At 64.8% G+C, this 56,193-nt stretch carries 53 protein-coding genes (2 of these 53 cut by a window edge); 24 read left to right on the top strand and 29 right to left on the bottom strand.

Translation table 11 applies throughout. From position 1 onward, the window contains the following. Nucleotides 1-1,173: the 3' portion of a vanillate/3-O-methylgallate O-demethylase gene (gene ligM / locus ABFX56_RS13040; RefSeq protein ID WP_346233771.1), read on the top strand. Its footprint begins 234 nt before the window's first position; the window shows 1,173 of its 1,407 coding nt (coding positions 235-1,407); its start codon lies off the left edge, out of view; it ends in the stop codon at nt 1,171-1,173. Nucleotides 1,174-1,247: 74 nt separating this feature from the next. Here ligM and ABFX56_RS13035 read toward each other — a convergent pair whose 3' ends face one another. Then, nucleotides 1,248-2,111 carry an alpha/beta hydrolase fold domain-containing protein gene (locus tag ABFX56_RS13035; protein WP_346233770.1) on the bottom strand — a complete coding sequence of 288 codons (864 nt, stop codon included), beginning with the start codon at nt 2,109-2,111 and terminating at the stop codon, nt 1,248-1,250. Further along, a complete protein-coding gene (locus tag ABFX56_RS13030; RefSeq protein ID WP_346233769.1) occupies nt 2,108-3,133 on the bottom strand; it encodes an LLM class flavin-dependent oxidoreductase in 1,026 nt (341 codons plus the stop codon). The genes ABFX56_RS13035 and ABFX56_RS13030 overlap by 4 nt, the downstream gene beginning before the upstream one ends. A gap of 175 nt (nt 3,134-3,308) precedes the next feature. Here ABFX56_RS13030 and ABFX56_RS13025 point away from each other — a divergent pair, with 175 nt between their 5' ends. From ABFX56_RS13025 to ABFX56_RS13000, 6 genes are all read left to right on the top strand, one after another. Then, nucleotides 3,309-4,199 (top strand): ABC transporter substrate-binding protein, encoded by an 891-nt coding sequence (locus ABFX56_RS13025; RefSeq protein ID WP_346233768.1) that lies wholly within the window; start codon nt 3,309-3,311, stop codon nt 4,197-4,199. Between the two features lie 76 nt (nt 4,200-4,275). Then, complete coding sequence (locus tag ABFX56_RS13020; RefSeq protein WP_346233767.1) at nt 4,276-5,178, top strand: LysR family transcriptional regulator; 903 nt, start codon at nt 4,276-4,278, stop codon at nt 5,176-5,178. A gap of 105 nt (nt 5,179-5,283) precedes the next feature. After that, nucleotides 5,284-6,015 (top strand): PIG-L deacetylase family protein, encoded by a 732-nt coding sequence (locus ABFX56_RS13015; RefSeq protein ID WP_346233766.1) that lies wholly within the window; start codon nt 5,284-5,286, stop codon nt 6,013-6,015. Beyond that, nucleotides 6,012-7,127: a 4-oxalomesaconate tautomerase gene (locus tag ABFX56_RS13010; RefSeq protein WP_346233765.1), complete on the top strand. Its 1,116-nt coding sequence runs from the start codon at nt 6,012-6,014 to the stop codon at nt 7,125-7,127. Before ABFX56_RS13015 ends, ABFX56_RS13010 begins: the two co-directional genes overlap by 4 nt. After that, nucleotides 7,127-8,110: a VOC family protein gene (locus ABFX56_RS13005; RefSeq protein WP_346233764.1), complete on the top strand. Its 984-nt coding sequence runs from the start codon at nt 7,127-7,129 to the stop codon at nt 8,108-8,110. Before ABFX56_RS13010 ends, ABFX56_RS13005 begins: the two co-directional genes overlap by 1 nt. 53 nt (nt 8,111-8,163) lie before the next feature. After that, nucleotides 8,164-8,562, top strand: coding sequence for an NAD(P)-dependent oxidoreductase (locus tag ABFX56_RS13000; RefSeq protein ID WP_346233763.1), 399 nt, complete (start codon nt 8,164-8,166; stop codon nt 8,560-8,562). Here the strand turns inward: ABFX56_RS13000 and ABFX56_RS12995 are convergent. From ABFX56_RS12995 to ABFX56_RS12980, 4 genes are all read right to left on the bottom strand, one after another. Further along, the gene (locus ABFX56_RS12995; protein ID WP_346233762.1) at nt 8,559-9,785 is read right to left on the bottom strand and encodes an NAD(P)/FAD-dependent oxidoreductase; all 1,227 of its coding nucleotides are present in this window, start codon (nt 9,783-9,785) and stop codon (nt 8,559-8,561) included. The genes ABFX56_RS13000 and ABFX56_RS12995 overlap by 4 nt on opposite strands. 20 nt (nt 9,786-9,805) lie before the next feature. Continuing rightward, on the bottom strand, nt 9,806-12,775 hold the full coding sequence (locus ABFX56_RS12990; RefSeq protein ID WP_346233761.1) for a helix-turn-helix transcriptional regulator: 2,970 nt from the start codon (nt 12,773-12,775) through the stop codon (nt 9,806-9,808). A gap of 73 nt (nt 12,776-12,848) precedes the next feature. Then, on the bottom strand, nt 12,849-13,067 hold the full coding sequence (locus tag ABFX56_RS12985) for a hypothetical protein (RefSeq protein WP_346233760.1): 219 nt from the start codon (nt 13,065-13,067) through the stop codon (nt 12,849-12,851). A 96-nt stretch (nt 13,068-13,163) separates the two neighbouring features. Then, entirely contained in the window at nt 13,164-13,574 is a 411-nt protein-coding gene (locus ABFX56_RS12980; protein ID WP_346233758.1) for a VOC family protein, read from the bottom strand. 78 nt (nt 13,575-13,652) lie between these two features. Between ABFX56_RS12980 and ABFX56_RS12975 the strand changes: the two genes are divergently transcribed. Beyond that, nucleotides 13,653-14,462, top strand: coding sequence for a carbon-nitrogen hydrolase family protein (locus ABFX56_RS12975; protein ID WP_346233757.1), 810 nt, complete (start codon nt 13,653-13,655; stop codon nt 14,460-14,462). A 9-nt stretch (nt 14,463-14,471) separates the two neighbouring features. Here the strand turns inward: ABFX56_RS12975 and ABFX56_RS12970 are convergent, their stop codons facing one another. From ABFX56_RS12970 to ABFX56_RS12945, 6 genes are all read right to left on the bottom strand, one after another. Further along, the gene (locus tag ABFX56_RS12970; protein WP_346233756.1) at nt 14,472-15,122 is read right to left on the bottom strand and encodes a 3-oxoacid CoA-transferase subunit B; all 651 of its coding nucleotides are present in this window, start codon (nt 15,120-15,122) and stop codon (nt 14,472-14,474) included. 40 nt (nt 15,123-15,162) lie between these two features. Beyond that, complete coding sequence (locus ABFX56_RS12965; RefSeq protein WP_346233755.1) at nt 15,163-15,855, bottom strand: 3-oxoacid CoA-transferase subunit A; 693 nt, start codon at nt 15,853-15,855, stop codon at nt 15,163-15,165. A 61-nt stretch (nt 15,856-15,916) separates the two neighbouring features. Next, on the bottom strand, nt 15,917-17,377 hold the full coding sequence (locus ABFX56_RS12960; RefSeq protein ID WP_346233754.1) for a benzaldehyde dehydrogenase: 1,461 nt from the start codon (nt 17,375-17,377) through the stop codon (nt 15,917-15,919). 115 nt (nt 17,378-17,492) lie between these two features. After that, on the bottom strand, nt 17,493-18,413 hold the full coding sequence (locus ABFX56_RS12955; protein WP_346233753.1) for a dioxygenase family protein: 921 nt from the start codon (nt 18,411-18,413) through the stop codon (nt 17,493-17,495). 29 nt (nt 18,414-18,442) lie between these two features. Further along, on the bottom strand, nt 18,443-19,504 hold the full coding sequence (locus tag ABFX56_RS12950; RefSeq protein ID WP_346233752.1) for a maleylacetate reductase: 1,062 nt from the start codon (nt 19,502-19,504) through the stop codon (nt 18,443-18,445). A 24-nt stretch (nt 19,505-19,528) separates the two neighbouring features. Next, on the bottom strand, nt 19,529-20,776 hold the full coding sequence (locus ABFX56_RS12945) for an FAD-dependent monooxygenase (protein WP_346233751.1): 1,248 nt from the start codon (nt 20,774-20,776) through the stop codon (nt 19,529-19,531). A gap of 95 nt (nt 20,777-20,871) precedes the next feature. On the opposite strand from ABFX56_RS12945, the gene ABFX56_RS12940 reads away from it, so the two are divergent. Next, on the top strand, nt 20,872-21,621 hold the full coding sequence (locus ABFX56_RS12940; protein ID WP_346233750.1) for an IclR family transcriptional regulator: 750 nt from the start codon (nt 20,872-20,874) through the stop codon (nt 21,619-21,621). Here the strand turns inward: ABFX56_RS12940 and ABFX56_RS12935 are convergent. The 6 genes from ABFX56_RS12935 to ABFX56_RS12910 all read right to left on the bottom strand — a co-directional run bounded on the left by ABFX56_RS12935 (nt 21,618) and on the right by ABFX56_RS12910 (nt 28,009). Next, on the bottom strand, nt 21,618-23,258 hold the full coding sequence (locus tag ABFX56_RS12935; protein ID WP_346233749.1) for a thiamine pyrophosphate-binding protein: 1,641 nt from the start codon (nt 23,256-23,258) through the stop codon (nt 21,618-21,620). The two genes, ABFX56_RS12940 and ABFX56_RS12935, sit on opposite strands and share 4 nt — an antisense overlap. Beyond that, nucleotides 23,255-24,058, bottom strand: coding sequence for an ABC transporter ATP-binding protein (locus ABFX56_RS12930; RefSeq protein WP_346233798.1), 804 nt, complete (start codon nt 24,056-24,058; stop codon nt 23,255-23,257). Before ABFX56_RS12930 ends, ABFX56_RS12935 begins: the two co-directional genes overlap by 4 nt. Before the next feature lie 43 nt (nt 24,059-24,101). Beyond that, a complete protein-coding gene (locus ABFX56_RS12925; protein ID WP_346233748.1) occupies nt 24,102-24,875 on the bottom strand; it encodes an ABC transporter permease in 774 nt (257 codons plus the stop codon). Next, entirely contained in the window at nt 24,872-25,654 is a 783-nt protein-coding gene (locus tag ABFX56_RS12920) for an ABC transporter permease (protein ID WP_346233747.1), read from the bottom strand. Before ABFX56_RS12920 ends, ABFX56_RS12925 begins: the two co-directional genes overlap by 4 nt. Before the next feature lie 57 nt (nt 25,655-25,711). Next, the gene (locus ABFX56_RS12915) at nt 25,712-26,680 is read right to left on the bottom strand and encodes an ABC transporter substrate-binding protein (protein WP_346233746.1); all 969 of its coding nucleotides are present in this window, start codon (nt 26,678-26,680) and stop codon (nt 25,712-25,714) included. A 72-nt stretch (nt 26,681-26,752) separates the two neighbouring features. After that, a complete protein-coding gene (locus ABFX56_RS12910) occupies nt 26,753-28,009 on the bottom strand; it encodes an FAD-dependent oxidoreductase (RefSeq protein ID WP_346233745.1) in 1,257 nt (418 codons plus the stop codon). Nucleotides 28,010-28,201: 192 nt separating this feature from the next. On the opposite strand from ABFX56_RS12910, the gene ABFX56_RS12905 reads away from it, so the two are divergent. After that, nucleotides 28,202-28,999, top strand: coding sequence for an IclR family transcriptional regulator (locus ABFX56_RS12905; protein ID WP_346233744.1), 798 nt, complete (start codon nt 28,202-28,204; stop codon nt 28,997-28,999). 39 nt (nt 29,000-29,038) lie between these two features. Here ABFX56_RS12905 and ABFX56_RS12900 read toward each other — a convergent pair whose 3' ends face one another. Then, on the bottom strand, nt 29,039-29,836 hold the full coding sequence (locus ABFX56_RS12900; protein WP_346233743.1) for an IclR family transcriptional regulator domain-containing protein: 798 nt from the start codon (nt 29,834-29,836) through the stop codon (nt 29,039-29,041). A gap of 267 nt (nt 29,837-30,103) precedes the next feature. On the opposite strand from ABFX56_RS12900, the gene ABFX56_RS12895 reads away from it, so the two are divergent. The 5 genes from ABFX56_RS12895 to aroQ all read left to right on the top strand — a co-directional run bounded on the left by ABFX56_RS12895 (nt 30,104) and on the right by aroQ (nt 35,826). Next, nucleotides 30,104-31,264 (top strand): ABC transporter substrate-binding protein, encoded by a 1,161-nt coding sequence (locus tag ABFX56_RS12895; protein WP_346233742.1) that lies wholly within the window; start codon nt 30,104-30,106, stop codon nt 31,262-31,264. 137 nt (nt 31,265-31,401) lie between these two features. Next, entirely contained in the window at nt 31,402-32,271 is an 870-nt protein-coding gene (locus tag ABFX56_RS12890) for a branched-chain amino acid ABC transporter permease (protein ID WP_346233741.1), read from the top strand. Beyond that, nucleotides 32,268-34,133: a branched-chain amino acid ABC transporter ATP-binding protein/permease gene (locus tag ABFX56_RS12885; protein WP_346233740.1), complete on the top strand. Its 1,866-nt coding sequence runs from the start codon at nt 32,268-32,270 to the stop codon at nt 34,131-34,133. Before ABFX56_RS12890 ends, ABFX56_RS12885 begins: the two co-directional genes overlap by 4 nt. Further along, nucleotides 34,130-34,897, top strand: coding sequence for an ABC transporter ATP-binding protein (locus tag ABFX56_RS12880; RefSeq protein ID WP_346233739.1), 768 nt, complete (start codon nt 34,130-34,132; stop codon nt 34,895-34,897). The genes ABFX56_RS12885 and ABFX56_RS12880 overlap by 4 nt, the downstream gene beginning before the upstream one ends. A gap of 5 nt (nt 34,898-34,902) precedes the next feature. Next, a complete protein-coding gene (gene aroQ / locus ABFX56_RS12875) occupies nt 34,903-35,826 on the top strand; it encodes a type II 3-dehydroquinate dehydratase (RefSeq protein WP_346233738.1) in 924 nt (307 codons plus the stop codon). Between the two features lie 10 nt (nt 35,827-35,836). Here aroQ and ABFX56_RS12870 read toward each other — a convergent pair whose 3' ends face one another. Further along, nucleotides 35,837-36,622 carry an aldo/keto reductase gene (locus tag ABFX56_RS12870; RefSeq protein ID WP_346233797.1) on the bottom strand — a complete coding sequence of 262 codons (786 nt, stop codon included), beginning with the start codon at nt 36,620-36,622 and terminating at the stop codon, nt 35,837-35,839. Nucleotides 36,623-36,675: 53 nt separating this feature from the next. Next, nucleotides 36,676-37,656: a zinc-dependent alcohol dehydrogenase gene (locus ABFX56_RS12865; protein WP_346233737.1), complete on the bottom strand. Its 981-nt coding sequence runs from the start codon at nt 37,654-37,656 to the stop codon at nt 36,676-36,678. A 160-nt stretch (nt 37,657-37,816) separates the two neighbouring features. Between ABFX56_RS12865 and ABFX56_RS12860 the strand changes: the two genes are divergently transcribed. After that, nucleotides 37,817-39,742 carry a bifunctional sugar phosphate isomerase/epimerase/4-hydroxyphenylpyruvate dioxygenase family protein gene (locus ABFX56_RS12860; protein WP_346233736.1) on the top strand — a complete coding sequence of 642 codons (1,926 nt, stop codon included), beginning with the start codon at nt 37,817-37,819 and terminating at the stop codon, nt 39,740-39,742. A 34-nt stretch (nt 39,743-39,776) separates the two neighbouring features. Here ABFX56_RS12860 and ABFX56_RS12855 read toward each other — a convergent pair whose 3' ends face one another. The 3 genes from ABFX56_RS12855 to ABFX56_RS12845 are packed head-to-tail and all read right to left on the bottom strand — an operon-like array spanning nt 39,777 to nt 42,429. After that, on the bottom strand, nt 39,777-40,430 hold the full coding sequence (locus ABFX56_RS12855) for a nucleoside/nucleotide kinase family protein (protein WP_346233735.1): 654 nt from the start codon (nt 40,428-40,430) through the stop codon (nt 39,777-39,779). Next, a complete protein-coding gene (locus ABFX56_RS12850) occupies nt 40,431-41,387 on the bottom strand; it encodes a PfkB family carbohydrate kinase (protein ID WP_346233734.1) in 957 nt (318 codons plus the stop codon). Beyond that, nucleotides 41,380-42,429 carry a LacI family DNA-binding transcriptional regulator gene (locus ABFX56_RS12845; RefSeq protein ID WP_428834446.1) on the bottom strand — a complete coding sequence of 350 codons (1,050 nt, stop codon included), beginning with the start codon at nt 42,427-42,429 and terminating at the stop codon, nt 41,380-41,382. The genes ABFX56_RS12850 and ABFX56_RS12845 overlap by 8 nt, the downstream gene beginning before the upstream one ends. Before the next feature lie 109 nt (nt 42,430-42,538). On the opposite strand from ABFX56_RS12845, the gene ABFX56_RS12840 reads away from it, so the two are divergent. From ABFX56_RS12840 to ABFX56_RS12830, 3 genes are all read left to right on the top strand, one after another. Then, complete coding sequence (locus ABFX56_RS12840) at nt 42,539-43,654, top strand: substrate-binding domain-containing protein (protein WP_428834445.1); 1,116 nt, start codon at nt 42,539-42,541, stop codon at nt 43,652-43,654. A gap of 80 nt (nt 43,655-43,734) precedes the next feature. Then, nucleotides 43,735-44,781 carry an ABC transporter permease gene (locus ABFX56_RS12835; RefSeq protein WP_346233732.1) on the top strand — a complete coding sequence of 349 codons (1,047 nt, stop codon included), beginning with the start codon at nt 43,735-43,737 and terminating at the stop codon, nt 44,779-44,781. Next, nucleotides 44,778-45,581, top strand: coding sequence for an ATP-binding cassette domain-containing protein (locus tag ABFX56_RS12830; RefSeq protein WP_346233731.1), 804 nt, complete (start codon nt 44,778-44,780; stop codon nt 45,579-45,581). The genes ABFX56_RS12835 and ABFX56_RS12830 overlap by 4 nt, the downstream gene beginning before the upstream one ends. A gap of 12 nt (nt 45,582-45,593) precedes the next feature. Here ABFX56_RS12830 and ABFX56_RS12825 read toward each other — a convergent pair whose 3' ends face one another. The 3 genes from ABFX56_RS12825 to ABFX56_RS12815 form a co-directional block, all read right to left on the bottom strand. Further along, on the bottom strand, nt 45,594-46,487 hold the full coding sequence (locus tag ABFX56_RS12825; RefSeq protein ID WP_346233730.1) for an ABC transporter substrate-binding protein: 894 nt from the start codon (nt 46,485-46,487) through the stop codon (nt 45,594-45,596). Between the two features lie 67 nt (nt 46,488-46,554). Then, complete coding sequence (locus ABFX56_RS12820; protein ID WP_346233729.1) at nt 46,555-47,433, bottom strand: IclR family transcriptional regulator; 879 nt, start codon at nt 47,431-47,433, stop codon at nt 46,555-46,557. Between the two features lie 51 nt (nt 47,434-47,484). Then, nucleotides 47,485-48,657, bottom strand: a complete 1,173-nt coding sequence (locus tag ABFX56_RS12815; protein ID WP_346233728.1) for a thiolase family protein — start codon at nt 48,655-48,657, stop codon at nt 47,485-47,487. A 105-nt stretch (nt 48,658-48,762) separates the two neighbouring features. Here ABFX56_RS12815 and ABFX56_RS12810 point away from each other — a divergent pair, with 105 nt between their 5' ends. After that, nucleotides 48,763-49,980 carry a 4-hydroxybenzoate 3-monooxygenase gene (locus ABFX56_RS12810; protein ID WP_346233727.1) on the top strand — a complete coding sequence of 406 codons (1,218 nt, stop codon included), beginning with the start codon at nt 48,763-48,765 and terminating at the stop codon, nt 49,978-49,980. Nucleotides 49,981-50,115: 135 nt separating this feature from the next. Here the strand turns inward: ABFX56_RS12810 and ABFX56_RS12805 are convergent, their stop codons facing one another. Next, nucleotides 50,116-51,312 carry an aminotransferase class I/II-fold pyridoxal phosphate-dependent enzyme gene (locus tag ABFX56_RS12805; protein ID WP_346233726.1) on the bottom strand — a complete coding sequence of 399 codons (1,197 nt, stop codon included), beginning with the start codon at nt 51,310-51,312 and terminating at the stop codon, nt 50,116-50,118. A gap of 169 nt (nt 51,313-51,481) precedes the next feature. Here ABFX56_RS12805 and ABFX56_RS12800 point away from each other — a divergent pair, with 169 nt between their 5' ends. The 4 genes from ABFX56_RS12800 to ABFX56_RS12785 all read left to right on the top strand — a co-directional run bounded on the left by ABFX56_RS12800 (nt 51,482) and on the right by ABFX56_RS12785 (nt 55,485). Next, the gene (locus ABFX56_RS12800; protein WP_346233725.1) at nt 51,482-52,033 is read left to right on the top strand and encodes a hypothetical protein; all 552 of its coding nucleotides are present in this window, start codon (nt 51,482-51,484) and stop codon (nt 52,031-52,033) included. A 206-nt stretch (nt 52,034-52,239) separates the two neighbouring features. After that, nucleotides 52,240-52,785 carry a PKD domain-containing protein gene (locus ABFX56_RS12795; protein WP_346233724.1) on the top strand — a complete coding sequence of 182 codons (546 nt, stop codon included), beginning with the start codon at nt 52,240-52,242 and terminating at the stop codon, nt 52,783-52,785. Between the two features lie 106 nt (nt 52,786-52,891). Beyond that, the gene (locus ABFX56_RS12790; protein ID WP_346233723.1) at nt 52,892-54,325 is read left to right on the top strand and encodes a S1C family serine protease; all 1,434 of its coding nucleotides are present in this window, start codon (nt 52,892-52,894) and stop codon (nt 54,323-54,325) included. A gap of 110 nt (nt 54,326-54,435) precedes the next feature. After that, nucleotides 54,436-55,485 carry a glycosyltransferase family 2 protein gene (locus tag ABFX56_RS12785; protein ID WP_346233722.1) on the top strand — a complete coding sequence of 350 codons (1,050 nt, stop codon included), beginning with the start codon at nt 54,436-54,438 and terminating at the stop codon, nt 55,483-55,485. Nucleotides 55,486-55,487: 2 nt separating this feature from the next. Here the strand turns inward: ABFX56_RS12785 and ABFX56_RS12780 are convergent, their stop codons facing one another. Next, nucleotides 55,488-56,193 carry the 3' end of a CDP-glycerol glycerophosphotransferase family protein gene (locus ABFX56_RS12780; protein WP_346233721.1) on the bottom strand. The gene runs 833 nt beyond the window's last position, so the window shows 706 of its 1,539 coding nt (coding positions 834-1,539); its start codon lies beyond the right edge, outside the window; the stop codon is at nt 55,488-55,490.

The raw sequence follows: 56,193 nt of genomic DNA, 5'->3' as shown, positions 1-56,193 counted from the left end.
ATCAACAGTGTGGCGAATTTCCCTGTCGACAAGGCGAAGCAGTACGTTCCGACCACGCCGGCGGGATACGTGATCGGCGACGGCATCCTCTTCCATGAGGCCGAGGACGAGTACACCTACGTGGGTCGGGCACCCGTTTCCGACTGGCTGTTGTTCCAAGGCGAAACCGGCGGTTACGACGTCGAGGTGGTCAGAGACCCCCGATCCCCGATGCGCCCCATGGGCAAGGCGGTCACGCGGCAGTACTACCGGTTCCAGATCCAGGGCCCGACTGCGTGGCAGGTCATCGAGAAGCTGAACGGTGGCCCGGTCGAGCAGCTCAAGTTCTTCAGCATGAGCCACATGAACATCGACGGAACGAAGGTGCGTACCCTGCGACATGGCATGGCCGGTGCACCCGGAGTGGAGATCTGGGGTCCGTACGCCGACTACGACCGGATCCGCACCGCGATCCTGGAGGCCGGCGCCGAGTTCGGCCTGTTGGCCGTCGGCTCCCGGGCCTACTCGTCGAACACACTTGAGTCCGGCTGGATCCCGTCGCCGTTGCCGGCGATCTACACCGGCGAAGAGCTGCGTCCGTACCGTGAATGGCTCGGTGCGGACAGCTACGAAGCGACCAACGCAATCGCCGGCAGCTTCGTCTCGGACAACATCGAGGACTACTACTCCACGCCGTGGAACCTCGGCTACGGCAGCTTCATCAAATACGACCACGACTTCATCGGCCGCGACGCTCTGGAGAAGGTCGACCCGACCACCCAGCGCAAGAAGATCACCCTGGCCTGGAACGGCGAGGACATGGCGAAGATCACCGGATCCCTGTTCGATCGAGAGGGGGAGAGCTACAAGTTCTTCAACCTCCCGAATGCGAACTACGGATCCTCGAACTTCGACTCCATCATCGACCCCAGCGGCAAGATCGTCGGCCTGTCGATGTTCACCGGATACAGCGCCAACGAGAGGACCGCGCTGTCTCTCGGTGTCATCGACCCGGAGATCAAGTTGGGCACCGAGGTGAAAGTGGTCTGGGGTGAGCCGGACGGCGGCACCAGGAAGACCACCGTGGAACCACACAAGCAGATCGAGGTGCGCGCCGTGGTCAGCCCGACGCCGTACTCCCACCAGGCGCGCGAGGAGTACCACGGCGGATGGCGGACCACGATCGACGCCTGATCGCGTAGGCCGTCAGGGGTAAGGCAGGGGGCAGGCGCCAGGCGCCGGCCCCCTTCTTCTGTCGGGACGGGGCCTCAGCGGCTACGGGGATCACTACCGCGCAGCAATTCGGCGGTTGCAGCGATGATCGACGGATGCTGGAAGGCTTCATCTTCGTGGTTGGCACCGGCCACGAGAAGCAGCGTGCTGCGCGATCCCGACTCGAGCAGAGCATCGTGGAGAATCCGGCTCTGGTAGTGCGGTATGAGCCCATCGCGATCACCGTGCACGAGGCGGAACGGCGGTCCTGCTCGGTGCGCGTAGCTGATCGGGCTTGCGGCGCGGGCAGCATCGGGCGCCTCGTGCACATCGTGCACGCCGAGCAAGCGCGCTTGAGCAGGTGTAGCGTCGACCGGGCGGCCGGCTAGGAACGACGGCAGTGGGACGGCCGGATCGGCGGGTTGCTCGGTCAGGGCGATGAGGTCGGTCGGCGGAAACCACGCCACGACGCAGGACACCGAACTGTCCCGATCCAGGTTTCCTCCGACGTCGCCCTCGAGTTCGCTGAGGCCGGCGGTCAGCCCGAGCAGGGCGGCGAGATGGCCGCCCGCCGAGGCGCCCCAGGCACCGATGCGCGAGCCGTCAATGCCGAACCGTGCGGCGTTGGCGCGCAGCCAGCGAACCGCGCCCTTGGCGTCGTACAGCTGTGCCGGCCAGAGTGCGACGTCGATGAGGCGGTATGACACGCTGGCCACTGCCACGCCCCGGCGGGCGAGGGGCACCAGCCGTTCCTGGGCGAGGTCGCCCCTAGTGCCGCGCGCCCAACCGCCGCCGTGGAAGTAGACCGCGATGGGCGGCGGGACGTCAGCGCCGCGGGGCAGGTAGAGATCCATCGCCAGCGCCGACGCCCCCTGGCCGGCGTAGGTGACATCCCGCACCACCTCGACGGTGTCGATCATTCGAGGTCCAGTGCCGGCATCACATCGGAGGCGAACGAGGCCATCGAGCGCGCCGCGTTGTCAGAGGACAGCGAACCGAACGCGAACGTGCACATCAGGTAGTTGATGCCCGAATCCGCGATGAGTTCCCGCACCCGGTCCCGCACCGTGGCCGGCGACCCGGCCAGCACCAGCCCCGAGGTCAGGCTCTGCTCCAGGTCGACCATGCCGTCACGGGTGAAATTGCCGTTCTCATGCCACAGCTTCAAGAAGTTCTCGCTGTGGGTGGCGTGCGCTTCGCGCAGCAAGGCCACCGCTTCCGCGTCGGTCGGCGCAATGACGATTTGCCTGCCCAGGCCCACCAGCGGGCGCGCCACGTGCGCGTTGAGCCGGGACGGGTCGGTGTTGTGCTCCTGCCACGACTGCCAGAATTGGTCGACTGACGGACGGAAACCCGCGGCGGTGCCGAAGCCGATCAAGTTCATCCCCTGCTCGCCCGCCCAGGCCGCGGACTGCGCATTCGACGACGCGAACCACAGTGGCGGATAGGGCCGTTGAACCACGGGGATCACCAGCGGAGCATCGATGCTGCCCAGTTTCGGGCCGGTGTGGGTCATCGCCCCGGTGGCCAGTGCCGCGGTGATCGCGGCCAGTGATTCGACGTAGATGTCGAAGGTCGACCCGACGTCCACGCCATAGAACCCCAGTTCGTAGGGGGAGGCGCCGCGGCCCACCCCGACATCCAGCCGCCCACCGCTCAGCTGGTCCAGTTGGGCGATCTCCTCGGCGAGCCGAAGCGGCGTGTAGAGCGGCAACACGTACACCAGCGGGCCGACCCGCATGGTCGTCGTGTGCTGGATCACCGACGCCAGCCAGACACTGGGAGACGGTGCCAGTCCCAGCGGGGTTCCATGATGTTCGGCGACGTGATAGCGGGTGAAACCGAGGGACTCGGCCTGCTCGATCAGCGCCAGGCGTTCCCGGTACAACTGCTGGACGGGAACGCCTGAGGCGTCGAGATGGTCAAATATGCCGAACTCCATGCAGATCATGCACCTTTCCGTGGGCACTGCGATAACGGTCGATCCAGCGCCCAGTAGTCCGGCAGCTCACCTGCGACCCATCAATAACTGCGATACCACCATCGATGGGGGACTGTTGTCAACACATTTTTCGCCGCGTACGGTGAGGGAAACATCTGAGCAAAGGAGCAGGAAATTGGGTAAATTCGTCATACAGCCACACGGGAGGCTGCAGGAATGGGTCGCCGAAGAGCGCGGCTATTTCACCGCCGAGGGCCTCGATTATGAGTTCGCCACCGAGTGGTTCGCCGGTGACACCAGGACAACATCCGCCGTCCAGTCGACGGATGACGCACCGCACGAACTGAAGAGCGGCGCGCTCGAGGACATGGAAGCCGGCCGCGCGTGCGACGTCTCCGGTGCCTGCCACTGGGCCGTGAACGAAGCCGCCACCAAGGCGAGCGGAAAGATGTGGGGGAGCGCGTACTCGGTTTCGCCGGCAGGGATTTACGTTGCCGCCGACTCGGCGTACCAGCGCCCGCAAGACCTGGCCGGAGTACCGGTAGCGGTCGGCTACCATTCCGGGAGCCACTATTCGGCAATCCAAGCCCTGTCGTCGGTTCTGGACCAGTCCGACATCGCCACCACCTTCGCCGGTTTCCCCTACGACCGGGTGCGGCTGATGATGCGTGGCGAGGTCCAGGCGGCGAACGTCTTCGGCCCGCAGGCCTACCTGCTGGAGCAGCTCGGCTTCCGAAAGCTGCTGGACACCACCTTCATGATGGGGTTCTACATCTCTGAAAAGGCCGACCACGAAGACACCGAGCGCTACTTCCGTGCCCTCGAGAAGGCGCAACGCGACATCGATCTGGAACAGGAGCGGTACAAGAAGTACTGGCTGCGCGAGATGCCGGAAGACCTTGCCGCCATTGCGGACATTCATCGATTCGGACCGGGCGAGCGGATAGTCTTCCAGCAGTACACGCAGGAGATGTACGACACGACCCAGGCGTGGATGAAGAAGTGGGACCTGCTCGACTTGGAGATCGGTTTGGGTTCCGGCTTCGAGAAGGCAGTGCTCGCCTAGAAGACAACGACAGGCGGCGGCGAGCGGCGGCCGATAGGGTCGTTCGGGAGACGATGCCGGCGAGGGAGACCATGGCGTGAATTTGGAATTGTTCCGCCTTCTGGTCTTCGTCACCGTCGTCGATCGCAACGGCTACTCGGCCGCGGCTCGCCACCTGCACCTGGGGCAGTCCACGGTCTCGCATCACATCGGGGAGTTGCAGAAGGCACTGCAGGCCGACCTCCTCGTCTACGAGCAGGGTGCAATTCACCTCACCGCAGCAGGACACGAGGTCTACCGGTCGGCGCTGCTCATGTTGGCCGAGCAGGAGTCACTGGTCCATGCCTTGAATGACCTCAAACAAGGCAGGGGCGGACGCGTGCGGCTGGGCGCCAGCCTCGCGTTCGAACAGGAGTATTTCCTCCTCCAGGCGATTGCTCCGTTCCTGCGATCGCATCCCGACACGATGCTGTCCCTTCGCTTCGGTCACAGCGGCAGCACCGCCCAAGCGGTGCTCGACCGCCAACTGGACATCGCCTACGTGATCAATTGGCATCTTCCGGTGGATGCGAGGTTCGAGCTTCTGCACACGGCGGAACTGATGTTCTTCGTGCCGCGCGATCACCCACTGGGCACCAAGGACAGCGTCGCTCCAGAGGAGATCGCAAAAGTCGGCTTGATCACCGCCCCCGCCACGGGCATCGAATCGGTCTATTACCTGGAGAAACTCCGCGAGAGCGGTCTCACCGGAGACCACTCGGTGCTCGAAATCGACGGACTGCAGGCTCGAGTGCTCGCGGCAGGGGCCGGATTGGGAGTGGTTGCCACGTTCGTCCCGAAATACGCGCGGCCAGGCGCCCTGGCCAGCCCGCTCGTCCCGGTTCGGCTGGATCGTCCGGCGGCACGCGCGGAGATCGGACTGGTCCAACGCTCCGGCGATAACGACTCCGAGGCCATCGGCACCCTCGCCGCGTGGCTGCGCGACCTCACTTCCGACTGACAAAAAGACAAGGCCATTCGTTCGTATGCTGACAATTATCCTGCGAGTCCCTAATGTTGGAGCGGGGCAAACATTCGTGCTTGCTTCGGACCAAGGAGGCTCCCTGTGACACCATCGACGACGGTGCTCGCCGTCACCGCGCATCCCGGCGACTTCGTGTGGCGCGCGGGGGGCGCTTTGGCGTTGACCGCTCAGAACGGTGGACGAGCCGTCATCGCGTGCTTGAGCTTCGGCGAACGCGGGGAGTCCGCGAGCTTGTGGCGGGCCGGAAAGTCGTTGGACGAAGTAAAGGCCGTCCGCCGGTCAGAAGGGGAGGCGGCGGCGAAGGTGTTGGGCGCCGAGGTGCGGTTCTTTGACGCCGGCGACTATCCCCTGAACGAAACTCCCGAGCTGGTGCAACAACTGGTCGACCTGTACCGCGAGTTGCAGCCGGATGTCGTGCTGTCCCATTCGGCACTGGACCCGTACAACGTGGACCACGTCGCCGCCAGCGAGATCGCCCGGAAGGCACGCATTCTGGCTCAGGCGGTCGGTGTGGAAGGCCCCGGTGACGTGTTGGGGGCACCGCCGATCTTTTGTTTCGAACCGCATCAGAGCGAGGTGTGCGGTTTCGTGCCGAATGTCCTTCTCGACATCACCTCGGTGTGGGAGGCGAAGCTGGCGGCGATGCACAGCCTGCCTGCGCAAAGCCACCTCGTCGAGTACTACAGCGACCTGGGTCGTCGGCGGGGGGTGCAGGCCAAGCGGAACAGCGGGCCGAATCTCGGGTTGCCGGTGCACGCGTACGCGGAAGCGTACGAGCGGGTGTACCCCCAGGTCACCACGGAACTGTCATGACGACACCGGTTCTGGCGCCCGACGGCGTCCGATGCATGGTGATGCGGGGCGGCACCTCGAAGGGAGCCTATTTTCTCGCCGGTGATCTCCCCTCGGATCCCGCCGTGCGGGACGACCTGCTGCTTCGGATCATGGGATCGCCTGACCCGCGGCAAATCGACGGGATCGGCGGCGCACACCCGCTGACCAGCAAGGTGGCGGTGATCAGCCGATCAGCCGACCCCGAGACCGACATCGATTACCTGTTCCTCCAGGTTCACGTCGACGAACCACTGGTCGGCGATCAGCAAACCTGCGGCAACCTTCTTGCCGGTGTTGCCCCGTTCGCGATCGAACGAGGCCTGGTCGGCGTCGCCGGTGAGACGACGGAGGTTCGCATCCGCATCCTCAACGGTTCGGGCTCCACCGCCACCGCCCGGGTGCAGACTCCCCATGGCCGGGTGAGCTACTCGGGCGACGTCATGATCTCGGGAGCACCATTTAGTGCCGCCTCCGTGCCCCTGGAATTCCCGGCGGCCAGCGCACCATTGCTGCCCACCGGTGCGGTGCGCAACCGCTTCGCCGGCATCGAGGTCACCTGCGTGGATGCCGGGATGCCGGTCGTGCTGCTGCGTGCACAGGACCTGGGCATCACCGGCTACGAGTCCCCCAAAGACCTGGAGGCGAACGCCGCCCTGACCGGGAAAGTGGAGGAGATCCGACTCCTCGCCGGCCCGGCGATGGGCCTCGGCGACGTGCGCGACGCCACCGTGCCGAAGATGTCGCTGGTGGCACCGCCGCGGGCGGGCGGGGCGATCTGCACCCGGACCTTCATCCCCCATCGGGTGCACACCTCGATCGGGGTCGTCGGTGCCATTTCGGTTGCTGCCGGTGCGTTGTTGCCAGGTTCGGTGGCGGCGCAGGACCTCGACTCCGACTCAGCCGACCCAGAATCGTCGGCCCTGCGTATCGAGCACCCGACCGGCTTTTTCGACGTGGAAGCACAGTTGACCGGCACCGGCGTCGCCAGTTCGCTCCGCCGCAGCGCGGTGATCCGCACCGCGCGGAAACTATTCGACGGCCTCGTCTGGCCGCGAGACCCAGAACCGCGAGACCCAAAAGGAGTGTTTTGATGACCGAACCGAGCCCGGAGCGTCTGCGCGATATCGCGCACATCGGACCCGTGGAGATGTTCACACCGACGTTGGAGGCCAGCAGGGACTTCTTCGTCAATTCCATGGCGCTGCGGGAGGTGCATCGCGCCGGCGACTCGATCTACCTGCACACCTGGGACGACTATCAGAGCTACACCATCAAACTCACTCAGCGCGAGCAGGCGGGCGTTGGCCGCACCTATCTGCGCGCAGCCAGCCCGCAGGCACTGGAGCGGCTGGTCAACCTGATCGAGCCGACCGGATTCGGACAGGGATACAGCGATAGCGAGCACGGCCTCGGCCCGACGTACCTCTTCGACGATCCCGATGGGCATCCGATGGGAGTGTATTGGGAGGTGGACCGGTATCAGGCTGACGCCTCGGACTCCCCGGCGTTGAAGAACCAGGCGGCAGCGTTCCCCGGGCGCGGCGCCAACGTTCGCCGACTCGATCACGTGAACTACCTCACTCGGGAGGTGGCAGCCGTCAGCACGTTCCTCACCGACGTGCTCGGCGCCCGGTGCACCGAACGCATCGCCCGGGCCGACGGCGGCTACGACGGCGTCTGGTTCAACGTCTGCAACAAGTCCTATGACTTGGTCTACACGAAGGACTGGCTGGGGGCGCAGGGCCGCCTGCACCACATCGCATTCGCCACCGACACTCGTGAAGACATCCTGCGGGCGGCCGACGTGTTCCTGGAAGCCGGCGTCTACATCGAGACCGGCCCGCATAAGCACACCATCCAGCAGGGATTCTTCCTTTACGTCTGGGAGCCGGGCGGCAACCGGATCGAGCTGCACAACCCCGGTGCCAGGCTGATCCTCGCCCCCGACTGGGAGCCGGTCACCTGGTCGCCCGAGGAACGGGCGAAGGGGCAGGCCTGGGGATTGAAGACCATCGAGTCGTTCCACACCCACGGCACACCTGTCGTCGCGGGCGATTCGGCAGCCCAACGGTAGCGCCGACGGCGGCAGCCGCGGACAGTCACGACACCGCGCTGGCGGAGTCCGTGATGACCCGCCTGCTGGCCCTCACGCCGGCCGGGCTTTCCGGCCGCACCATGCTCGTCGTCGGGCTGGGTGCGGTGGGAAGTCGGGTCGCGCAATCGGCCAAGGCTGAGGGGATGCGGGTGCTCGCGGTGAACCGGCTCGGCCAGACGGACCTGCCCTACGTTGATGAGATCCGCACGTCGCGCTTCTTGGGCGATTTGCTGCCGGTTGCGCACGCGGTCGTCCTCGCCCTGCCGCTGACGGAAAAGACCAGGGGGATGATCGATGCGGAGAGGATCGCCCGGATGCGCTTCGACGCCGTCGTGCTGGACGCCGGCAGCGCCGGCGTGATCGACGAGTCTGCGTTGGAGGACGCACTGGCCGAAGGATCGGTGGCCGGCGTCGCACTCCATCTGGGTTAGGCGGACACCTCGCCCAATGGCACCGCCGGATCGGCCAGCTTGGAACGATCCACCCGGGCGCCGGAGCTCACCAGGGCACGAATGGCGGCGGTGAGGTGCCAGATGTTCACGTTCATTCCCGCGAGCACCCGTTCGCCGGCCAGCCAGAACACGATGAATCTGCCCGTCGCCAGGTCACCACGGACGACGACCTCGGCGGCGGTATCGGGCGGCACGTAGCCCAGATACTCCATGCCCAACTCGTATTGGTCGGAGAAGAAATAGGGAACGTTGTCGTAGACGGGCGCCCGGCCCATCATGCCGGCCGCTGCCACCGGCGGCTGCTTCCTGGCCGCCGACCAGTGCCCCAAGCGCAGGTGGATGCCCAGGCTCGGGTGGAAGCAACTGGCCACGTCCCCTGCTGCGAAGATGTCAGGGTCGGCCGTGGCAAGGTGCTCGTCGACGACCACGCCATCGTCGGTCACGAGGCCGCAGCCTTCTGCCAGCGCGGTGTTCGCCACGGCACCGATCCCCACGATGACCACGTCGGCGCCGATGAACGCTCCGTCGGCCAGGCGCACGCCGGTGACTCGACCACCGTCCCCGGTGAGCTCTGCCACGGCGACGCCCAGTTGGAATCGCACACCGTGGCGACGATGCAGGGCGGCATAGATTCCGGCGACCTGATGGCCGAGCGGCTTCGCCAGTGGCAGGTCGCCCGCGCCGAGCACCGTGACGTCGCATCCGGCCAGACGGGCCGCGACGGCGGTCTCCAGACCGACCCACCCGGCGCCGATGATCACCACGCGTCCGGCCGTGGCAAAGGCCGCCTTGATCGCCTCGCAATCCGCGATATTCCGCAGGTACAGCACACCGTGCAGCTGGTCGCCGGGAACATTCAGCCGGCGCACAGAAGCTCCCGTCGCCAGCAACAGCTTGTCGTACCCGACCCGCTCGCCGGTGCGGAGAACCACGTCATGGGTGGCGCGGTCGATGGCCGTGACGCAGCAGCCCCGGCGTAACTCGATGTTCTGATCGGAGTACCACCGCTGCGGGTGGAGGTAGAGTTTCGCCTTTTCGGACCTGTCCTTCAGGTAGTCCTTCGACAGCGGCAGTCGGTCGTAGGGGAATTCGCTCTCGGCTCCGATGAGCACGATCCGCCCGGTGTGGCCTTGGGTGCGCAACGCTCCGGCTGCCGTGGCACCTGCCAAACCTGCGCCGACGATGACGAAGGTGCGCCCCATGTTCCCGAGTGTAGCCGCCGTTAGTGGGCGAACTCGTGCGACGCCAGGAATGCCGCCTCGGTGCGGCTGGCCGCACCGAGTTTCCTCAGGATCGCCGACACGTGCACGGACGCTGTTTTGGCACTGATGAACAGCTTTTCGCCGATCTGCCGGTTGCTCAGGCCCTGCGCGATCAGCTCAAGCACCTGTACCTCACGGGCGGTGAGCTCCGCACCGTCCGTCGATCGTGACACCGCGGGGTCGGTGAGCGCCAAACCGGCGCGTTCGACGAACGCGGCCACACGGGAAGTGATCAAGCCGGCACCCAGTAACTCAGCTGCTGCGGAGGCTTCCCGCAGGGTCTCGGCCGCCTGCGCCCGATCGCCGGTGGCGACCAGCGCCTGGCCCAGCCGATACAGGGCGTACGGTCGCAGGTGCGCCGGGCCGCGCTGGGCACCGAGCAGGGCACGGCGCCATTCGGGCACGGAGTTGCCGGTACCGTCTCCGCCCAGCTCCGCATCGACGAGCGCCGACCAGACCTCCCAGGTCGGCCAGAACCGTTCCCTCTCCAGCAGCGCCCGCACCGACGCTTCGTCGGCCGACGGATCCCACCCTTCGGCCGCGGCAGCGTTCGACACGGTGCGCTTACGCGCCACCACTGCGGCTGCCACGCTGAGCAGGGGCAAATCATAGGGTGGCAACACCGGGTGGTCATCGGCAAACAGCAGCGACGCCTGCGTCCAGGCTTCATCGAGATCACCCTGCGCGAGCGCGAGCTCGGCCAGCACGCGCGCCGTGCCCAGCAGGGTCTGCGTCTCGGTGCCCGTTGCCGCGGTACCACTCTGCACCGACGTCGTCTGCATCGACATCGTCTGCATCGACGTCGTCTGCATCGACATAGAGGAACGCCAGCCGCGGTAGGTACGCGCGGCGGTCTCCGCCTCACCGCGCCATAGCAGCAGCCACAGTTTCGCGCGCTGTAAGTAGACCCGGAACGCCGGAGGCGGCGCCAGGGCCCGTGCGCGATCAATGAGGGCACCGGCCCGGTCCCACTGCCCCAGCGCCAGCAGCGGGTCCACGGCGTTGGAGGTCAGGATCACCCCCGAGGACCGCTCCACGCCCAGCGCCCTGGCACGGGCGATGCCCTCCTCAGCCAACTGCAGCGCCTCGTCGAATCGGCCCAAGTGGAACCGGAGATCCGAGGCGTTCACGCGGTAGCGCAGCAGCGCAGCCGGGTCGCCTTGAGCGAGCTCTTTCGCCGAGTCGAGCTGCGCGGTCCCGGCCGCGATCTCGCCGCGGAGGGCGCGCGACAGGCCGGCGAGGTTCGCGGCGATCGAAGCCTGCCCCGGTGAGTCGATGGACCGCGCCAGCTGAAGTGCTTGATCGGCGAGGTCAATGGCCCGGTCCAGTTCGGACCTCACCATCAGACGGGCGGCGAGCGTATTCAACAGGGTGCCTCGGAGGACCTCGTCCACGCCTTCTGGCACAAGTTCGAGTGCTTGCTCCAGAAGCGGGATCGACCCCGGAAGGGCCATGTTGGCCAGATAGTACGCCTTGTCCCGAAGCAATCGGGCGAAGCGAACCGTATTGAGGGGCGCTGACGTGTCGCCCTCGGCCTCGTCGAGCGCCACATCCACCATGGCCAAGGAACGTTCATCGTCACCGGCGTTACGCAGCGCGGAAGCCGTCTTGGCCAGCAGGTCGACGTGGGACATCCCGGCAATGCGTTCGGCGTCGGGCAACTGCTGCCACAGGTCCAGTGCGCGTTCGCCCATCGCGGCGGCGTCTCCGTAGGCGTAGGAGACCCGCGCGTCCTCCATCGCGGCCAGCGCCGCCGGGAAGGCCTTGGCCTGGTTGTGCGCCGCGAACCAGTGCTCGGCAATCTCAGAAGAGCAGCACTCCGGTTGGATCTCCGACTCAAGCGCCTGAGCGTAGGCGGTGTGGAACCTGCCGCGCTCGCCGGGAAGCAGGTCGGTATGGATCGCCTCACGCACCAAAGCATGACGGAAGCTGTAGCGGGTCTCTTCGGCGACCAGGACGTTGGCGAGCACTGCCTCCCGGGCCGCAGCATCCAACTCGGCCGGATCGCCGTCGTGCACCGCCGTCAACAATTCATGCGAGACGCTCACACCGCCGGCGGAAAGAAGACGCAGCAGGCGCTGGGCGGGGTCCGAGAGCCGCTCGTACCGGGCCAGGAGGAGGTTCCTCAGGGAGTCCGGTAATGCATCGGTGTCGCAGCCGCACTCCACGTTCAGGCCCACTAGTTCCTCGACGAAGAACGGCACGCCGTCGCTGCGGTCGTACACCCGCTCCAGGGTGTCCGGGTCGAGCGTCTGATCGAAAATGTCACCGGCCAACTGGAACACCTGCGGGCGGTTGAGACGTGCGAGGTCCACACGTCTGGCCAGCCGGGCCCTGTCGATCTCCGACAGGAAGGTTCGCAGCGGGTGAGCTCGGTCCACGTCGTCGCTTCGGTAGCTGAGCACGATCATGATCCGGCCATCGGACAGGGCGCGAAGCAAGAAACGCAGCACCGCTAGTGTGGCGCTGTCGACCCAGTGCAGGTCCTCGAAGATGGCCACAATCGGGTGCTCGCGGGCAAAATTCTCCAGCAGCACCGCGATCACTTCGTGCACCGGAGCAACGCCGGGCCGCTCCGAACCGGAGTCGGCGGCATCCGGGTGCAGCGTGTCGCGCAACTCCGGCAGCAATACGGCAAGCGCGCCCCGGCCGGGACCCGCGGCGGCGGCCACCGCGTCAGCCCCAGCCTGCCGCACAAGGGTACGGATCATCGCCGTGATCGGGGCGTATGGCACCGCGCCGGCGCCGAGGTCCACGCAGTTGCCCACCAGGATGCGCGCCCGCGCGCCGGACTCGGCCTCGAATTCGGAGAGCAGGCGCGTCTTACCGATTCCTGCCTCGCCGGCCACCACGACGGCGCGAGGACTGCCCTCGATCGCTTCGTCGAGCGTGGCGCGAAGCATCCGAAGTTCTCGGTCTCGACCGATCATGGTCGGGCTGGCTACCGATGATTTCACCATTCCATGGTCCCACGGACCACCGACATAGGCCACGGGATCGTCGCTACCGGCCCATCCGCTCGGCTACCCGTCGTGGCTGTGCGGCGAGGGAACGGAGCACCCGGTCGATGACGTTCTCCCGTGGACGACGTGCCGTTTCGCGCTGGGCACTGAGCAGCTCCGCTGCCCGCTCCCGCTGGACCCGGATTCGCTCGACGTCCCGCTGTATCTGTTCTTCCCGCGCCCTCAGCAGCACCGTGGACGTGTACTCCGATGACATCATGTCACTCCTCTAAGAAACTTCGATGTCTTCCCATCGTGGTTTCTAAGGAGGGATGAATAGATCGGGCGAATGCCCTATCTTTCGCCAGTGCGGGTCTTAGGTGGCTTCCGGCGACAGTCGGGCCTCGGGAATCGTCGGCTCGAACAACTCGACTGGATTGCCCGACGGGTCATCGATGAGGATCTGATGGCCGCCGACGCCGATGACGATGTCGTTGCGGAAGCGAACGCCCACCGCGTGCAGCGCGTCCACGGTGGCGGCGAGGTCGTCGACCTCGAGTGAGATCCGGTTCCAGCCTCCCGGCATTGGCACGGACCCATCGGGCATGGACTGGCCGCCGCCGCCGCGCTCGCTCGGTGCGCTCAGCAGCAGCCGGAGGTCGCCGCGATCCAGCATCGCAAACGTCGGCGCCGGATGCATGGCCTCCTGGAATCCTAGATAGCCGCAATAGAACTCGATAGCGGCGTCGACATCGTTGACGATGTACCGCACGCTCACAGTCGCCATGGTGCCTCCTCCAGTCACCTGCCAAGGCTACGCTGCGGCGATCTGTCGCGGCAGTGGGTTCACTCTTAGGCTGGGCTCATGCCATCCGATGAAATTCCGGTCGCCGCGGCCCAATTCGCGCCGGGCACCGACAAGGCCGCCAACCTCGACGCCATCCGGTCGCTCGCGCAGCGCGCCGTGGATCGGGGTGCACAGCTGGTGGTGTTCCCGGAATACTCCTCGTTCTTCACCCCCGAGCTCGGCGCCCGCGCCGTGGCGGCGGCCGAAAGCCTCGACGGACCCTTCGTCGCGGCCTTGGCGCGGATCGCCGGTAATGTCGGCGCAACCATCGTGGCCGGGATGCTGGAGGCCACCCGAACGCCTGACCGGTTCGCCAACACCCTGATCGCGGTGTCGCGAAGCGGGGAGGTGCTCGCGAAGTACCGCAAGATCCATCTTTATGATGCGTTCGGCCAGCGTGAGTCGGACTCGGTGCTGGCCGGCGACATCGAAAGACCGGAAACGTTCTCGGTCGGCGGCTTCACGGCCGGGCTGCAGACCTGTTACGACCTGCGCTTCCCCGAGTCCACCAGGCGGCTCGTGGACGCGGGGGTCGATCTTGTGCTCGTGCCGTCCGAGTGGGTGCGCGGCCCGCTCAAGGAAGCGCACTGGCGTCTCCTGGTCACCGCGCGGGCGGTGGAGAACACCGTGTATGTTGTGGCGGCAGACCAGGCCCCACCGATCGGTGCCGGGAACAGCATGATCGTCGATCCGATGGGCGTCGAGTTGGCGACGGTGGGCGAGAACACCGATGTGGCGCTCGGGTGGGCGTCTCCCGCGCGCCTCGCCGAGGTGCGCGCGATCAATCCGGCGTTGGCTCTGCGCCGGTTCGCGGTAGTCGCTCGGTAGCGGTACCGCTCAGGCGACCGGTACCAAGCTCAAAGGCAATCCGGTGAGCCGCTCGAGTTCCTCCAGCGTGGTGTCACCGAAAAGCTCCTGCACGGACACCCCGCTTTCGGTGATGCGGAAGACCGCGTAGTCAGTGTAGACGGCGCTGACGCAGCCGATGCCGGTGAGCGGGTAACTGCACTCGGGGACGAGTTTGCAGGCTCCGTCACGGGTGAAGAGTTCCATGATGACGAACACCTGTTTCGCGCCGATGGCGAGGTCCATCGCTCCGCCGACGGCCGGGATCGCATCCGGCGTGCCCGTGTGCCAGTTGGCCAGGTCGCCGCTGGTCGACACCTGGAAGGCACCGAGCACGCAAATGTCCAGGTGTCCGCCGCGCATCATCCCGAACGAGTCGGCGTGGTGGAAGTAGGCGGCACCGGGCAGTTCGGTGACCGGAATCTTGCCCGCGTTGATCAGATCGGGGTCGATCTGATCTCCCACTGCGACCGGTCCCATGCCGAGCATGCCGTTCTCCGTGTGCAGGATGATCTCCCGGTCTTGAGGGAGGAAATCCGAGATCATCGTGGGCAGGCCGATGCCGAGGTTGACGTATGCCCCCTCCGGGATGTCCTGCGCGGCGCGTCGCGCCATGTCGGTGCGGCTCAGTGGCCCTCTCATTGCAGCCCTTTCCCTGTCGTGGTTGTCACTGTCGCGGTCCTCATTGGCCCTGCGTGACCGGTGCCGTGCTGCCGGCCAGCTTCACGACGCGCTGGACGTAGATTCCCGGGGTCACGACCGACTCAGGATCCAACTCGCCGACCTCGACGATGTCGGATACCTGGGCAATCGCCACGGAGGCTGCCCCGACCATCAGCGGGCCGAAGTTCCTTGCCGTCTTGCGGTACACCAGGTTACCCAGGCGGTCACCGCGGTGTGCCTTAATGAGCGCGTAGTCGGCGGTCAGGGCGTTCTCCAACACGTAATCGCGACCATTGATGTGCCGGGTCTCCTTACCCTCGGCCAGCATCGTGCCGAAACCGGTCGGCGTGAAGAATCCGGCGATTCCCGCGCCGCCGGCCCGGATGCGTTCGGCCAGGGTGCCCTGTGGGACCAGTTCCAATTCCAGTTTGCCCGACCGGTACAGTCCGTCGAAGACCTGCGAGTCCACCTGGCGGGGAAAGGAACAGATGATCTTGCGCACCCGCCCGGCCTGCAGCAGCGCCGCCAGTCCGGTGGTGCCGTTGCCGGCGTTGTTGTTGACCACGGTCAGGTCTTTGGCGCCCTGCTCCAGCAGGGCGTCGATGAGTTCGACCGGTTGGCCGGCCGAGCCGAACCCGCCGATCATCACGGTGGAACCGTCGCGCACGTCCGCGACGGCCGCAGCCGCGCTGGCCACAATCTTCGAAATCATACAGTCCTCTGGGTGTGTTTCTGGTATCTGGTCTGTGTTCTGGTGCCTGGGGCATCGGTTGTCAGAACGGATAGCGCTCGATGTCGCTCTGCATCGTGACCCACTGGGTCTCGGTGAACGCCTCGATGTTCGCATCGGCGCCGCCGAAGCGCGACCCGGTTCCGGAGGCCCCGACCCCGCCGAACGGGATGATCGGCTCGTCGTCGACCGTCTGGTCGTTGATGTGCACGATGCCGCTGTGCATCCGGTCGGAGAGGGCGAGACCGCGCAGCGGATCCTTGGTGAGGATCGCCAGCGACAGGCCGTACTCGCTCTGGTTGACGATGTCGACGGCCTCGTCGAGGGAGGAGAACTTCATCACCGGGGCGACCGGACCGAACACCTCCTGCTCGAACGCCGGATGGTTCGGCTGACTGTCGGCCAGCACGGTCGGCCGGTAGAAGAGTCCCTCGTAGGTGCCGCCGGCAGTGAGCCTTGCTCCGGCTTCGACACTGCCGGTGACCAGTGAGTGGATACGGTCGCGCTGGTGCGCATCGATGACCGGGCCGAGCGCCGCATCCGTCGTCGCCCCGTTGCCTACCGGCAGGCCGTCGGCCGTAGCGGAGAGCCGTTCGACGTACTCGTCATAGATCCGCTCGTGGACGAGGTGGCGGCCCGTGGTCATGCAGACTTGGCCCTGGTGCAGGAACGAACCCCAGGCGCCGGCGGAGACTGCCTGCGGCACGTCGACGTCGTCGAGCACCAGCATGGCGTTGTTGCCGCCGAGTTCCAGGTGCACCCGTTTGAGGTGTTTGGCACCCAGTTGGCCGATGGCGCGCCCGGCGTTCGTCGAGCCGGTGAAGGAGATGACGCGGACGGCCGGATGCTCGATGAGCGCCGTTCCGGGCTCCACCGCGCCGGGCAGCACGTGGAACAGCCCGGCCGGTAGGCCGGCCTCCTCCAGGATGGCGGCGAAGGCCAGTCCGCCGGAGACTGCGGTGCGCGGATCCGGCTTCAGGATGACGGCGTTGCCCAGCGCGAGCGCCGGCGCGACCGAGCGCATCGAGAGGATCTGCGGGAAGTTGAACGGCGCGATGACGCCGACCACGCCGACCGGGATGCGGCGGGCCAAGCTGAGGCGCGGCTTACCGCTGCGGAGCAATTGCCCATACGGGGCGAGTGCGATGGCGGCGGCAGCGTAGAACAGACCCGAGACCATGTGGCTTTCGAAGGCGGCCTTGCCCTTGGCGGAGCCGGCTTCACGGATCAGCCAGTCGCCGAGCACATCGGCGTGCGTGTCGATCAGTTCGCCGGCGCGGCGGAGCACTGCGGCGCGCTGGTCGTAGCTCGTCGACGCCCACCCCTTCTGGGCCTCCACCGCCACCTCGGCTGCGCGAGCGACGTCCTGCGCATTGGCGACGCCGAATCTGCCGATGGCCGATTCGGTGGCCGGCTCCATGATGTCTTGGCTACCGCCGCTGCTGGTGACCCAGCCGGAACTGTAGACCTTCCCGTCCCATTCGGCGGGGTCGAAGAACGCCATTATTCCTCCCGGAACTATCCTGTACGCGAAGCGAACGCGAGTTCGTGATATGAACGTAACACGGAGCGCCACCGATCGCAACGGCCGCCGCCGGCGCGCTCACCGTGCGCGGATATCACGGCGTTGCTGACGCCGGATCTGGTGCCAGGATGATGTCGAATCTGACGCGACTCCAGGTGCGGTCTGCGATCTGGCGTCCGTCCGGCGTTGCAGTTCCGGATGGCTGTTCGACGAAGTCCCTGACCAGGGATTCTTTGACGCCGAACACGGTGTCGCTGCGCAACAGTTCGTCGCCGCGGACGAAGATGTGGGTGACCAGTGTGCGTTGGCCTGCGGCGGTGACCATGAAGTGCAGGTGCGCCGCGCGCATCGGCGAGCGGCCGACGGCCGCCAGCATTTTGCCCACCGGGCCGTCGTTCGGGATCGGATAGGGGGTAGGGGTGAGACCCCAGAACCGATATCCGCCGTGGTCATCGGCGAACAGGTGGGCGCGCCCAGCGACTCGGCTGTCGTCGTATTGCGCGTCGTAGAACCCCTTCTCGTCCGCCTGCCACACCTCGATGCGGGCGTGCGGCACCGGGCTGCCGTCGGTGTCGGTGATGGTGCCCTCGACCCAGCATGGTTGGCCGGGAGCACCGGCGGCGATATCGCCGCCCAGTTCGACTCGGGGCGACCCTTCAGCGAAGAATGGGCCGAAGACCGTTGCCTCTGTCGCATCCTGGTACGCCGGATTGTTAACGGCGATGGTCTGCATCGAGGCGCCGAGCACATCGGAGAGGAGCACGAACTCTTCCCGCTTGTCGTCGGTAATGTGACCGGCGGCGGTGAGAAACGCGATGCCACGGTTCCATTCGGCCTCCGTCAGGCGCACCTCTCGGATGAAGCCGTGCAGATGCCGGGTCAGCGACTGCATGATGAATCGCAGTCTGGGGTCGGGTGCGGCGTCGAAGGACGAGAGCACGTTGCTGAGTAGGCGCTCTTCGATGGCGACCTGCGCTGCGGAGACGTCGGTGTCATCCGGGTTGATTGGGGTCATGATTCCTCTTCTTCTGATCAGCTGAATCTTCAGCTGCCCGGTTCCTGGCCCGACCACGCCGCCGTGAGCAGAGTGGTCAGGTTGTCGGCCGTGACCGGTCGCGGGTTCGACGGGGGGATGGCGGCCAGGCTCAGTCGCACGGCCTCGGGGATGCTCGCTTCGGCAAGTCCGTAGTCGCGCAGCGCCCGCGGTGCGTGCAACCGGGAGCGCAGCTGCTGCAGACCGTCGACGGCGTCCGTCGCCCCGAGCCCTGCCGCGATCCGAGCGGCGGCCTCCGGCGCCGCCGCAGCATTGAACGCGAGCACGTACGGCAGCACGGTCGCGTGGGTTTCGGCGTGCGGAAGATTGAAGGCACCGCCGAGCACGTGGCAGATCTTGTGGTGCATTCCTGACCCGGCCGAGGCGAACGACACCGCCGCGAGGTAGGCGCCGTAGAGTGCCGGTTCCCGGCCGGCTCGACCTGTCGGATCGTCCTTCACGAGGGGGAGCCCCTCTGCCAGGGCTCGGATGCCTTCGGCGGCCAGCGCCCGGTTGATCGGATCGGTGCGCGGCGCCCACATCGAATCGACGCAGTGGGCCACCGCGTTGAGGCCGGACGCCACCGACAGGTCGACCGGCAGCGAGTAGGTGAGTTCCGGGTCGTAGATCGCCGTGGCCGGCAGCACCCGATTGTCGACCCCGGTTATCTTGCGCGCGCCCTCGGTGATGCCCCACACATTGGTGGCCTCGGACCCGGCATAGGTCGTGGGGACGGCGACGATCGGCAGAGACGAGGTCAACGCCACGGCCTTGGCCAGCCCGATCGCAGAGCCGCCACCGATCGCCACGAGCAGGTCGATCCCGGCCGACTCCGCCGCGGCCCGCGCCGCATCCGCCCTGGCCTGCGGCACGTGCTGTACGACGTCGTCGAAGTGCAGGGCCACGTCGACGCCGGTGATCACCGACTCGGCGGCGGCGATCTCTCGCGTTGAGGCGATCACCATGACCCTTCGGACGCCCAGGCGCGCAACCTCCGCCGCCAGGTGGCCGGCCGCGCCCCCGGCGCCGAACAGCACCCGCTGGCCCAGGGTCTCGTGCTCGAATGTTGTCATCGCTTCAGTGTCATCGTTTGAGTGTCATCGTTTGAGTGTCATCGTCTTCAGAGCCTCGATGGCCTCGGCTTCGGCGTCATAGCCGTACAGCCACCGGTTGTGTTCCAGCGGGTCCTCGTGGACAAGTCTGGCATCTCGGGCCTCTTGCGCTGGGCCGTCGGGCAGGTGGTTGATGTCTTTGCGTGCGTGACTCATTGTCTGGATGGTGGTGACACGGTCCATCCGCATCCGTTCGTAGGTCTTCAGGGCCTGCTGCGGAGAGTCGGTGCCGGCGGTCAGACACACGGCCAGCGCCGCAGCATCCTCGATGGCCTGCGCGGAGCCCTGGGCGAAGAACGGGAACATCGGGTGTGCGGCATCGCCGAGCAGACCGATCCGCCCAGCGCACCAGGACTCCAGCGGCGCCCGGTCGAGCAGCGCCCAGCGGCCTGGGACCGGGGCTGCGGTGATCAGTTCGGTCAGCCGGTGGTCCCAGCCTTCGAATTCCGCGAGGAACTCCTCGGTGGTGCCCACCGATGACCATGACTCGGTGGTGAAGTCGCCGGCCGGCGCGAAAGCAACCAAATTGATCGCTTTTCCGCCGGAGATCGGATAGTGCACCAGGTGATGGCCTGGCCCGATCCACAGTGTCTGGCTGGCCGCCCGGGCGAAGGCGGGTGCCTTCGTGGCGGGGACGATGGCCCGGTAGGCGCACATGCCGGAGTACTCAACCGACTGGGGGACCGACACGGCGTTGCGCACCACCGAGTGGATGCCGTCGGCACCGATCACGAGGTCGGCGGTTTCGGCCGGGCCGTCGGCGAATCGGATGCGCACGCTGTGCTCGGTCTGCTCCAGCGCCACACACCGTCGACCCAGGCGGATGCGTTCGGGCGGGACTGCGGCACGTAGCACCTCCACGAGGTCGGCGCGGTGAGCGGTGAAGGTCTGCTCGCCGTACAGGCGGAGGCAGGATTCGCCCAGCTCCTGAGAGAACAGCACCGATCCGTCGTCCCATCGGCGAAACTCCCAGCCGACCTGCAGCGGTACGGCCTTGGCCAGAAACGCGTCGAAGGTCCCCAGCCTGCGGACCAGGCGAGCCGCGTTGGGCGAGACCACCAATCCGGCGCCCACCTCACCGAGTGAGGCCGCCTGCTCGTACAGCGTGACGTCCAGATGCGCCCGGTGCAGGAAGGCTGCCGCGGCGAGCCCGCCGATGCCGCCGCCGATGACCGCGATCCTGAGGGGAGAGGTGCTGGCGGTGGAAGCATGTCGGTCGGATGTCGGGGGCATGGATCCCATTGTTTTGCCGCTGCTCCGTCGAAGTCCATAAGATGTCCATCCAGCGGACAGTTTTTTGTCCCTGGGATGAAATCAGGTGGTCGTCGGTGAGAAGTGGTGAGGTCTCGCGCACCACGCTGGATCGGGCGCTCGCCGTGCTGGCGGTGTTCTCCGCCGAGCGACCCCGTCTCACCCTGGCCGAGATCACCAGACGGGTGGGGCTGCCGCACTCGACGTGCCACCGCATCGTCGGCGAACTGGCCGGATGGGGAGCGCTCGAGCGCGATGACAGCCGCGGCTTCACGATTGGGCTGCGCCTGTGGGAGCTGGGGACTCTGGCCCCGCGTGCGCTCTCGCTGCAGGCCGCCGCCGCGCCGTTCATGGAGGACCTCTACGAGGCCACGCGCCAGCACGTGCAATTGGCGATCCTCGATGGCACCGAAGCGGTCGTGGTGGAGCGGCGCTCTGCCGCGGATGCGGTCGGGATCGTTTCGGGAGTCGGTGGGCGCTTGCCGTTGCACTGCACTGGGGTGGGCCAGGTGCTGCTCGCTCATGCGGGGCAGGAGTTGTTCGCCCGGGTGGTCGAGCAAGGGCTGGAGCGGTTCACGGAACGCACGATCGTGTCCGGCCGCGCACTTCGTGCAGCGTTGGCTCAGTGCCGTCTCGTCGGCTACGCCACGGTGCGGGGCGAACGCAGCCCCGGTGTCGATTCGGTGGCGGCGAAGGTGTCCGGCCGAAACGGCACGGTCGTCGGGGCGCTCTCCGTCGTGTGTCAGACTCCGACGGACGTGCGCTCCCTGGGGCTGGCCGTTGTCGCGGCCGGCCGGGGTATCTCCCGAAGCTTGGGCGGACTCTAGCGCGGCTCGCCGACGAAGGCGTGCGCATCCACCCAGGACGGGAACGAGATAGTTTTCGCGTCGATCACGAGCGGACGCGTTCGCGGTGTGCTGAGGATTTCCGCCACGGCGTTCAGGTCGTCGAGCGAGCGCACAGTGATTCCGTCGCAGCCGAAGCCCCGGGCAATGGCCGCGATGTCGGTATCGGGGAATTGCACGATGTCGAGGGGAAGGTCCCCGTGCCCGAAGTGGTGCACCTCTGCTCCGTAGGCGCTGTCGTTGTGCACGACCACGACCAGCGGCAACCCGAGCCGCACCGCGGTGTCGAGTTCAACCAGGCTCATCATGAAACCGCCGTCACCGACGCCGACCACGGGTAGTCGGCGCGGCTGCGCGAGCGCGGCGCCGATCCCGGCGGCCAGGGACAGCCCGATGCATTGGAATCCGAGGGGCAGACAGTAGCCGCGATCATCCGGCACCTGCAGGTACATCGCCGAATACTCGGTGAAGCTGCCCGCGTCGGAGGAGACGACGCGCTCCGTGGGCAGAATGTCGTCGAGCGCGATGGCGAGCACACGTGGATCGATGCGCGCATCGTCGGTGGCCGGGGTGAACGGCTGATCGCGCCACCGGCGTCCGGTGGTCAGGATCTCGGCGGTGTGAGCCGTACGGTAACCGACGCGTGTGTTCTGGTTCTTCAGCACCTCGGCGACGGCGTTCGCGGTCAGCGCCGAGTCGCCGGTCACCGTGGCCTGCACCCGACGGTGCAGTGAAAAAGCGGCGCGGTCGATGTCCACCTGCACCACGTTCGTGTCACCGATCAACTCGCCGTTGCGGGTGGTCCAGCGGTTGAGGGAGGCGCCGAAGGCGACGATCAGGTCGGCATTCTGGATCAGCTCCGCCATCGGTGCGGTGGCGAAGCCGCCCATGACATCCACGGTCCACGGATCGCCGTTGAACAGGCCGCGCGCCATGGCGGTGGTGGCCAGCAGGGCACCGGACGCTTCGGCCAGCCGGATCAACTCCGCCCGGGCCCCGAAGGCGCCGCGGCCGGCCAGGACCACCGGGCGTAGCGCCGCTGCCAGTCGCGCGGCCAGATCGGCGATCGCCGCGGCCGAGGGCGCCGGCGGCGTCGGTGCATCCGGCAGATCGTCCGCGGATCCACTCCAGTCGATCTGGGCCACCTGCACATCCAGCGGCAGTCCCAGCACGACGGTCCGGCCGGTCCGAGCGATCAGGAAGGCACGCGCGGCATCCGCCAACGCGGTGTGCGGCGACTCGAGCCGGATGGCCACCGCCCCGAGTGCTTCGACGGCGGCGGCCTGGTCGATCCAGAAGTTGGACGTCTTCATCGTTCCTGGCACCGCGCCGGCGATCACCAGTAGCGGGGTGTGAGCCTTGACCGCCTCGGCAATGCCCGTCATCGCGTTGGTCAGACCGGGACCCTGGTGCACGCTGGCGATGCTCACGCGGCGAGCGAGCCGGGCATAGCCGTCGGCCATCGTGGTCGCGCCGTTTTCGTGACGGGCGGCGACGTACTGCGCGCCGCCGGCCACCAGCGCGGTCGTTACCTCGAAGTTGCCGCTACCGGCGACTCCGAACACCCGGTCGGCACCCCACTGGGCCAGGGACCTGCCGACGGCTTCGCTGACCTTCATCCGTGCGTGCCCGGTGCGGTGGTCCCGGCCGGTTTGGATGCCTTGGCGAGTTGGATCTGCTCCCAGACGTGGGTGCGCAGCTCGGTAAATCGGGCAGAGGAGCGCGTGCTGATCTGGTCGCGGTCGTCGGGTAGGTCGATGGTGAGGTCTTCCTGCACAACGGTGGGGGAGTTGGACAGCACCAGTACGCGCTGGGCGAGGTAGACGGATTCGTCGATGTCGTGGGTGATGAACAGGATGGTGACGCCGAGTTTCTTCCAGATGTCGCGGATCAGGTCTTCCAGGTCGGCGCGGGTCTGCGCGTCGACGGCGGCGAAGGGTTCGTCCATGAGCAGCACCTGGGGGCGGTAGGCCACGGCCCGGGCGATCGCGACGCGCTGTTGCATGCCGCCGGAGAGTTGCCAGGGATAACTGTCGGGCACGTGGGACAGTTCCACGGCTTTCAGCGCGTCGTCGACGAGTTTGGTCCGTTCCGCCTTGGGCACCCGCGCGTTTTTCAGCGGCAGCTCGACGTTGTCGCGCACGCTCATCCACGGGAACAGGGACCGGCCGTATTCCTGGAAGACGATGGCCATCGCCTTGGGCGGCTCGGTGACCGTCTCACCCTTGAGTTGGATGGTGCCGGCGGTGGGGGTGAGCAATCCGGCGATGCATTTCAGCAGTGTGGTCTTGCCGGCGCCGGACGGGCCCACGACGCAGACCAACTCGCCAGCGGCGACATCAAAGGTGAGGTTGCGTACGGCTTCGATCTCGCCGCCTTCAACCTGATACACCTTCTTCAGGCCCTGAACCGACAGCATGGTCTGCGTCGAGTCGGTCGCAACGCGGGCGGTGGCTGGCTCGTTAACTGTCACGTTGTACCTCTTTCAATCCGCGGTACCAACGCAGTACCTTGCCCTCCACGGCCTTGGAGACCAGGGAGAGTGCGATGCCGATGAAGCCCAGCACGGCAATGCCGGACCACATTTCGGGAATGGCGAAACCGCGCTGGAACAGCACGATGGTGAAGCCTAGTCCGGAGAACCCGCCGAACATTTCGGAGATCACCATGAGGATCAGGCCGATCGACAGAGACTGCCGGATGCCGGTCATGATCTGCGGAGTGGCCGAGGGCAGCACGAGATAGCGCAGCCGGGCGAATCCGTTGATGCGGTAGGTACGGCTGGTGTTGATCAGTACGTCGTCCACGGCGCGTACTCCCTCGACCGTGTTCAGTAGCACCGGCCAAATCGCGCCGGAGATGATCACGACGATGCGCATCTGGTCGTTGGCGCCGATCAGCAGCAGCAACAGCGGCACCAGCACCGGCGGCGGGATCGCGCGGAAGAACTCGAGCACCGGCTCGGTGAGCGAGCGCAGCCAACGGTAGGAGCCGATCAGCACGCCGAACACGATGCCGAACACGATGGTGGCCACCAAGCCGATGAACAGCCGGATCACGCTGGGCAGGAAGTCGGTGAGGAACCGTTCGCCACCCCACACCTTCACGAAGGTCTCGCCGAGTTTCTGCGGCGTCGGCACGTAGAAGTTGGTCGGGCCGAGGGTCAGCGCCCACCACATGATGATCAGCAGCAACGGCAGGCCGACGAAGTAGGCGACTCGCTTCAGGGCGCTCATGCGATCACCTCGCTGCGGATCGACGAATGCCAGGCGAGCGTCTTCTTCTCGATCAGTCGCATTCCGAAGTTGATGATGACCCCGATCATCCCGGTTGCCACGATCAGCGCGTACATTTCCGGCACGGCGCCACCGGACTGGGTCAACGCGATCTGGTAGCCGAGGCCCGGGGAACCGATGATCAACTCCGCGGTGATCGCGAGGATGAGGGCGACCGCCGACGCGAGCCGGATGCCCGTCATCAGATACGGAAGCACGGTCGGCCACACCACGTAGCGGGCCCTGGCCACTGGACCGAGCCCATAGCTTCTGGCCGTGTTCTCGGCGACGGGGTCGACATCCGCGACCCCGTACAACACCTGCAGCAGCACCTGCCAGAAGGAGGCGTAAATCACCAGCAGTAGGGACGACTCGATCTTCACCCCGAACAACAGCACCGCCAACGGGATCAACGCCACCGAAGGGATCGGCCGCAGGAACTCGATGGTCGTGTAGGTCGCCCTGCTGAGGAACGAACTGGACCCGATGATCAGGCCCAGAATCACCGCCGCGACGATCGACACCGCCAGACCGATCGTCCACGCCAGCATGGTCTCACCGACGTCGTTCCAGAACGCTGCCTGGCCAAAGTAATCAACCAGGGTCACCAGCACCTTGCTGGCCGGAGGCAGAAAACGCTCCTGCACCAGACCCAGCCGAGGAACCGCCTCCCAGGCGAGCAGGAACAGCAGGATGCCCGTCGCTCCGAGCGCCGGACCGGCCACTCGCCTTCTGGACATCCTGCTGTTCGTGCTCGACACTCGAGGCTCGACTTTCTTTTCTGTTGACTTCGAAGGTTACGGCAGCAGGGAGTCCAGGTCGGGTGCCTTGGACAGGGTGCCGTACTTCGCGGCCGCCTCGCCGAGCTTCTTCAGCGCGTCACGGTTGAAGTCGGCGTGGAACTTTGGAAGCACCATCTTGTCCAGTTGGTCAGCAGTCATCTTCGTGTAGGTGGTGACGATCTGCTTGACCTCGTCCGGGTGGCTGTCCGCATACTCGAGTGATTTGTTCATCGCTGTCGTGAATGCCTTGGTGAGCTCCGGCTTCTCTTTGACCGTCTTGGCCAGGGTGAAGTAGCCGGCAATGTCCAGCTTCGGGTCGAACGCGGAGAAGTTGTAGGTGATCACGCGCGCGCCGTGGGACACTGCGGAGTCGAGGAACGGTGCCAGAATCCACGCGGCGTCGACCTGCTTGTTGGTGACCGCGGCCTCGGCATCCGGGAACGCCACCTCGACGAACTTGATCTTCGAGGAGTCGCCTCCGTCTTCGTCGACAACCGTGCGGATGGTGGTGTCACCAATGTTCTGCAGGTTGTTCACCGAAATCGTCTTGCCGGACAGATCGGCTGGGGTCTTGATCGGAGAGTCCGCCGGCACGATGACGGCGCCGAAGTCGGGATCACCCGCGGTGGAGTTGCCGTTGGTCACATATTTAAGGCCGAGTCCCTTGTCGTTGGCGACCATGGTGGACACGTAGTTTCCGAAGGCGAAATCGTAGCTGCCGGCGACGACTCCTGGCACCGACGCGGCACCACCTGTGGTCGGCTGCACGGTGACATCCAAGCCCTCGTCCTTGAAGAAGCCCTTCTTCACGCCGAGCCAGATCGGTGCGGTGTCGACGATCGGGATGACGCCGACCGTGATTTTGGTGGGGGCCTTGGCGTCGGGTGTGGAATCGCCGGAGTTCGAGGCGGGAGCCGCCTGGCCGCAGGCGCTGAGCGCCAAGACGGACAGTGCAGCCACCCCGAGCAGAATGGATTTCCTCATGGTGTCACTCCTTTGTGGTGATGCTAGTGGGCTGTGTATCTGTTCGGCATACGAACAGGTGTTCTCTATACATTATGAGCGACGCGGTTCGGCGTCAAGTTCGCGGCTGAAATCGTGGGTTGCGTAGAGCCAATCCGTGTAGCGGTAGTCCTGCGGATCGCGGCCGGAGAACAGCAGGTTCCGCAGCGTGCGCGCAATGCCGTCGACGTGCCACGATTCGCCCCACAGCCTCGCCGTGCGTTGCACACGAGCGGTGTGCGGGGCCCGGATGCGGGTGAACTCGCGGATCGCCTCGTCCCAGCCGTCCGCACCGGCATCCGCGCCGAAGACCGAACCGGCCACGGTGGACTGCAGCACTCGCGCATCTTCGATCGACTGGCAGGCGCCTTGGGCGAGGTACTGCAGCATCGGGTGTGCGGCGTCGCCCAGGAGCAGCAGCCTGCCGTCCACCCACTCGCTGATGGGGTCGCGGTCGTACATGAGCCAATGACGGTCTCGCGGAACGTACTGCAACGCATGCCGGATCTGTTCGGTGCACGCAGAGAACGCGGCATCCACTTCGTCGGGCAGCCCCCAGTCGCTTTCCCCGCGCAGGAACGCCGGCGACTGGAACACCGCCACCTGGTTGAGCAGCTGGCCGTGTTGCTGCGTGTCCTTGCGGATCGGGTACTGCACGAAATGGCAGCCCGGCCCGATGAAGGCCACCACGTTGTCGAGGTCGGCCTCGAGGTCGACCTCGCTCATTCGGCAGGTTCCCCGGTAAGCGACGAACCCGGAGGGAATGGGCACGTCATCTGACAGTGCGCCGCGCAGGGTGGAGCCGAGACCGTCCGCACCGACGACGAGGCGGGCCTCGAACCTCGCGCCGCCGACCGCCGTGGCGACGGCGCCGTCGCCCACGGTGTCCACGCGTTCGATCTTCTGGTTGGTGACGAGCGTGACGCCCGCCCGCTCGGCCTCGCGCAACAAGATGCCCAGGAGGTCGCTGCGGTGCGCCACAAGGTAGGGTCCGCCGTACCGGCTCTCGAACTCGGCGCCCAGGTCCTGTCTGGCCAACTCGTGTCCGTCGATGGCGTCCTTGATCACCAGAGCCTGCGGGCGCACGCCGAACGACATCATCTCGTCGAGGAGGCCCCATTCGGCGAGCACCCTGGTCCCGTTCGGTGCGAGTTCGAGGCCGGCACCCACCTCGTGGAAGTCCGGCTCTTGCTCGACGACGGTGACCGTCGCACCTGCCCTGGTCAGACCGACCGCTGTCGCGAGCCCGGCGATGCCACCGCCGACGACCAGAACATCCGTCGCTGATCGATGTGCGGCATTCAAATCCATAGTGAGCCTCTCGTCGGAACGCGATGTGTGCGCCACCGTGCTCGGCCGCGCGCCTCTTAGTGAAGAACCCTGGACGATCTGCGGCCAGGCCGCAACAAAATTCTGGCACGTGGAACTGTAGGGCGACTGAGGGGCAGTCGACAGCAGCATCTTACGCAGGCTACAGCGCCGGTGCTGTTGTAGAGTTCCTGCATGCAGAATGCCCCGCAGAAGCGCAAGCCCACCTATTCGCTCGAATCGGTGGACAACGCGCTCCATTTGATTCAAGTGCTGCGCGACGAGGGCAGGTTGCGCCTGAAGGATGCCGCCCAGCAGCTGGGCATCGCGCCGTCGACTGCGCATCGGCTGATGGCCATGCTGGTGTATCGCGGATTCGCTGTGCAGGACGAGTCGCGCACCTATCTGCCCGGTCCCTCCGTCGGCGTGCCGCCGGTTTTTGTGGGGTGGACCAAACAGCTGCGCCGTCTCGCCCAGCCGCACCTCGAACTGCTGCTGGGCCGATTGGGTGAGACGGTCAACCTGATGATTCGGGTGGGCACTTCCGTGCGGTTTCTTCAGACGATCGAGTCGTCGCGGTTCTTGCGGGTCGGTGATCGTCAGGGGTCGGTGTTGCCTGCGCGGCACGCCTCGGGCGGCAAGGCCATGCTGGCGGAACTGGACACGACTCACCTGGCCAGGTTGTACCAGGCCCAGGGCTCGGCATTCTCCGCCGACCGGATGTCAGCGCGCGAATTCGACAGCCTCGTCGCGGAGCTGCGTCGGGTGCGCGACGACGGCTATGCCGTGAACACGGAGGAGACCGAGGAGGGACTCGTGGCCGTCGGCGCCGTGCTGACCAATCGCTCGGGTGTCGCCGTCGGAGCGTTTTCGGTGGCTGCGCCGGCCATTCGTTCGAGCGACCTCCTTAAAGAGGACTCGATTGGCCTGATCTTGGCCACGCGCGCCGGCATCGAGCGGGACATTGCCGGGCTGAGCCTGGACGACGCATAGTGACGGCAGGATTGGTTTGCGAGTATGCCCCCGGTGTGGCTACGAACGACGCGGTCGATAGCCGACAAGGCCCGCCTCGATCTGGGCCACACAATTCCGGATCGCTGGCACGTAAAGCTCGGCAAGATCCGAGATGGTCTTGCGCGCAGCATGAGCGGAGACGTTCACCGCGGCGATCACCTTGCCCTGCTGGTCTCGCACCGGCACCGCAACCCCTCGCAGGCCCTCTTCAAGCTCTTGGTCGACGGTGGCCCAGCCCCGCTCCGCGGTCTCCGCGATTTCTCGGCGTAAGTCGTCGATGGAACGGACCGTGCGCTCCGAGCGACGGTTTTGTTCCAAACGGGCCAGGTAAGCTTCGGACCGGTCGGCGGGAAGCCCAGCCAGCAGTACCCGCCCCATTGACGTGGTGTGTGCGCGGAATCTGGTCCCAATACTGATCTGGATAGAGCTCAGCCGTGAGCTCGTGGCCAAATCGATATAGACGATCTCATCACCATCGAGAACTGTAAGTGATGCCGTCTCACTGAGTTCGCGGGCAAGGTCCCGCAGGTGCGGCCTGGCGACCTCGACGAGTGACATGCTCGACAAGTAGGCATAGCCCAGTTGAAGCACGCGGGGGGTCAGAGTGAAACGACGTCCCTCCGAATCCGCATAGCCGAGGTCCTGGAGCGTCAGCAAGAGGCGCCTCGCCGTCGCCCGTGTGAGTCCGGTTGCCGCCGCGATGTCACTCAGCGTCTGACTCTGGTGCTCGGCGTCGAATGCCTGGATGACCTGCAACACGCGTTCTGCCGCGCGAACGTAGTAGGGCTCACGGTCGGGTGATTCGCCCTTGGGCATTGGTCGCCTCTCGTTCTTCTGTACGTACTGCGCACATCGGAGACTACATCGGAATGCTGGCTGGGACCGAATCGGACCGTGTCGCTCTGCGCCTCGAGACGGTTTTTGCGATGTGTCCGAAAAAGATCCTTGACGCACGCGAATTTGCACTCTATGTTCTTTCTGAGAACAATAGTTCGCTAGGCGCGCAATTCTTGATTATCAAGACCTGCCCGCTTCGCTCGGAGACGGTGGTGTCTCCGATCTCCAATCACACCGAGGTGAGCAATGATCGAACGCAGAATCAAGCGGGTTTACCCCATCGTTGCCGGAGCAGCCGTCGCGGCGATGCTTTTGGCTGGATGCTCTGCCCCAGGGCAGAGTGCCAAATCGGATACCGGTGCCAGCGACAAGGGCCCGATCAAGATTGCCGTTGTCGACGCGCAGAGCGGTCAGCTGAGTTCGCTGGGCGCGTGGGAGTACAAGGGTGTCAAGCTGGCAGTGGAACAAATCAATAAGGCGGGGGGCATTGAGGGCCGGCAGATCAAGCTTTCCCTGTATGACGACCAAGGCGACCCGACCGTGAGTACGAACTTGGCCCACAAGGTTGCCAGCGACGGAAACATTGTCGTCATGGGTACCGCGGAAAGCGCGGACTCGCTGGCCATGGCACCGATTCTCCAGCAGGAAAAAATTCCTATGGTGACATCCGGCCAATCGCCGAAGCTCGGGCAACTCCACAACCCGTTCGTCTTTCTGAATTCGCCGCCCAGCACTGCGTTCGACCAGACCTTGGCGAAGTATCTTCTGAACAAGAACTACAAGTCGATCGCGATGATCAGTAACAACGGCTCCTACGGTGTCGGCGAACATGATGCTTTTTCTGCTGCGCTCAAGGATGCCGGGGCCACTCCGGTAGCGGATCAAGTGGTTACCCCGGACCAAAAGGATTTCAGCTCCGCGCTGACCACGATTCGCCAAGCGAAGCCTGACGTATTGTTCATCGGTGCTGAGGAGGTGGAATCGGGCCTGATCGCCAAGCAAGCACGTCAGCTCGGCATCGACGCGGTGATTGCCGGCGGAGCGCCCATCGGCACTCCCGTCTACCTCCAGACCGCCGGTGAGGCAATTGCCGAGGGGTCCGTTTGCAGCACGCCATACATCGGCAACAACGCGAACGCCGCAACCAAGAAATTCGCGGCGGAGTACAAGGCTGCGTACGGTGAGGAAGCGGAGTTCCACGGAGCCAAGGCATACGACGGCACGCAAATCGTCATCCAGGCGCTGAAGAATACGAAGGTTGGCACCGGCGCAACGCTCGCCGAGGCTATCCGGTCGATCAAGTACGACGGCCTCGTTGGCCACTTTGAATTCGATGCAGACGGAAATGGCGTTCACGAAACGCAGATCGCAATCATCAAGGGCGGCGCTCTCGTGCCGGAGAAGTAGCCGGCTAGCCTGCTGGCGAGCATCGTCCCGAGAGACGTTCGATCGCCTCTCGGGACGAGACTCACTCCTTCAGTCACTCACCCAGTCCGTCATGACCGGCGAGTCCGGTATCGTTCCCGATCACACAGGGAGAGAACATGCAGTTCTTTTTGCAGACTTTGGTAGGTGGGATCGGCATCGGTGCGATCTATGTACTCGTTGCGCTTGGATTCTCACTTGTTTACCGGGCCATGGGGCTGGTCAACTTCGCCCACGGCGACATCCTCATGATCGGCGCGTATATAGCGGCGACTCTGTTTGTCAGCACGAAGCTGCCATTTTGGATCGCCATGATCGTCTCCATTGCCGCCACTGCCGTGCTCGGCCTTGTCATCGAGCGCATTTTGCGTCCCCTCGAGAACAAGGACTTCGATCTGATGTTGATCGGCACCCTTGGCTTCGGCATCATGCTCGAGGGCATAGCGATCATCATCTGGGGAACTGCGGGGCAGTCCGTGCCAAGCCCGGTAGGGGAGCAGCCCTTCAACCTTTTCGGCATCTACATCAAACAGTTTCAACTTCTGGTCATCGTCATTGCCACCATCGCGTCGGCCGTGCTCTGGTTCTTTCTCGATCGCACGAAACGTGGAATCGCGATGCAGGCCGTTGCCATGGACTTCGAAGAAGCAACAGCACTGGGTGTGAACGTCGGCCGCAGCAATGCCTTCGCGTTCGCGATCGGCGCCGCACTCGCCGCCCTGGGCGGCGGATTGGCTGGGCCGGTGCTGTATGTCAGTCCGACGTTCGGAGCGACGCTCGGCATCATGGGCTTTGCAGCAGCCGTTCTCGGAGGTTTCGGCAACATCAAGGGTGCCATCGTTGGCGGCCTCGGATTCGGCATTCTCTACGCCTTTGCGCAGGGGTTCTTCCAGGGCTATGCCGATCTGGCGGCGTTCCTGGCCTTCGCCGTAGTGGTCGTCATCCGCCCAACAGGAATCTTCGGAGAGAGCACGGTGAACCGCGCATGACCAAGAAAATCATCGTTCCGTTGATCGTCTTGGCAGCGATCACCTTCTACTTGCCGTATCTGTTCGACAGCTACACCGTGCACGTGGCCAACGTTGCCATGATCTTCTGCCTCCTGGCCATCGGACTGTTTCTGTCGATGGGAATCGGTGGCCAGTTCGACTTGGCGCAGGTCGCCTTCCTGGGGATCGGTGCATACACGGCGGCGGTCCTGACCATCCAACTGGGATGGAACTTTTGGCCTGCGGCGTTGTGCGGTGTGCTCCTCACCGTTGTGGTGTCGCTTCTGGTGGGCATCCCCGCGCTGCGGCTTCAATCCCACTATCTGGCCATCGTCACGCTCGGCCTGGCCCTCGCCTTCGTCAGCCTGGTGCTCAATCTGCCCATCGCGGGCCAAGGTTCCGGGCTCAGCGGTGTTCCGGCACCGATCTTCTTCGGAATAGACCTGTCCAGCGATTACCTCTTCTACTACCTCGAATTGGTCATCGTGATCATCGGCATCGCCTTCGCAGCCTTCGTCGTGCACACCGGACTGGGTCGCAGGCTCAAGGCAATGCGCGATGACCATCTGGCGGCCGCCGCGATGGGAGCCGAGGTCCCCATCCTCAGGATGGTGGCCTTCGCGTTCGGCGGACTCTACGGCGGCGTCGCCGGTGTTCTCTACGCCGGCATGATCCGCTACGTCGCTCCGGACTCGTTCAGCCTCGCCAACATGTTCTTCCTGCTGGCGATGGTGGTCATCGGCGGACGCCACAGCCTGCCCGGCGTGGTCGTCGGTTCCATTGCCTTGATCTTCATCCGCGAGGCGCTGGCTGACTTCTCCATTTATGCGCAGCTCGGGTACGGCGCCCTCGTCGTCATCATCGTGGTGTTCCTGCCCGCGGGTTTCGCGGGGATCCCCGCTCAGGTGAAAAAGAACTGGCAGAAGCGACGCGGCAACACGATGGCGGGAAAGCGGGTGGGCCTGTACGTGCCGCTTGCGCTGGGCTCCGGGAGTGCCGATGGCACCCCGGCAGCCGAAGCACCGATCGCACTGGAAGTCACGAACGTCGTGAAAAGCTTCAAAGGACTGCGAGCCCTCGATGGGGTTTCACTCTCGGTTCGCGAAGGCGAGATCCGGGGCATCGTGGGCCCCAACGGTTCGGGTAAGACGACCCTGTTCAACGTGTTGAGCGGCGTGCACCCTCCGACGTCAGGATCAATCGAAGTGTTCGGGCAGCGATCGACCAACACGGTGGCGTACAAACTGTCGCTGAGAGGGGTGGCCCGCACCTTTCAGAACCTGCGGCTCTTCCCCCTGTTGACCGTGCGTGACAACGTGCTCGTTGGACTCGACCGCAGCCGAACGATGTGGGGCTGGCGGTACCTCTTGTGGCCCTTCGCCATCTTGGGCAAGGATCGTGCGATGGGGAAGAAGGCCGATGAGCTGCTGGAGCGTTACGGCCTCACCGAGTTGGCCGGCGCCGCACCGGGAGAACTCTCGTATGGGGCCCAGCGTCGGGTCGAAATCGCCAGGGCCATGGCGACCGCACCGAGGATGCTGCTGCTCGACGAGCCCGCAGCCGGCCTGAACGGAGACGAAGTCAATCAGCTCAAGCTGATTGTGCGCGACATCCGCGCGCAGGGTGTGACCGTTCTGCTCATCGAACACAACATGGGCCTGGTGATGTCGCTCTGCGACCGGGTCACCGTATTGGCCACCGGCAAGGTGATCGCCGATGGCTTCCCTTCCGATGTGGCACGCACTCCCGCCGTGATCGAGGCGTATCTCGGCGACGATTCGGCACTCGAGGAAGACGTCCTCGGTGCGGACATCGACCATGCAGACAGTGAAACGACGACCGACGGGGTGACGGCACAGTGAGTACAGCAATTGATCCGCAGTCGCGCGATATCGCCGGCGCGTCGAAGAGTCCGGGCGCGGAGCTCATCGTGAGAAACCTGTCGGTGAACTACGGCGGCGTCGCCGCGGTTCGAGGCATCAGTTTCCGGGTCGGAGTCGGCCAATCCGTCGGCATCATCGGCGCGAACGGAGCCGGCAAGAGCTCGACCCTCAAAGCGGTCCTCGGGTTGGTGCACCGTCACGCGGATGAACTGACTTACGGGGATGCCGACCTCCTGCACATTGCTGCACGCAAGGTGGTGTCGCAGGGGATCGGTTACGTGCCGGAAGGGCGCCACGTCTTCAGCGGCCTGAGCGTGGAGAAGAACCTCTTTCTCGGGGCCTATATCCAACGGTGGAACAACGCCACTCGAGCGCAGGTCAACGAGATCTACGAGATGTTTCCGGTGCTCGGCGAAATGAAGTCACGACTTGCTGGAGCACTTTCCGGTGGTCAGCAGCAGATGCTCGCCATCGGCCGAGCGCTGATGTCGCAGCCGCGCCTCCTGGTGCTTGACGAGCCGTCGATGGGATTGTCTCCGATACTGGTTGACGAGGTTCTCGAGGTCATTCAGCGCCTGAACAAGACCGGGATGAGCATCCTCCTCGTCGAGCAGAACGCCAAGCTCACCTTCGAGGCGACCACACAGTGTTACGTGATGGAAAATGGCGAGATCGTGATGGACGGGGCAGCCGCCGATCTTCGGCATGACCCGCGCGTGCGCCAGATCTACCTCGGAATCTGACGGGGATGCCAAAGTCACGGGTGCTTGTGCTCAACGGGCCGAATCTGAACTTTCTCGGCCGGCGTGAGCCGGACATCTACGGCTCCGTGACACTCGCGCAGGTGAGCGAATCACTTTCGCAGGCTGGCGAGCGCTGCGGAGTCGCCGTCGACTTCCGCCAGAGCAACAGCGAGAGTGTGCTCATCGATGCCGCCCAGGAGGCGATGTCCGACTTCGATGCCGTGATCATCAACGCGGGCGGGCTGAGCCATTCCTCCGTGTCGCTGCGCGACGCGTTGGCGATGCTCTCGGTACCGGTCGTTGAGGTGCACATCACCAACATCCACGCGCGAGAGCAGTTTCGGCACCATTCGTACGTCTCGGAGGTCGCGAGGGCAGTCATCGTCGGCGCCGCGACCAACGGTTACCTTCTCGCCCTGGAACATGTGATGAGCCTCATCGCTGCCGCACCACTCCACGAGCCTACCGCCGGAGACGTCGCCCCGGCTGCGTCCGCGCTCGTCCTAAGCGGTCCTAATTTGAACCTGCTCGGCAGCCGGGAACCGGAGATCTATGGGCACGTGACGTTGGCGCAGATCTGCGAACGGGTCACCGCGGAAGCGGCGCGGCTGGCAGTCACCGTCGACTTTCGCCAGAGCAACAGCGAAGCCGCACTTGTCGATGCGGTGCAGGAAGCGATGAGCGGCTTCGATGCTGTCATCATCAACCCGGCCGGCCTGTCCTTCACCTCGGTTTCGCTGCGGGATGCTCTCGCGATGCTTCCGGTACCGGTCACCGAAGTGCACATCAGCAACATCATGGCGCGTCCTGCGGAATATCTGCATCACTCGCTCATCTCCTCGGTCGCCACGACGGTGATCATGGGGGCGGGGGCGAATGGCTACGAACTGGCGCTGCGGCAGGTGGCACATGATGCCGCCGAACGGTAGTGATGAGGTTCTAGTGCCCGAACGCGTCAGAGTCGTAGATGTCGGCCTCACCGGTGTCAAGTTGAGAGACGCGCTCCAAGTCTTCAGTTGACAGATCGAAGTCAAAGCTGGCCATGTTTTCGGTCAGGTGCACGCGTGAGGACGCCTTGGGAATGGCGCTATATCCCTGCTGGGTGTGCCAGCGGAGGATGATCTGACTTGGCGTCCTCCCGTACTTGTCCGCCAAGGCAAGAACGAGCCGCTCCGTTCGGAGTCCGCTGTCTCGGCCCAGCGGGCTCCAACACTGGGTCGCTATCCCGTACTCGCGGTGGAGGGCACGCGCCGAGTTGCGAGTATGGCGTGGGTCCAGCTGTAGCTGATTGACATCAGGCACCAATCCGACGTCGAACAGTCGATCCAGGTGAGCCGGCTTGAAGTTCGAAACACCCACGGCCCGGATCAGGCCTTCGCGAAGCAGATAATCGAGACCTTCGACCGCCTCGACGTAGTGCCCCTGGTTAGGGTTGGGCCAATGTACCGTGAACAGGTCGATGTAATCGACATTGAGGCGCTCGATGGCGTTCGTGAACGCTTGCCGCACGCCGCGTCGACTGTGCCATTGCCTATTGAACTTGGTAGTGATGAACACTTCGTCTCTGTCGATCCCGCTTCGCCGAAGACCCTCGGCGACGCCGCATTCATTGCCGTATTGTTCCGCAGTGTCGAAGAGGCGGAAGCCGATCTCGATGGCAGTTTCCACCGCGGCGGCGGTCTGCTCGTCATCCATCGGCCAGGTCCCCAGTCCCAACAGCGGCATCGAAGCGCCCGAGAGCAAACGGACCGAGTGTATTGACGTATCCCGCACGGCGCTCACTTCCAGTCCTCGAAGTCGATCCAGATCTTTCCGCCGAGTCGCGCGGCGGAAAGAATGTCCACAACCCCCTGCGCAGGGTCGACCGGCGGGCGCAACGCTATTGTCGGGTCGAGCGTATGGTCGGCAATCGACGCGATTGCCGAGCGGAAGTCCTCCGGATGGTTGTAGATGAGTTGGCCGTTGATCCTGAGCTCTTTTTGCACGATGGTTTGGGAAACAACCTCGGTCGGCCGATTGGTCTGGCCGATCACGCACACCGTTCCCAGCTTCTGCGCCCGGTCAATGGCCGTCTGCAATCCGGCCGGTGCGCCGGAGGTTTCGAAGACGAGATCGTAGAGTTCACCGGCGTCCATTTCGTGTGCGCCGTGCGCGATTGCCGTTGCCAGCTTTTGCGGGTTGGGCTCCGACACGGCCGGAGCCAGGCCGGCTTCGGCCAAGAGCGTCGCGACAATGAGTCCCTGCGACCCTGCGCCGACCACGAGCACGCTTTCGTAGTGCGGCCCGAGGTACCTCTGTACCGCGACATGAGCGACCACACTCGGCTCCAATGACGCAAGCACGTCCTTCGGCGTTCCAGCGGGTACCTTCCAGGCGAATCGAGCCGGGATGGTGACGAATTCGGAGAACAGTCCCGGCGAGTTGATTCCGACGATGATTCGGTTGGTGCACATTTTGGTCTCACCGCGTAGGCACCAGCTGCACTTCATGCACGCGATGTTCGGCTCAACGATGACAAGGTCTCCCGTCGAGACATCGCTGACATCCGGCGCAACGTCGACGACGACTCCGCCGCCCTCGTGCCCGATGACCCATGGGTGCTGCGGAATCGCGCGGTGGCCGTGAACCACGGAGAGATCTGAGCCGCAGACGCCACCCGCGAGCATCCGGATCTTCACTTCACCGCGATGAACCTCTGGTTCGGGAAAGAGGTCAGAAACCTCCAGCACGTTGTCTTTCACCAAGTTGATGCTTTTCACGACATTCCATTCCCGAGGTCTTCTGCGACCACATCGGAGACACGAGGCTCCATTGTTCGACTAACGTACAAACATGCGCTATTCGAACTTCTAGGCGTAATATTACGCGTATCCTCTGGCGGACGCTGTAGTCGCGGGGACAGAAACGGAAGAAGTCTCCATGCGCAAGTCGATTGCCACCGTGTGTCTCAGCGGAACGCTGAGGGACAAACTGCGGGCGTGTTCCGCTGCTGGTTTCGACGGCGTGGAGATCTTCGAAAATGATCTTGTCGTCTCGTCCGACACCCCCGCGACGATCGCGAGCTACGCCGCCGACCTTGGTTTGACCATCGATCTCTACCAGCCGTTTCGCGACTTCGAGGGAGTCGCGGCCGATCGGGTGGGTCACAACCTGAAGCGTGCGGCTGCCAAATTCCGACTGATGAACTCCTTGGGTGCCAATCTGGTTCTCGCCTGCAGCAACGTTGCAACAGCCACGATCGCTGATGATGATGTGGCAGCGGAGCAGTTGCGCCGCCTGGCAGACCTGGCCGCAGAGCACGGAATACGAGTCGCCTACGAGGCATTGGCGTGGGGAAAATACGTCTCGGATTTCGAGCATGCTCATCGAATCGTGGAGTTGGCCGATCATCCGGCGCTGGGCACGTGCCTCGACAGCTTCCACGTCCTGTCTCGCCGTTGGGACCCGGAGCCGATTGAGCGGCTCGATCCCGCGAAGATCTTTTTCTGCCAACTGGCGGATGCCACCCGCCTGAGCATGGACATCCTCTCCTGGAGCAGACATCACCGTGTGTTCCCTGGTGAGGGCGGATGGGATCTACCTGGTTTCCTGGCTCGCGTCGTGCGCAGCGGGTATACCGGGACCATCTCACTTGAAGTTTTCAACGACGTCTTCCGGCAGAGTCCTGCAGAACACACGGCGTTGGATGGGATGCGTTCGCTGATCTGGCTAGAGGACCAGACCGCGCGCAGGCTGGCCGCGGATAACCCGAGCGACGGCTCCGACCTCACTTCACACACCACGGCAGAACTTATTACATTGCCTCAGGTCGGACAGCCCACCGGGATAAACTTCGCGGAGGTGAAGGCAGCGAGTCCGTCTGAAATGGAGGCGCTGCTCTCCCAGATGGGGTTCCGGTTCAGCGGACGCCATCGCACCAAACCGGTTCAGCTCTGGCTACAGGGCCAGGCAAGAATTGTCATCAACGAGCAGCAGCCCACCGGCGGCAGCCCGACGATTTCCGCCATCGGCTTTGACCTCTCGGACCCGGCCGCCGCGTTCTCGCGAGCTCAGTTGCTCAAAGCCGTGGTGGTTCCGCGGCAAACCAACGCCGAGGAAGAGACACTTCAAGCGATCGCTTCGCCTGATTCCACCGAGGTCTTTCTGTGTCAAGGTTCGCCGGATGGCTCCGCCGCGTGGATCGCTGAATTTGGCAACGACGCACTAGTCTCGAACCCTGATGTGGACCCCTCGGTCCCCGCCACCGGTGGAATCACCCACATCGATCACATCAACCTGTCCCAGCCGTGGCAGCACTTCGACGAAACCGTCCTGTTCTACGAAAGCATGCTGTCGTTGAATGCCCAACCCTCCTCCGATGTCTCGGCACCGAGCGGGCTCGTGCGCAGCCAAGTGATTCGGTCTGACGATGGCGCCGTCCGCCTTGCGCTGAACATCGCGCCGTTGGCGTTGGAGGGCTCCGGGTCTTCGGCAGCGGCTATCTATCCGGAGCATGTAGCTTTCGCGACAGATGATTTGATCGGCGTCGCTCGACGCGCGCATTCTCGTGGGCTGCGGTTTCTTTCCGTGCCCCAGAACTACTATGAGGACCTTGAGGCGAGACTGGATATCGAGCCCGCGCTCCTGAGGACGCTCCGCGAACTGAACCTGTTATATGACCAAGACGAGAACGGCGCATTTCTGCACTTCTACACGCGGACGATCGGAACGGTCTTCTTTGAGGTCGTGGAACGCCGAGAAGGCTATGAGGGATATGGGGCGCCCAATGCTCCCGTGCGCCTTGCGTCCCAGTACGAACGTCGGGAACCGGGTTCCTCCTACGATGCCGCGACCATCGCGGGCTGAGACCGGACGAGGCGTCATAACGGCAGGCTTCCTGTTACGTCGTGGAAAACCGAATGACGAGATCGGCCAGCTCGCCGGCGGGCGCTACTCGCCGGGCATTGTCCTCGTCGGAACCGCGCGCCATCGCTGCTGCTGCTGCTGCGGATTTGCCGAACTCTCGGTGTCGAGCTTCAAGCCGCGAGATCCGGACAGTGTCCTCAACCTCTAAAAACCACGTTTCGTCGAGGAAAGTCCGGATCTCTCGCCACCGAGGCTCGGCAGACAGCAGATAGTTCCCCTCGGTGATGACAACCTGGGTCGTTGGCTGGATCGGGATCAGGCCGGCCACCGGTTCTCCGATGCGGCGGTCGAAGCCAGGTGCATAGATGATCCTGTCGGAGCAGTCACGCAGTCGTTGGAGGAGTGCCAGGTATCCGTCGATGTCGAACGTGTCGATCGCGCCCCGACGACTCAGCTGCTCTGGCGACGACAGTGCTGTGCTCGCGATGTGGAATCCGTCCATCGGCACGACCACTGAAGCCGTGCCGAGTTTCGCGACGAGTTGCTCGCTCAAAGTCGACTTACCCGATCCCGGAGCTCCGCAGATGCCCAGCACGTAGCGTTGGCCATCCAGCAGGTGTGCGGTCAGTCTTGCGGCCAGCGCCGTGACGTCTGCGTCGACCTGGACGATGGTCCGCGAGCCGGTCATCTATTCTTCCAACGTCGTCGTCTTGGCGGAAACTGTATCGGGCCCAGGGCGCACCAGGAGGCGGAGCCGACCGCCTGTGTGTCTGCACGTTGCGGCGGCGATGTCCATGGCAGTGGCAAGCACGCTTGTCCACTTTTCACGGTCGATCGGTACTCCGTCGGTGGTGAGCGAATGGATCACGGAGGCGAGGGTCGCATCGCCCGCACCCATGGTATCCACGATGGGGTAGTCGATCGGACTTGTCGGCACGTGCACGGATACTCCATTGCTCGTTTCCATCGATGCGCCGTCGGCTCCGGCGGTAGCGAGCACCGCTTTGGCGCCAGCAGCCAGCAGTCGCCGCTGGACTGCTTCGTTTCGCATCCCGTAGAGCAAATCTGCGTCGTCTGCGCTGAGCTTGACCATCAGGCTGCGCGAGCTGAGCCGCTCAAGATTCGTGACGAACAGCCTGCGGTCATGGAGCATCCCCCGCCGAGGGTTCGCGTCGATGACGACGGCCGTGTCGCAACCGGCGAGGCAGGCCTCGAGGTCATCGACTTGCGGCTGGTCATCGAAGGGAAAGCAACTGATGGCGACAAGGGACGCGCTCGTGATGGCGGTTCGCTCCCGAGGCCCGAACCGAACTCGTCGATTCTGAGCCGCGGCGTTGAACGTGTAGGTCGGTTCGCCGTTCGTGCGATCCGAGACCGCCCGCGAGGTTCCCGCGCTGCTGGGGCTGTCGAGCAGCCGGATGCCCTGCTCTTGGAGCACCGAACGAATCGCCCTGCCGTCATCATCGTCGCCCACCATCGCGATGAGGGTGGCGTCGGCTCCCAGGATGGAAAGGCCGACGGCGACGTTCAGTGCGGCACCGCCGACGTGATCGACCAGCCGGCCGCCCTCACGAATTTCGTCGATGAGCGCGTCCCCGATCACCACCACGGAGGTTGGGCCAAGGTTCGGTCGTCGCTCAGTCACTGGGCACGATCTCCCCTGAACCGCGTGGGATCAGAGTGGTTGGCACAACATACGTGCGCTCGGGTTGAGCATCGCCGTCGATGCGGGCAAACAGTCGCTCGGCTGCCAATGCTCCGATGCGCTTGGGGTTCTGTGCGACGACCGTGATGCCGGGTTCGAGCAGGTCTGCGAGGTCGAAATCGTCGAAGCCCACCATCGCCACCGATCGGTGCATTCCGCGATCGCGGAGCGCACGAATGGCGCCGATGGTGACGAGGTCTTGACTGCTGAAGATCGCGGTCGGAACGTTGGAGCTGTCGAGGAGGGCCGTCATAGCCGCGCGGGCCTTGTCCTCGTTGTTCAGTCCTTCGATCACGGTGACGGTGCTCGTGGGGATTCCCGCACGGCCCAGCTCGTCAAGGAATCCGCGTTGTCGCTCCCGAGCCGTTTGGATTTGCGAGCGGTCGCCGAGAAATGCGATGCGACGGTGGCCGTGCTCGATGAGATGCCGCGTCGCCGCCGAAGAGCCGGCTGCATTGTCGCTGACGACGGCGTCCGCGTCGATGCCGACCGGCTCGCGGTCCACGAAGACGAGCCGCGTGCCGCGCTCCTGCTCCGGCAGCAGGTAGGACTGGTTCTTACTCGCCGTGGTGAGGATGAGTCCGTCGACCCGTCGACGGAGCAGGGCCGAAACGATCGCCACCTCCCGTTCGGCGTCATCGTCGAGGCTCGATGCGAATACTGCCACTCCTCGGATGGCGGCGGCATTCTCGATGGCGCGATGGACGGCGCCGGCGAAGGGATTACCGACGTTGCCTACGAGCAGTCCCAGGGTCTTCGTCTTGCGGTCGCTGCGCCGCAGGTTGCCGGCGTGCAGGTCCGGAAGGTAGTGCAGGCTTTGGGCCGCGGCGAGGACTTTCGCTGCGGTGGCAGGCGAGACGTTGGGCTCTCCGTTGATTACCCTCGAGACTGTCTTCGTTCCGACGCCAGCGAGCGCGGCGACGTGCCGTATGGTCGGGCGTTGCTGCGGCCTTGCGCGGGTGGAATCTGACAACGGTGTCACGGTTTCATCTCCGATTGTACGAATTGGCTTGACTCACCATACTATTTGCTCTACACATGTACCTTGACATCGTTGTCAATTTGGGATCGTCCAAGAAAGAGGAAATTCAATGTTGAATCGCACAGCATCACGGCCGGTGGCGAAAAGCCTCGTCGCGGCTTGTTCCATCGCCATGATCGCAGCCTTCGGGATGACGGGTTGCGCGGATCCGTCGTCGAATAGCCAAGCGTCGACGAAGGACACAGGAGACATTGGCATCTCCCTCATTGTCAAGACGACCACCAACCCCTTCTTCGTCTCGATGAACGACGCGGCCAAGGCGGCAGCGGCGAAAGATGGCGTGAAGTTGACTCTTGCGGCAGGCAAGAAGGATGGGGACGCCGCGACCCAGATCAAGGCCGTCGAGGATTCCATCTCCCGCGGTGACAAGGGCATTTTGATCACCCCGATCGATTCCACCGTGAACACGGCGATCGCCAAGGCGCGCAAGGCGGGAATCTACGTGATCGCCCTCGACACCGCACCGGTACCGGCCAGCGCGGTCGACATCACCTTCGCGACAGACAACCGGGCAGCCGGCGTGTCCATCGGAAAATGGGCCGCTGCTCAGCTCAATGGGAAAAAAGCAGTCATCGGGTTGGTTGACCTGTTCAATAACCAGGTCGCCTCCGTGGACTACCAGCGGGACCAGGGCTTCCTCGAAGGCATGGGGATCGATGTCGCCGATCCGAACAAGAACGGTGACGAGGCGAAAACCGGCAAGTACACCGGGGGACAGGGCGGTGAATACGAAATTGCCGGCAGCCAACCTTCGAACGGCGACGAGGCAGACGGACGCACGGCCATGGAGACCCTGCTCTCGAAAAACCCGAATATCAACCTCGTCTACTCGATCAACGAGCCTGCCGGATATGGCGCGTATCAAGCGCTGAAGGCCGCGGGGATGGACAAGACCACGATCATCGTCTCGGTCGATGGTGGTTGCACCGGCGTCAAGGAAGTCGCCGATGGCATCCTCGGTGCCACGGCTCAGCAGTACCCGTCGAAGATGGCCGAACTCGGCATGGCCGCAATCGTGAAGCTGGTCAAGTCAGGTGAGAAGCCCAGCGTGTCGAGCGGGCTGGACTTCTTCAGCACCGGATCCCAATTGGTCACGGACAAGACGGTGTCAGGGCTGGACAGCATCGATAGCGCCGCAGCGTCGAAGATTTGCTGGGGTAAGTAGCAACAGCGATCCGGCGGCATGCCTGCACGGTCAGGCATGCCGCCCGAGTAATCTACGGACGACGACGTTCAGGAGAAACAGTGAGCGTGAACACCATCGGGAATCCGGATTCCACGAAGCGCGTTGATTTGGCTAGCGAGTTCTTGGATCGGCAAACCCCGCTCGGCAGGGTCCGGAACATCCTTCACCGATACCCGGCGTTGAGTCCTGGAATCGTGCTTTTCATCGCCGTCATCGTTTTCGGCCTCCTGAACCCCCGGTTCTATTACGCGAACAACCTGTCGTTGATCACTCAACAGGTGGCCGTCGTAGGCACCTTGGCGATCGCCCAAACATTGATCATCCTCACGGCCGGCATCGATTTGTCCGTCGGAGCGATCATGGTGTTGTGCTCGATGGTAATGGCACAGACAGCGAGTCAAAACGGACTGCCGGCACCGCTCGCGTTGCTGCTGGGCATCATCGTCGGACTGGCATCCGGCGCTCTTAACGGCGTGCTGGTGACGCGACTCAATCTGCCGCCGTTCATCGTGACCCTGGGCACGCTCAACATCTTCCTTGCACTGATGTTGCTGTACTCCAACAGCGCATCCGTGATCGGCCAGAATATCCCTGCGCTGATCACGTCGACCGGCAGCACCTTCACCATCGGCGGGATGAGCATCACCTACGGAGTCGTGATTATGCTCCTGCTCTACATCGTCGTGGCGTTCGTCCTCGGCAAGACGGCGTGGGGTCGACATGTCTACGCGGTGGGCGACGACCCGGAATCGGCGCGTCTGGCCGGGATCAGCGTGAATCGGGTGCTGATGAGCGTGTACGTATTCGCAGGGGCCATCATGGCGATCGGCGCATGGACGCAGATCGGTAGAGCCAACGCGGCGAGCCCCAACGCCGGCACCGACATCAACCTCGACTCGATTACCGCCGTGGTCATTGGCGGCACGAGCTTGTTCGGCGGTCGCGGGACCATTTGGGGTTCGCTTCTGGGCGCGCTGATAGTCGGAGTTTTCCGCAACGGACTGGCGCTTGCCGGACTCGACGTGCTGTATCAAACCCTCGCGGTGGGCATCCTGATCGTGGTCGCGGTCTCCCTGGACCAGTGGATCAGGAAGGTACGGAAATGACCCTCGCAGAAGCACAGCAGGCCTGGGGAGCCCCTGAAGGGGTGATGCCTGTTCTCGAGGCGAAGCGGCTGGTGAAGACCTTCGGACGTGTCGTCGGATTGGACGGGGTAAGCCTGGCACTGTACCCGGGTGAGGTTCTGGCCATCATCGGCGACAACGGAGCCGGGAAGTCGACCCTCGTCAAATGCCTCACCGGTGCGGAGATCCCCGATGAAGGCGAGATCTGGCTGAACGGACAGCAGGTGCACTTCAAGGGCCCACAGGACGCACGAACAGCTGGTGTGGAGACGGTGTACCAGACCCTTGCTGTCTCGCCCGCGCTCGACGTCGCCTCGAACCTGTTCCTCGGCCGCGAGCAACGCCGGAAGGGCATCCTCGGCTCCGTGTTTCGCATGCTTGATACCAAAGGGATGCGAACTCGGGCTCGGGCGGAGGTGCTGAACCTTGGCATCGCCACCCTGCAGGATGTCACCGTTCCGGTAGAGAACCTTTCGGGCGGACAACGTCAAGCGGTCGCGGTGGCCCGCGCGGCAGCCTTCGGATCACACGTGGTCGTGCTCGACGAACCGACTGCAGCGCTGGGGGTGCGTGAGTCGAATCAGGTGCTCCAGCTCGTTCGCACCCTGAGGGACAACGGGATTCCGGTGATCCTGATCAGCCACAACATGCCGCAGGTGTTCGAGGTGGCGGACCGCATTCACATTCAGCGTCTGGGCAAATGTGCCGCGACGATCACGCCACAAACTCACTCCATGACTGATGCAGTTGCGATCATGACGGGCGCCACCCTCGGCAACTGAAAAACGCGGGGCTCACGACACCACGGCGTGCGCGTAGGCAGCAGGACCGGTCTCGACATCGGGACCCAGGAAACCCCAGGTCTTCATCCACTCCCGGGTCGTGGCGAACATCTTCTCGGTGTACGGCTCGAACACGATTCGCTCGCCGGTGCCGTACCGGCGGACATCGGTGAGCGTTGCAAGATCAGGCGGCAATTCGTGCAGCCAATGGTGCTTGTACCGTTCCGGCTGCAAGTCGATATCCCGCTGAGCCTTCTGCAGCGCGCGGAAATAGCCCTCGGCGTTATTGGTGCTCGTCCGCGTCGAGAGCAGGAATCCCACGATGAACGTGGTGTCGATGAGTTTGTGGAAGCCCAGCTGAGCGAGAAGGTAGAACTGTGGCCCGAACACATTGGCCGCCGGTAGCTCCCCCTGGAGCATGAGCCGTACCCGGTCGATGGGTCGACCCGCGAACGACAGGGAGATCGCATCCTTGGGGAGAAAAGGTTCGAGACCCTGAATCGCCGAATAGTGACTACCGGAGTGATAGCCCACCGCGATGGGAACACCATCAAGGTGTTCCGGCCGCTTGTATGGGGAGTCCGGTTGCACGAAGATTCCGGACGGCACGACCGAGTACCCTCGGCCCCACATCTTGCCCGTCTCGGGTGACGCCGTTGCATTCACGGCCCAGTGGCAAGCGCTGGAGACATCCGCGGTGCGGCCGCGTTCGATGTCTTCGAAGGCGCCGGAGTGGATTTCGCGCGGTGTGTTCACGGCAGACCCGACCGCCGCGGTGGTCTGCGAGCTGCCCGCGAAACTGGTTGTTTCGAAGTGATAGTCCAGGCCCTGGGCTGCGAAATATCCGTGTTCCTCAGCGACCCACTCCTGCAGCCTCACGTGGGGCTGGATCACGAACTTGGCCATGGAGTCCGCTTCCTGTGCACCGATTCCCCCAATGTTACGCGACCGGAGAGGTTTGGTCGCGGCCGACTCAGAGCGGGTGGACGGTGGGGCTGAGTCCGGTGCCACCGGCCTGGGCGAACGGGCGGGCCGCGGTGAGGTCATCGCTGATGCGTTGGGCGGCGAGCTGCAACGGCGGGAGAAACTTCTGCTGGATCGACTCGAGCGTGTGGGTCGTGGCCGTGGTGGACACGTTGATCGCGGCGATGATGGTGCCGGAGGCGTGCCTGATCGGCACGGCGATCGACCGCAGGCCCACCTCGAGCTCCTGGTCCACGATGGCGAAACCCTGCTTGCGCACCTTGGCCAGTTCCTTCCCCAGCGCCGCCCGGGAGGTGACGGTGTGCGAGGTCAGGCCCTGGAGGTCGGGGTTGGCCAGGTGTGCGTCCAGTTCGTCGGGGGTGAAGCTGGAGAGCAGGACGCGGCCCATCGAGGTGGCATACGCGGGAAACCTGGTGCCGATGTTGATGCGGACCGACATGATGCGGCGGGTGGGAACGCGCGCAACGTAGACGATGTCGCTGCCGTCCAGCACCGAGGCGGAGGTGGACTCGTGGATGCCGGCAGCCAGCTGCTCAAGGTGCGGCTGGGCGATTTCCGGCAGGGTGAGCGACGACAGGTAGCTGAAACCGAGTTCGAGTACCTTCGCGGTGAGACTGAACAGCCGCCCGTCGGTCTTGACGTAGCCCAGCTCGACGAGTGTCAACAGGAAGCGGCGGCTGGTGGCGCGGGTCAGTGAGGTGCGCCGGGCGATGTCGCTCAGCGTCATCTCGGAGTGGTCCGTGTCGAAGGCGCGGATGACACTGAGCCCTCGGGCAAGCGACTGCACGTACTGGCCGCTGGGGTCGCGCGTCGTGTCAAGGCTCTCGACTTTGTCGCTGTCGGACTTGGCGGTCGCAGTGGGGCTCATCCGTATATCTTCTCTCGTGCGGGCGCGCGGTTCGCGCCGCGGCGCGTTGATCTACCGCTCGAGGACCACCGCGAGGCCCTGACCGACGCCGATGCAGATGGCGGCGACGCCGACTCCGCCGCCGCGGCGGCGGAGCTCGTGGGCGAGGTGCCCCACGATGCGACCGCCGGAGGCGCCGAGCGGGTGTCCCATGGCGATGGCGCCACCGTGGATGTTCACTTTCGCGGGATCCAGTTCCGGCCACAACTTGAGGCAGGCCAGGCTCTGCGAGGCGAACGCTTCGTTGAGTTCGACGACGTCGACATCCGCCCAGGTCTTGCCCGCGCGTTGCAGCGCCCGGTTCGCGGCCTCGACGGGTGCGATGCCGAACACGTCGGGATCGACGCCGGCGACCGCGCGCGAGACGATTCTGGCCAGGGGCTCGCCGCTGACTCCGGCATTCTCGCCGCCGATGATGAGGGCGGCCGCGCCGTCGTTGAGCGGGGAGGAGTTGCCGGCGGTGACGGTGCCGTCCGGCCGGAACGCGGGCTTCAAGGTGGCCAGCGACTCCATCGAGGAGTTCGGTCGGATCCCTTCGTCGCGGGTGAGGTCGACTCCGGGAACGGGCACGATCTCGTCATCGTAAATCCCGGCGTTCCAGGCGGCGTCGGCCTTCAGGTGGCTGGCCACGGCGAACTCATCCTGCTGTTCGCGGGTGATGTCGTAGCGTTCGGCGAGGATTTCGGCCGTCTCGCCGAGCGAGACCGTCCACTGCTTGGGCATCCGCGGGTTCACCATCCGCCAGCCCAGGGTGGAGGAGTGGAGCGTTTCGTGACCGGCTGGATAGGGCTTCGATGGCTTGAGCAGCACCCACGGCGCCCGGCTCATCGACTCGACGCCGCCGGCCAGGACGAGGTCGGCGTCGCCGGCTTCGATGGCACGGCTGGCCTGGATCACGGCTTCCAGGCTTGATCCGCACAGTCGGTTGACCGTCGCCCCCGTGACCGAGGTGGGGAAGCCGGCCAGAAGCGCGGCCATGCGCGCGACGTTGCGGTTGTCCTCGCCGGCGCCGTTGGCGTCCCCGAGGATCACGTCGTCCAGGCGGGCCGGGTCGACATCCGGATGCCGGTCCATCACAGCCTTGACGACGTGCGCGGCGAGGTCGTCGGGGCGGATGCCGGCGAGGGCTTTGCCCAGCCGACCGAACGGAGTGCGAATAGCATCGTAAATAAAACTGGCGGGCATCCGACCCTCTTATCTGTACGCATTGCGAACTTGTGTTCTGAGAATGAGCGTAACATGGGGGTGCAGACCCGGCAATGCTCTCACCGCAGAAAGCAGACATAAGACATGGCTCAGGACACACCACTTCGCACTCAGGTCGCCATCGTGGGTGGGGGGCCTGCCGGCCTCCTGCTCTCACATTTGCTTCGGCTTTCCGGCATCGAAAGCGTGGTGCTCGAACTGCGGGATCGCGAGTACGCGCTTCAGCGGGTGCGGGCCGGAGTGCTCGAGCAGGGCGCCGTCGAGCTACTCACCGAGGCCGGGCTCGGTGACCGCATCGAGACGGAGGGGATGCGGCACAGCGGTATCAATCTGCAATACGACGGCGAGCGGCACAATATCTCGTTCCAGAACCTGATCGGTCGGTCGGTGTGGGTGTATGGGCAGCAGGAGGTCGTCAAGGATCTGATTCATGCGCACGACGCCGCCGGCACGCCGCCGCGGTACAGCGTTTCCGATGTGACACTCGAGAATCTGCTCACAGAGAAGCCGCTCGTGCACTTCACCCAGGATGGCGAGCAGTTCACGCTGCAGGCGGACTTCGTGGTCGGCGCCGACGGCGCACACGGCGTGTGCCGGCCCAGCATTCCGGGGGCGGAGAAGAAGACCTACCAACGCGACTACCCGTTCGGCTGGCTCGGCATCCTCGCCCACGTGCATCCGTCTACCGACGAACTCATCTACGCGCTGCACGAGCGCGGCTTCGCCATGCACAGCATGCGCTCGGACACCGTCAGCCGCCTCTACTTGCAGGTCGACCCGCACGAGGACATCGTCAACTGGTCGGACGAGCGCATCTGGGACGAGTTGGACATCCGGCTCGGCATCCCCGGCTGGACGCTGCACCGCGGCGAGGTCTTCGACAAGAGCATCACTCCGATGCACAGTTTCGTCAGCGACCCGATGCGGTACGGACGGCTGTTCCTGGCCGGCGACTCGGCGCACATCGTGCCGCCGACGGGCGCGAAGGGGCTGAACCTGGCGCTGGCGGATGCGGCGTACCTGCACGAGGCGCTCGCGGACTGGTACCGCAGCGGCAGCGAGAAAGGACTCGACGAGTACTCGCCGCGGTCCCTACGCCGGGTATGGCAGATCCAGCACTTCTCGCGATGGATGACCCGGATGCTGCACCGCTTCAACGAGTCGACGGATGCGACGCATCCGGAAAACGTCGACTACGACTACCACGTGCAACTCGGCCAGCTCAGCCTGCTCACCTCGTCGGAGCGGGCCATGTCGCACCTGGCGGAGGTCTACACGGGTCTGCCCATGCTGCACTCCTGACCCGAGGTCTCGACGAGCCGATCGAGCCCCCGGTGATCGAGCGGCCCTTTCCAGTGATCGAGCCTGTCGAGATCCCCAAGGGTGACCCGGGTCTCGACGAGCTGGACCACCGGTACCGCGCGTTCCCCCGCTTACTTACGCGCGCAACTCCGCCAGCTGAGCCGATGCCCGCTCTAACACGTCCACCTTCTTGCAGTACGCGAACCGGAGCAGCGACGCGTAGTCGGCCTTGCGGTCGTCGTGCACGAACGCCGTGATCGGGATCGCCACCACGCCGACCAGCTCGGGAAGTTTGCGCGCGAACGTCGCTGCATCCGTGTAGCCCAGGGGAGCGGCGTCGGCCACCACGAAGTAGCCGCCTTGCGGTTGAGTGATCGTGAACCCGGCCGCGAGCAGACCCTCAGAGAGCAGATCCCGCTTGGCACGCAATGTCGCCGCTGTGTCGGTGAAGAAGGAGTCCGGCAGCCCCAAGCCGACCGCGATGGCGGGCTGGAATGGAGCGCCGTTGGAGTAGGTGAGGAATTGCTTGACCGCCAGGATGGCATCCACCAGCTCGTGCGGAGCGGTGAGCCAGCCGATCTTCCAGCCCGTGGCGCTGAAGGTCTTGCCTCCGCTGGAGATGCTCACGGTGCGGTCGCGGGCGCCCGGCAGCGTGGCGATGGGAGTGTGCGGGGCCTCGAAGGTGAGGTGTTCATACACCTCGTCCGTCACGATGATCGCGTCGTGTTCGTGGGCGAGTTCCACGATCAGCTCCAGGATTTCGCGCGGGAGCATCGTACCGGTGGGGTTGTGCGGGTCATTGATGAGGATGAGCCGGGTGCGGTCGGTGACCGCACGCCGGAGCTCGTCAGGATCGGGCTGGAAGCTCGGAGCACGCAGCGGCACCCGCACGTGGGTGGCCTTGCTCAGCCCGATGATCGCGGCGTAGGAGTCGTAGAACGGCTCCAGGGTGACCACCTCGTCGCCCTCGTCGGTGAGGGCCAGGATGGTGGCGGTGAGCGCCTCGGTGGCGCCGGCCGTGACGAGCACTTCACGGTCCGGGTCAACGCTGATCCCGTAGAAGCGCTGCTGGTGGTCGGCGATGGCGTGGCGCAGCACCGGCATCCCGATCCCCGGCGGGTATTGGTTGACCCCGTCGCTGATCGCCTGGCGGGCGGCCTCGAGCACTTCGCGGGGGCCATCCTCGTCGGGGAACCCCTGACCGAGGTTGATGGCACCGGTCCGGGTGGCCAATCCCGACATTTCGGCGAAAATTGTCTGCTTGAGGTCGCCGTCATTGCCGAGCAGCATCGCGCCGCGGGCAGTGCGTTCCCAGGATCCGCTTACTGTCATGCTTCCAACTTATCGGGGTAGGTACCGCCGGCGACGGCCAAGGCGGCCCCTTTGGAACATGCGCGCCCGTTCGCCCCGCCGCGCTGGTGACAAACTGGCGCGCGGCGACCTGTGGAAAGTTTGACGCGTCCGATGCGGGATAGGCCTACTCTGTGTCTTTATGCGAGGCATGCGCAGTATCGGTGCTGTTGCGCTCGCCGCTGCCTTCGCGCTGTTGCTCGGCGGATGCGTTCCGCAAAGCCGACCTGTCCAGCCCAAGCCGTCGCCCAGCTCCAGTCCGATCTTCGCCTCTGACGAGGAGGCACTGGCGGCGGCCACGAAGGCCTATGCCGCGTATTTGGACATGGAGGATGAGATCGCTCAGGACGGAGGCAACAATCCAGACCGCCTCGCTCCTTTCGTCACCCCCGAGCAAATGGTTGCAGAACGTAAAGCTTTTACAAAATTGCTCGAAAGCGGCAAACACCAACTCGGCTCGACATCTTTCCGGATCGCGTCACTTCAGCAATCAGACCAGAACGTGGACGGGCGAGCGAGTGTCGGCGCCTATATATGTGCCGACATCTCGGCTGTCAGCTACTCCGGAGGTGCGAGCGGGATCACTCCCACAAGCGTCCCAAAGCTAATCGGGATCGAGGCAGGATTCGAGGGCGAAACACCGGGCAGCGACCAACTGCTAGTAGCAAGGAGTGTTCCATGGGCAGGTACCGGAATTTGCTGATTTGTACAGCGACGCTTCTCTTGGTCGCTCTCGCAGTGCCGGCTCAGGGCGCTACGACGGACACCTGCGCATTCTTTGAGATAGCAACTGGAACGTGTCCTGTAAACACAACCGTCGAAGCACACGCCGGGGACAACGGTGTCACCCTGCGCGGCAGCGAACATCGGCCGGGATCAGGGAACCATGGCCTCGGCCTGCCGGGCGGCATGGTGACGCCGGCTCCGGTCGACCCTGACCTCGTGATCAGAGACGGGTACACCGTCACCGAGCCGGTGACGCTCAGTGACCTGGTCAACTTCCATCCGGCATCCGGAGTCAGCCACATGGAGCCGGGCGGCTGGATGATCGCGGGGCTGGACGCGAACTTCTACGCGTCGTCGTCCACTCAGGTGCAAACCGGGGAGCTGCTCGGCCAACCTGCGACGGTGCGGTTCACGCCGGCAACGTTCCGGTGGAACTACGGTGACGGAACCGCCGCCACCCTGCGAACCTCGGGCTCGACGTGGGCCGCACAGGGGAAAGCCGAGTTCCAACCAACGGCGACCAGTCACGTCTATCGCGCCGCCGGAACCTACGCCGTCGACCTCACCATCAACTTCGCGGCCGAGTACCGATACACCGGAGCGGAATGGATCCCCATCGCGGGAACCGTGCCCGTCGCCGCGAACCAGTTGACCGTCACAGTGGGCAGTGCGAAGACGGTTCTGGTCGGCCAGGACTGCTCCGCGTCCCCGGCTGGACCCGGCTGTTGACGCTGTTGGCGAACTCATAGATTCACGGAGGTCCGCTCACAGCGCCCGCAAATACAATGTTCAGGTTGGCGGTGGAAGCTGACAGCGCTTGGAAGGAGCAGCCCCAATGTCCGATACTCCGCACAACCCGTCAGCTGGCGGCGAGCCCGTCGAATCCCCCGAGTCGGCGCAGGCACGCCTCGACCGCGAGCGAGACAGCCGTGCGACGCTGCCGCTGGATGCCGATGCATCGCGGACCCGATCTGCGAACGCGGATGCGACGACGCCGAATGGCGCCTGGAACCGGGATGAGCACTGGGCACCCGCGCCACCGGAGCGTCCCGCGCGTTCCCGCAATATCGGTATCGTCGCAGCCCTCGCCATCGGTGCACTCGTCGGTGGAGTCTCTGGGGCGGGCGTCACCGCCTGGTCGTTCTCCTCGAATCAAGGTCTGCACTCGGTAAGCGGCGCAGCCAACAGCCCGCAAACGATCACCGTCAACGACGCATCCAACGCCACCAACGTCACCGCGGTCGCAGCGAAGGCCGGCCCGTCGGTGGTCACCGTGTCGGTCGCCGGCAGCACCGCGGCCGGAACCGGTTCCGGCGTCATTCTCAGCTCGGACGGCTACGTGGTCACCAACACCCACGTGGTCACCCTGGACGGCGAAGCCAACAACACCAAGATCCAGGTGCAGACCTACGACGGCCACCTCTACGGCGCGAAACTGGTCGGAACCGACCCGATCACCGACCTCGCCGTGATCAAGATCAACGGCGACGCGAGCTTCCAGCCCGCCGACTTCGCGGACTCGGGCAAGCTCAACGTCGGCGATGTCACCATCGCGATCGGCGCTCCGCTGGGGCTGGCCAACACGGTCACCAACGGCATCGTCAGCGCGCTGGACCGCAGCATCACCGTGAAGTCCTCCGCCGCCCCCAAGGAGGACAGCACCAACCCGGACGACGGCAACGGCAACGGCAACGGCCCGTTCAACTTCTGGGAGAACAGGTCGCCGGGCTCGACCCCGCCGACTGCTCAGGCCACGATTTCGCTGCCCGTCATCCAAACGGATGCGGCGATCAACCCGGGCAACTCCGGAGGCGCACTGCTTGACTCCGCAGGCAAGGTGATCGGCATCAACGTGGCCATCGCCTCCGCAGGCGGTTCGAGCGGTACCGACACCTCCGGCAACATCGGCGTCGGCTTCGCGATTCCCTCCAACCTCGTCAAGCGCATCGCGACGGAACTCAAAGACAACGGCAGCGCCACCCATGGCCTGCTCGGAGCCTCGGTGCGGGACGTCAGCAGTGACGCCAACCTCACCAGCAGCTCCACGGTGGGAGCCGTGGTGGCGGACGTGACCTCCGGTGGCGCTGCGGAGAAGGCCGGAATCAAGAAGGGCGATGTGATCATCAAGTTCAACGACTCGCCGATCACCAGCGCGACCGATCTCACCGCCCAGGTGCGCTCGGTCGCGGCAGGCTCCACCGCCAAGGTCACCTACATTCGCTCCGGCGACGCGAGCACCGTGACCGTCACGCTGGGGGCGCTCAAGTAGCAACATCCGTCACGCGCGGGAGCATCGTCACACGGTGCTCCCGCGCTGTGCTGCGTGGCCCGGCGGTGTCGCTGGTAGGCTCGACCGGACTCGACACACGACTGGACAGCATGGCACTTGGAACACCGCGCAATCCCGGCGTTTCCTACGTCATGCCCGTGCTGAACGAAGCCGGTTACATCGAAAACGCGGTCAACACGGTGTTGAGCCAGGACTACGACGGCGACCAGGAACTGATCCTCGCGCTCGGGCCGTCCACCGACGCGACGGATGCCATAGTGCGGCGGCTGACCGAACAAGACCCCCGGATCGTCTGCGTGCGCAACCCGAACACCGATATCCCGTTCGGCCTGAACCTCGCCATCAAGGCGGCGAAGAACCCGGTGATCGTGCGGGTCGACGCGCACTCGGAACTCGAACCCGGGTACACCACCCGTGCGGTGCAGACGCTACAGCGCACCGGTGCCGCCAACGTGGGCGGGCTGATGAAGGCGCGGGGGAAGACCAGGTTCCAGTCCGCCACCGCTAAGGCCTACAACAGCCGATTCGGCCTGGGCGGCGCCGCGTACCACGACGGCGCCGCGGAAGGGCCGGCGGAGTCGGCCTACCTCGGGGTGTTCCGCCGCGAGGTGCTCACCGAGGTCGACTATTACGACGAGTCGCTGCGCCGCGGCGAGGACTGGGAACTGAACTTGCGCATCCGGGCCGCAGGGCATCTGGTGTGGTTCGATCCGGCACTGGTGGTCACCTATTGGCCGCGGGAGAACTGGACCAAACTGGTTCGGCAATTCATCGCCACCGGCGCGTGGCGCGGCGAGTTGGTGCGGCGCTACGCCGCGCGCAACCCGTGGCGCTTCTTCGCACCGCCGGTTCTCGTCGTCGCCGTGCTGCTGAGCATCGTCGCGATCGTTCTGCAGGCCACCGGCGTACTGAGCGGATGGCTGTCGCTCGTCGCCTGGCTGGTCTACGCCGGCCCGATCGCGTACCTGATCTTTCTCATCGTCGTCGCGCTCGTCGCGGACCGTTCCGCCGGTTGGCGTGACCGGCTGCTGTTCCTGCTGGTGCTGCCCACGATGCACCTGAGTTGGGGGCTCGGGTTCCTGCTCGGCGTCGTGCGGGGAGCCCACGACGTCAGCGACACCTCCAGAACCGACCTCTGAACTCAGCCGATCATCCGTTGCGCAAGCAATCGGCGCACGACCCGACCGGATGCCTCGCCGTCGTCGCGCGGGTTGAAGCGCTTCTGCCACTCAGCGTACTTCTGCGCATAATCGGTGGACAGCTGGTCACGGTCGCGTATCAGACTCACCAGTTCCCCGGCCGTGCGCACCACCGGGCCCGGTGCCGCCTCGATGAGGTCGAAGTAAAAGCCGCGGAGTTTCGTGCGGTAGTCGTCGAGGTCAGGCACAAAGAAGAACACCGGCTTCCCGGTCACCGTGTAGTCGAACATCACCGACGAGTAATCGGTGATCAGCGCGTCGGCCACCAGGAACAACTCCGACACGTCCGGGTAGCTCGTCACATCCAGCACGTTCGCGGCGTATACGTCGTGCCCGGGCCGCAGCGTGCGGGAGTGGCCGCGGATCAGGGTGAGATATCCGGGCCCGAGGGTTCTCGCAAATGCGGCGACATCCAGGTGGTCCACCTGTTCCGGCCGGTTGTCGCGCCAGGTCGGCGCGTACAGCAGCACAGTGACGTCGTCAGGGATGCCCAACTTGCGGCGGATGCCAGGCCCACCGTCGCCGCGCAGCACGTCATTGCGCGGGTACCCCTCTTCCCAGATCGGCCCGAAGTAGGCGTAGGCGGAGCGGAAGATCCGGGAGCTGTACGGGTTTTCGGACAGCAGGATGTCCCACCGGGCACGTTCC

Source organism: Parafrigoribacterium mesophilum, from assembly GCF_039652555.1.
Classification (GTDB): domain Bacteria; phylum Actinomycetota; class Actinomycetes; order Actinomycetales; family Microbacteriaceae; genus Parafrigoribacterium; species Parafrigoribacterium mesophilum.
Note: the sequence above shows the minus strand (reverse complement) of the source record. Positions and strands in the feature narration are given on the sequence as shown.

Excerpts from the sequence above, each read along its gene's own strand:
- ABFX56_RS13035 (WP_346233770.1), bottom strand. The coding sequence starts at position 2,111 with ATGATCGACACCGTCGAGGTGGTGCGGGATGTCACCTACGCCGGCCAG.
- ABFX56_RS13030 (WP_346233769.1), bottom strand. The coding sequence starts at position 3,133 with ATGGAGTTCGGCATATTTGACCATCTCGACGCCTCAGGCGTTCCCGTC.
- ABFX56_RS13010 (WP_346233765.1), top strand. The coding sequence starts at position 6,012 with ATGACGACACCGGTTCTGGCGCCCGACGGCGTCCGATGCATGGTGATG.
- ABFX56_RS13005 (WP_346233764.1), top strand. The coding sequence starts at position 7,127 with ATGACCGAACCGAGCCCGGAGCGTCTGCGCGATATCGCGCACATCGGA.
- ABFX56_RS13000 (WP_346233763.1), top strand. The coding sequence starts at position 8,164 with ATGACCCGCCTGCTGGCCCTCACGCCGGCCGGGCTTTCCGGCCGCACC.
- ABFX56_RS12995 (WP_346233762.1), bottom strand. The coding sequence starts at position 9,785 with ATGGGGCGCACCTTCGTCATCGTCGGCGCAGGTTTGGCAGGTGCCACG.
- ABFX56_RS12990 (WP_346233761.1), bottom strand. The coding sequence starts at position 12,775 with ATGATCGGTCGAGACCGAGAACTTCGGATGCTTCGCGCCACGCTCGAC.
- ABFX56_RS12985 (WP_346233760.1), bottom strand. The coding sequence starts at position 13,067 with ATGATGTCATCGGAGTACACGTCCACGGTGCTGCTGAGGGCGCGGGAA.
- ABFX56_RS12980 (WP_346233758.1), bottom strand. The coding sequence starts at position 13,574 with ATGGCGACTGTGAGCGTGCGGTACATCGTCAACGATGTCGACGCCGCT.
- ABFX56_RS12975 (WP_346233757.1), top strand. The coding sequence starts at position 13,653 with ATGCCATCCGATGAAATTCCGGTCGCCGCGGCCCAATTCGCGCCGGGC.
- ABFX56_RS12970 (WP_346233756.1), bottom strand. The coding sequence starts at position 15,122 with ATGAGAGGGCCACTGAGCCGCACCGACATGGCGCGACGCGCCGCGCAG.
- ABFX56_RS12965 (WP_346233755.1), bottom strand. The coding sequence starts at position 15,855 with ATGATTTCGAAGATTGTGGCCAGCGCGGCTGCGGCCGTCGCGGACGTG.
- ABFX56_RS12960 (WP_346233754.1), bottom strand. The coding sequence starts at position 17,377 with ATGGCGTTCTTCGACCCCGCCGAATGGGACGGGAAGGTCTACAGTTCC.
- ABFX56_RS12955 (WP_346233753.1), bottom strand. The coding sequence starts at position 18,413 with ATGACCCCAATCAACCCGGATGACACCGACGTCTCCGCAGCGCAGGTC.
- ABFX56_RS12950 (WP_346233752.1), bottom strand. The coding sequence starts at position 19,504 with ATGACAACATTCGAGCACGAGACCCTGGGCCAGCGGGTGCTGTTCGGC.
- ABFX56_RS12945 (WP_346233751.1), bottom strand. The coding sequence starts at position 20,776 with ATGCCCCCGACATCCGACCGACATGCTTCCACCGCCAGCACCTCTCCC.
- ABFX56_RS12935 (WP_346233749.1), bottom strand. The coding sequence starts at position 23,258 with ATGAAGGTCAGCGAAGCCGTCGGCAGGTCCCTGGCCCAGTGGGGTGCC.
- ABFX56_RS12930 (WP_346233798.1), bottom strand. The coding sequence starts at position 24,058 with ATGCTGTCGGTTCAGGGCCTGAAGAAGGTGTATCAGGTTGAAGGCGGC.
- ABFX56_RS12925 (WP_346233748.1), bottom strand. The coding sequence starts at position 24,875 with ATGAGCGCCCTGAAGCGAGTCGCCTACTTCGTCGGCCTGCCGTTGCTG.
- ABFX56_RS12920 (WP_346233747.1), bottom strand. The coding sequence starts at position 25,654 with ATGTCCAGAAGGCGAGTGGCCGGTCCGGCGCTCGGAGCGACGGGCATC.
- ABFX56_RS12915 (WP_346233746.1), bottom strand. The coding sequence starts at position 26,680 with ATGAGGAAATCCATTCTGCTCGGGGTGGCTGCACTGTCCGTCTTGGCG.
- ABFX56_RS12910 (WP_346233745.1), bottom strand. The coding sequence starts at position 28,009 with ATGGATTTGAATGCCGCACATCGATCAGCGACGGATGTTCTGGTCGTC.
- ABFX56_RS12905 (WP_346233744.1), top strand. The coding sequence starts at position 28,202 with ATGCAGAATGCCCCGCAGAAGCGCAAGCCCACCTATTCGCTCGAATCG.
- ABFX56_RS12900 (WP_346233743.1), bottom strand. The coding sequence starts at position 29,836 with ATGCCCAAGGGCGAATCACCCGACCGTGAGCCCTACTACGTTCGCGCG.
- ABFX56_RS12895 (WP_346233742.1), top strand. The coding sequence starts at position 30,104 with ATGATCGAACGCAGAATCAAGCGGGTTTACCCCATCGTTGCCGGAGCA.
- ABFX56_RS12890 (WP_346233741.1), top strand. The coding sequence starts at position 31,402 with ATGCAGTTCTTTTTGCAGACTTTGGTAGGTGGGATCGGCATCGGTGCG.
- ABFX56_RS12885 (WP_346233740.1), top strand. The coding sequence starts at position 32,268 with ATGACCAAGAAAATCATCGTTCCGTTGATCGTCTTGGCAGCGATCACC.
- aroQ (WP_346233738.1), top strand. The coding sequence starts at position 34,903 with ATGCCAAAGTCACGGGTGCTTGTGCTCAACGGGCCGAATCTGAACTTT.
- ABFX56_RS12870 (WP_346233797.1), bottom strand. The coding sequence starts at position 36,622 with ATGCCGCTGTTGGGACTGGGGACCTGGCCGATGGATGACGAGCAGACC.
- ABFX56_RS12860 (WP_346233736.1), top strand. The coding sequence starts at position 37,817 with ATGCGCAAGTCGATTGCCACCGTGTGTCTCAGCGGAACGCTGAGGGAC.
- ABFX56_RS12855 (WP_346233735.1), bottom strand. The coding sequence starts at position 40,430 with ATGACCGGCTCGCGGACCATCGTCCAGGTCGACGCAGACGTCACGGCG.
- ABFX56_RS12840 (WP_428834445.1), top strand. The coding sequence starts at position 42,539 with ATGTTGAATCGCACAGCATCACGGCCGGTGGCGAAAAGCCTCGTCGCG.
- ABFX56_RS12830 (WP_346233731.1), top strand. The coding sequence starts at position 44,778 with ATGACCCTCGCAGAAGCACAGCAGGCCTGGGGAGCCCCTGAAGGGGTG.
- ABFX56_RS12825 (WP_346233730.1), bottom strand. The coding sequence starts at position 46,487 with ATGGCCAAGTTCGTGATCCAGCCCCACGTGAGGCTGCAGGAGTGGGTC.
- ABFX56_RS12820 (WP_346233729.1), bottom strand. The coding sequence starts at position 47,433 with ATGAGCCCCACTGCGACCGCCAAGTCCGACAGCGACAAAGTCGAGAGC.
- ABFX56_RS12815 (WP_346233728.1), bottom strand. The coding sequence starts at position 48,657 with ATGCCCGCCAGTTTTATTTACGATGCTATTCGCACTCCGTTCGGTCGG.
- ABFX56_RS12810 (WP_346233727.1), top strand. The coding sequence starts at position 48,763 with ATGGCTCAGGACACACCACTTCGCACTCAGGTCGCCATCGTGGGTGGG.
- ABFX56_RS12805 (WP_346233726.1), bottom strand. The coding sequence starts at position 51,312 with ATGACAGTAAGCGGATCCTGGGAACGCACTGCCCGCGGCGCGATGCTG.
- ABFX56_RS12800 (WP_346233725.1), top strand. The coding sequence starts at position 51,482 with ATGCGCAGTATCGGTGCTGTTGCGCTCGCCGCTGCCTTCGCGCTGTTG.
- ABFX56_RS12795 (WP_346233724.1), top strand. The coding sequence starts at position 52,240 with ATGGTGACGCCGGCTCCGGTCGACCCTGACCTCGTGATCAGAGACGGG.
- ABFX56_RS12790 (WP_346233723.1), top strand. The coding sequence starts at position 52,892 with ATGTCCGATACTCCGCACAACCCGTCAGCTGGCGGCGAGCCCGTCGAA.
- ABFX56_RS12785 (WP_346233722.1), top strand. The coding sequence starts at position 54,436 with ATGGCACTTGGAACACCGCGCAATCCCGGCGTTTCCTACGTCATGCCC.